This window comes from Pseudomonas sp. GW822-FHT06B12, from assembly GCF_058799675.1.
Window position 1 is genome coordinate 24,941 of record NZ_JBXALR010000016.1, and the last position, 57,671, is coordinate 82,611.

48 protein-coding genes, 1 tRNA gene and 1 pseudogene (1 of these 50 cut by a window edge) are annotated in these 57,671 nt (G+C 60.3%); 37 read left to right on the forward strand and 13 right to left on the reverse strand.

The annotated features are described in order from the left end of the window. Window positions 1–1,398: retention module-containing protein (locus AC1RKH_RS25930; protein ID WP_493184054.1), on the reverse strand; the 1,398-nt coding region annotated here is incomplete at its 3' end. 359 nt (window positions 1,399–1,757) lie between these two features. Between AC1RKH_RS25930 and AC1RKH_RS25935 the strand changes: the two genes are divergently transcribed. The 7 genes from AC1RKH_RS25935 to AC1RKH_RS25965 all read left to right on the forward strand — a co-directional run bounded on the left by AC1RKH_RS25935 (window position 1,758) and on the right by AC1RKH_RS25965 (window position 10,609). Beyond that, a complete protein-coding gene (locus tag AC1RKH_RS25935; protein ID WP_493064242.1) occupies window positions 1,758–3,110 on the forward strand; it encodes a TolC family outer membrane protein in 1,353 nt (450 codons plus the stop codon). 37 nt (window positions 3,111–3,147) lie between these two features. Beyond that, window positions 3,148–5,304, forward strand: a complete 2,157-nt coding sequence (locus tag AC1RKH_RS25940) for a type I secretion system permease/ATPase (protein WP_493064241.1) — start codon at window positions 3,148–3,150, stop codon at window positions 5,302–5,304. Next, window positions 5,294–6,661, forward strand: a complete 1,368-nt coding sequence (locus AC1RKH_RS25945; RefSeq protein ID WP_123427382.1) for an HlyD family type I secretion periplasmic adaptor subunit — start codon at window positions 5,294–5,296, stop codon at window positions 6,659–6,661. Before AC1RKH_RS25940 ends, AC1RKH_RS25945 begins: the two co-directional genes overlap by 11 nt. A gap of 247 nt (window positions 6,662–6,908) precedes the next feature. Further along, window positions 6,909–7,805 (forward strand): TauD/TfdA dioxygenase family protein, encoded by an 897-nt coding sequence (locus AC1RKH_RS25950; protein WP_493064240.1) that lies wholly within the window; start codon window positions 6,909–6,911, stop codon window positions 7,803–7,805. Window positions 7,806–7,831: 26 nt separating this feature from the next. Further along, on the forward strand, window positions 7,832–8,857 hold the full coding sequence (locus AC1RKH_RS25955; RefSeq protein WP_493064239.1) for an ABC transporter substrate-binding protein: 1,026 nt from the start codon (window positions 7,832–7,834) through the stop codon (window positions 8,855–8,857). Between the two features lie 5 nt (window positions 8,858–8,862). Then, complete coding sequence (locus AC1RKH_RS25960; RefSeq protein WP_493064238.1) at window positions 8,863–9,723, forward strand: ABC transporter ATP-binding protein; 861 nt, start codon at window positions 8,863–8,865, stop codon at window positions 9,721–9,723. A 19-nt stretch (window positions 9,724–9,742) separates the two neighbouring features. Then, window positions 9,743–10,609 carry an ABC transporter permease gene (locus tag AC1RKH_RS25965; protein ID WP_493064237.1) on the forward strand — a complete coding sequence of 289 codons (867 nt, stop codon included), beginning with the start codon at window positions 9,743–9,745 and terminating at the stop codon, window positions 10,607–10,609. Window position 10,610: 1 nt separating this feature from the next. On the opposite strand, the gene AC1RKH_RS25970 is transcribed toward AC1RKH_RS25965, so the two are convergent. After that, complete coding sequence (locus AC1RKH_RS25970) at window positions 10,611–11,327, reverse strand: DUF3142 domain-containing protein (RefSeq protein WP_493064236.1); 717 nt, start codon at window positions 11,325–11,327, stop codon at window positions 10,611–10,613. Window positions 11,328–11,330: 3 nt separating this feature from the next. After that, window positions 11,331–13,499: a PA5441 family protein gene (locus tag AC1RKH_RS25975; protein ID WP_493064235.1), complete on the reverse strand. Its 2,169-nt coding sequence runs from the start codon at window positions 13,497–13,499 to the stop codon at window positions 11,331–11,333. Window positions 13,500–13,662: 163 nt separating this feature from the next. On the opposite strand from AC1RKH_RS25975, the gene AC1RKH_RS25980 reads away from it, so the two are divergent. From AC1RKH_RS25980 to AC1RKH_RS25995, 4 genes are read left to right on the forward strand one after another with little or no spacing between them, the layout of a single operon-like run. Further along, a complete protein-coding gene (locus AC1RKH_RS25980; RefSeq protein ID WP_493064234.1) occupies window positions 13,663–14,445 on the forward strand; it encodes an efflux RND transporter periplasmic adaptor subunit in 783 nt (260 codons plus the stop codon). After that, the gene (locus AC1RKH_RS25985) at window positions 14,442–15,761 is read left to right on the forward strand and encodes an efflux RND transporter periplasmic adaptor subunit (protein WP_493064233.1); all 1,320 of its coding nucleotides are present in this window, start codon (window positions 14,442–14,444) and stop codon (window positions 15,759–15,761) included. Before AC1RKH_RS25980 ends, AC1RKH_RS25985 begins: the two co-directional genes overlap by 4 nt. Then, the gene (locus AC1RKH_RS25990; protein ID WP_493064232.1) at window positions 15,762–17,858 is read left to right on the forward strand and encodes a site-2 protease family protein; all 2,097 of its coding nucleotides are present in this window, start codon (window positions 15,762–15,764) and stop codon (window positions 17,856–17,858) included. It begins immediately after the preceding gene. Between the two features lie 16 nt (window positions 17,859–17,874). Beyond that, a complete protein-coding gene (locus AC1RKH_RS25995) occupies window positions 17,875–18,390 on the forward strand; it encodes a GNAT family N-acetyltransferase (protein ID WP_493064231.1) in 516 nt (171 codons plus the stop codon). On the opposite strand, the gene AC1RKH_RS26000 is transcribed toward AC1RKH_RS25995, so the two are convergent. Both AC1RKH_RS26000 and AC1RKH_RS26005 read right to left on the reverse strand, forming a co-directional pair. Then, window positions 18,383–18,694: a DUF6916 family protein gene (locus AC1RKH_RS26000; protein WP_493064230.1), complete on the reverse strand. Its 312-nt coding sequence runs from the start codon at window positions 18,692–18,694 to the stop codon at window positions 18,383–18,385. The two genes, AC1RKH_RS25995 and AC1RKH_RS26000, sit on opposite strands and share 8 nt — an antisense overlap. A 53-nt stretch (window positions 18,695–18,747) precedes the next feature. Further along, window positions 18,748–19,368 carry a phage tail protein gene (locus AC1RKH_RS26005; protein ID WP_493064229.1) on the reverse strand — a complete coding sequence of 207 codons (621 nt, stop codon included), beginning with the start codon at window positions 19,366–19,368 and terminating at the stop codon, window positions 18,748–18,750. 171 nt (window positions 19,369–19,539) lie between these two features. Here AC1RKH_RS26005 and AC1RKH_RS26010 point away from each other — a divergent pair, with 171 nt between their 5' ends. The 7 genes from AC1RKH_RS26010 to AC1RKH_RS26040 all read left to right on the forward strand — a co-directional run bounded on the left by AC1RKH_RS26010 (window position 19,540) and on the right by AC1RKH_RS26040 (window position 33,552). Further along, on the forward strand, window positions 19,540–21,132 hold the full coding sequence (locus AC1RKH_RS26010; RefSeq protein ID WP_493064228.1) for a glycosyltransferase family 39 protein: 1,593 nt from the start codon (window positions 19,540–19,542) through the stop codon (window positions 21,130–21,132). Window positions 21,133–21,464: 332 nt separating this feature from the next. After that, a complete protein-coding gene (locus tag AC1RKH_RS26015) occupies window positions 21,465–22,310 on the forward strand; it encodes a sulfotransferase family protein (RefSeq protein WP_493064258.1) in 846 nt (281 codons plus the stop codon). Between the two features lie 113 nt (window positions 22,311–22,423). Further along, a complete protein-coding gene (locus tag AC1RKH_RS26020; RefSeq protein ID WP_493064257.1) occupies window positions 22,424–29,653 on the forward strand; it encodes an Ig-like domain-containing protein in 7,230 nt (2,409 codons plus the stop codon). A gap of 42 nt (window positions 29,654–29,695) precedes the next feature. Next, window positions 29,696–31,210, forward strand: a complete 1,515-nt coding sequence (locus AC1RKH_RS26025; protein ID WP_123427352.1) for a TolC family protein — start codon at window positions 29,696–29,698, stop codon at window positions 31,208–31,210. Next, complete coding sequence (cysC, locus tag AC1RKH_RS26030; RefSeq protein ID WP_493064227.1) at window positions 31,194–31,799, forward strand: adenylyl-sulfate kinase; 606 nt, start codon at window positions 31,194–31,196, stop codon at window positions 31,797–31,799. The genes AC1RKH_RS26025 and cysC overlap by 17 nt, the downstream gene beginning before the upstream one ends. Further along, window positions 31,796–32,587 (forward strand): aspartyl/asparaginyl beta-hydroxylase domain-containing protein, encoded by a 792-nt coding sequence (locus tag AC1RKH_RS26035; protein WP_493064226.1) that lies wholly within the window; start codon window positions 31,796–31,798, stop codon window positions 32,585–32,587. The genes cysC and AC1RKH_RS26035 overlap by 4 nt, the downstream gene beginning before the upstream one ends. Beyond that, window positions 32,575–33,552: a sulfotransferase family protein gene (locus AC1RKH_RS26040; protein ID WP_493064225.1), complete on the forward strand. Its 978-nt coding sequence runs from the start codon at window positions 32,575–32,577 to the stop codon at window positions 33,550–33,552. The genes AC1RKH_RS26035 and AC1RKH_RS26040 overlap by 13 nt, the downstream gene beginning before the upstream one ends. Here AC1RKH_RS26040 and AC1RKH_RS26045 read toward each other — a convergent pair. After that, window positions 33,518–34,276, reverse strand: a complete 759-nt coding sequence (locus AC1RKH_RS26045; RefSeq protein WP_493064224.1) for a slipin family protein — start codon at window positions 34,274–34,276, stop codon at window positions 33,518–33,520. The genes AC1RKH_RS26040 and AC1RKH_RS26045 overlap by 35 nt on opposite strands. Before the next feature lie 2 nt (window positions 34,277–34,278). After that, window positions 34,279–34,815, reverse strand: coding sequence for an NfeD family protein (locus tag AC1RKH_RS26050; protein ID WP_493064223.1), 537 nt, complete (start codon window positions 34,813–34,815; stop codon window positions 34,279–34,281). A gap of 214 nt (window positions 34,816–35,029) precedes the next feature. Between AC1RKH_RS26050 and AC1RKH_RS26055 the strand changes: the two genes are divergently transcribed. From AC1RKH_RS26055 to AC1RKH_RS26070, 4 genes are all read left to right on the forward strand, one after another. Further along, entirely contained in the window at window positions 35,030–35,491 is a 462-nt protein-coding gene (locus AC1RKH_RS26055; RefSeq protein ID WP_123427343.1) for an aminoacyl-tRNA deacylase, read from the forward strand. Window positions 35,492–35,631: 140 nt separating this feature from the next. Beyond that, complete coding sequence (locus tag AC1RKH_RS26060; RefSeq protein ID WP_262113198.1) at window positions 35,632–35,877, forward strand: DUF2789 domain-containing protein; 246 nt, start codon at window positions 35,632–35,634, stop codon at window positions 35,875–35,877. A 144-nt stretch (window positions 35,878–36,021) separates the two neighbouring features. Beyond that, window positions 36,022–36,267 (forward strand): type II toxin-antitoxin system Phd/YefM family antitoxin, encoded by a 246-nt coding sequence (locus AC1RKH_RS26065; protein WP_493064256.1) that lies wholly within the window; start codon window positions 36,022–36,024, stop codon window positions 36,265–36,267. A 320-nt stretch (window positions 36,268–36,587) separates the two neighbouring features. Beyond that, window positions 36,588–36,761 (forward strand): hypothetical protein, encoded by a 174-nt coding sequence (locus AC1RKH_RS26070; RefSeq protein ID WP_493064222.1) that lies wholly within the window; start codon window positions 36,588–36,590, stop codon window positions 36,759–36,761. A gap of 233 nt (window positions 36,762–36,994) precedes the next feature. Here the strand turns inward: AC1RKH_RS26070 and AC1RKH_RS26075 are convergent. From AC1RKH_RS26075 to AC1RKH_RS26085, 3 genes and pseudogenes are all read right to left on the reverse strand, one after another. Continuing rightward, window positions 36,995–37,120: pseudogene (locus AC1RKH_RS26075) on the reverse strand (antitoxin of toxin-antitoxin stability system); the annotation flags it as partial. Window positions 37,121–37,487: 367 nt separating this feature from the next. Beyond that, complete coding sequence (locus tag AC1RKH_RS26080) at window positions 37,488–37,847, reverse strand: helix-turn-helix domain-containing protein (RefSeq protein WP_493064221.1); 360 nt, start codon at window positions 37,845–37,847, stop codon at window positions 37,488–37,490. Next, window positions 37,847–38,149, reverse strand: coding sequence for a type II toxin-antitoxin system HigB family toxin (locus AC1RKH_RS26085; protein ID WP_493064220.1), 303 nt, complete (start codon window positions 38,147–38,149; stop codon window positions 37,847–37,849). The genes AC1RKH_RS26080 and AC1RKH_RS26085 overlap by 1 nt, the downstream gene beginning before the upstream one ends. A gap of 249 nt (window positions 38,150–38,398) precedes the next feature. Here AC1RKH_RS26085 and AC1RKH_RS26090 point away from each other — a divergent pair, with 249 nt between their 5' ends. From AC1RKH_RS26090 to AC1RKH_RS26145, 12 genes are all read left to right on the forward strand, one after another. Beyond that, entirely contained in the window at window positions 38,399–38,830 is a 432-nt protein-coding gene (locus AC1RKH_RS26090) for a MarR family winged helix-turn-helix transcriptional regulator (protein WP_493064255.1), read from the forward strand. Beyond that, complete coding sequence (locus AC1RKH_RS26095) at window positions 38,827–40,905, forward strand: FUSC family protein (RefSeq protein WP_493064219.1); 2,079 nt, start codon at window positions 38,827–38,829, stop codon at window positions 40,903–40,905. The genes AC1RKH_RS26090 and AC1RKH_RS26095 overlap by 4 nt, the downstream gene beginning before the upstream one ends. Next, entirely contained in the window at window positions 40,902–41,111 is a 210-nt protein-coding gene (locus AC1RKH_RS26100; protein ID WP_017478036.1) for a DUF1656 domain-containing protein, read from the forward strand. Before AC1RKH_RS26095 ends, AC1RKH_RS26100 begins: the two co-directional genes overlap by 4 nt. Then, window positions 41,108–41,998: an efflux RND transporter periplasmic adaptor subunit gene (locus tag AC1RKH_RS26105; protein WP_493064218.1), complete on the forward strand. Its 891-nt coding sequence runs from the start codon at window positions 41,108–41,110 to the stop codon at window positions 41,996–41,998. The genes AC1RKH_RS26100 and AC1RKH_RS26105 overlap by 4 nt, the downstream gene beginning before the upstream one ends. Further along, a complete protein-coding gene (locus AC1RKH_RS26110) occupies window positions 41,995–43,443 on the forward strand; it encodes an efflux transporter outer membrane subunit (protein WP_493064217.1) in 1,449 nt (482 codons plus the stop codon). The genes AC1RKH_RS26105 and AC1RKH_RS26110 overlap by 4 nt, the downstream gene beginning before the upstream one ends. Before the next feature lie 83 nt (window positions 43,444–43,526). Continuing rightward, window positions 43,527–44,162 carry an NADH:ubiquinone oxidoreductase subunit N gene (locus AC1RKH_RS26115; protein ID WP_123427331.1) on the forward strand — a complete coding sequence of 212 codons (636 nt, stop codon included), beginning with the start codon at window positions 43,527–43,529 and terminating at the stop codon, window positions 44,160–44,162. A gap of 299 nt (window positions 44,163–44,461) precedes the next feature. After that, window positions 44,462–45,973: a YdgA family protein gene (locus AC1RKH_RS26120; protein WP_493064216.1), complete on the forward strand. Its 1,512-nt coding sequence runs from the start codon at window positions 44,462–44,464 to the stop codon at window positions 45,971–45,973. 302 nt (window positions 45,974–46,275) lie between these two features. Further along, window positions 46,276–48,756, forward strand: a complete 2,481-nt coding sequence (gene pgaA / locus AC1RKH_RS26125) for a poly-beta-1,6 N-acetyl-D-glucosamine export porin PgaA (RefSeq protein ID WP_493064215.1) — start codon at window positions 46,276–46,278, stop codon at window positions 48,754–48,756. 12 nt (window positions 48,757–48,768) lie between these two features. Continuing rightward, window positions 48,769–50,766, forward strand: coding sequence for a poly-beta-1,6-N-acetyl-D-glucosamine N-deacetylase PgaB (pgaB, locus tag AC1RKH_RS26130; RefSeq protein WP_493064214.1), 1,998 nt, complete (start codon window positions 48,769–48,771; stop codon window positions 50,764–50,766). A 1-nt stretch (window position 50,767) separates the two neighbouring features. Then, entirely contained in the window at window positions 50,768–52,129 is a 1,362-nt protein-coding gene (gene pgaC, locus AC1RKH_RS26135; RefSeq protein WP_493064213.1) for a poly-beta-1,6-N-acetyl-D-glucosamine synthase, read from the forward strand. Beyond that, window positions 52,126–52,647 (forward strand): poly-beta-1,6-N-acetyl-D-glucosamine biosynthesis protein PgaD, encoded by a 522-nt coding sequence (pgaD, locus tag AC1RKH_RS26140; protein ID WP_493064212.1) that lies wholly within the window; start codon window positions 52,126–52,128, stop codon window positions 52,645–52,647. The genes pgaC and pgaD overlap by 4 nt, the downstream gene beginning before the upstream one ends. A gap of 122 nt (window positions 52,648–52,769) precedes the next feature. Beyond that, a complete protein-coding gene (locus tag AC1RKH_RS26145; RefSeq protein WP_493064211.1) occupies window positions 52,770–52,949 on the forward strand; it encodes a hypothetical protein in 180 nt (59 codons plus the stop codon). Window positions 52,950–52,955: 6 nt separating this feature from the next. Here AC1RKH_RS26145 and AC1RKH_RS26150 read toward each other — a convergent pair whose 3' ends face one another. After that, complete coding sequence (locus AC1RKH_RS26150) at window positions 52,956–53,555, reverse strand: transglycosylase SLT domain-containing protein (protein WP_493064210.1); 600 nt, start codon at window positions 53,553–53,555, stop codon at window positions 52,956–52,958. Window positions 53,556–53,748: 193 nt separating this feature from the next. On the opposite strand from AC1RKH_RS26150, the gene AC1RKH_RS26155 reads away from it, so the two are divergent. Beyond that, the gene (locus AC1RKH_RS26155; RefSeq protein WP_493064209.1) at window positions 53,749–54,069 is read left to right on the forward strand and encodes a type II toxin-antitoxin system prevent-host-death family antitoxin; all 321 of its coding nucleotides are present in this window, start codon (window positions 53,749–53,751) and stop codon (window positions 54,067–54,069) included. 119 nt (window positions 54,070–54,188) lie between these two features. On the opposite strand, the gene AC1RKH_RS26160 is transcribed toward AC1RKH_RS26155, so the two are convergent. Next, the gene (locus AC1RKH_RS26160; RefSeq protein WP_493064208.1) at window positions 54,189–55,064 is read right to left on the reverse strand and encodes a sterol desaturase family protein; all 876 of its coding nucleotides are present in this window, start codon (window positions 55,062–55,064) and stop codon (window positions 54,189–54,191) included. Window positions 55,065–55,133: 69 nt separating this feature from the next. Here AC1RKH_RS26160 and AC1RKH_RS26165 point away from each other — a divergent pair, with 69 nt between their 5' ends. Beyond that, complete coding sequence (locus tag AC1RKH_RS26165; RefSeq protein WP_493064254.1) at window positions 55,134–56,132, forward strand: AraC family transcriptional regulator ligand-binding domain-containing protein; 999 nt, start codon at window positions 55,134–55,136, stop codon at window positions 56,130–56,132. A 108-nt stretch (window positions 56,133–56,240) separates the two neighbouring features. Here AC1RKH_RS26165 and AC1RKH_RS26170 read toward each other — a convergent pair. Then, window positions 56,241–56,317, reverse strand: a tRNA-Arg gene (locus AC1RKH_RS26170). A 349-nt stretch (window positions 56,318–56,666) separates the two neighbouring features. On the opposite strand from AC1RKH_RS26170, the gene gabD reads away from it, so the two are divergent. After that, window positions 56,667–57,671 carry the 5' portion of an NADP-dependent succinate-semialdehyde dehydrogenase gene (gene gabD / locus AC1RKH_RS26175; protein ID WP_123581446.1) on the forward strand. 438 nt of this gene lie beyond the right edge of the window, so the window shows 1,005 of its 1,443 coding nt (coding positions 1–1,005); the start codon lies at window positions 56,667–56,669; its stop codon lies off the right edge, out of view.

The window sequence follows — 57,671 nt, forward strand, 5'->3', positions numbered from 1 at the left end:
GGTCACCGCCGGAGTGGTGCTCGGGGTCAGTTGCTCGAAGTTGCCGCCCGTGGCGCTGTCGATGGTGGTGCTGACGGTGCTGCCATTTTTGTAGACGTCGTTGGCCGGGGTGTCGACCACCACGGAACCGGTGGTTTTGCCAGCCTCGATGTTGATCACCGCGCCGTTCGACAGCGTGACGGTCATGGCGGTGCCGGCCGGATTGCTCAGCGTCGCGGTGTAGGTGATCTGCCCGCCTTCAACCACTGAGCCAGTCGCCGTCAGGCTCAGCCCGGTGTTATCGATCGAGTCGGTAATCGTGGTGACCGCCGGGGTGGTGCTCGGGGTCAACTGCTCGAAATTGCCACCAGTAGCCCCGGTAATAGTAGTGCTGACGGTGCTGCCGTTTTTGTAAACATCATTCGCCGGAGTATCGATGCTTACCGTGCCAGTGGTTTTTCCGGCTTCGATGGTGATGGTCGAACCGTTGGACAGGGTCACGGTAACCGTTGTTTGCGCCGGGTTGGTCAAGGTCGCGGTGTAGGTGATCTGACCGCCTTCGGTGACAGTCGAGCCAGCCGTCAGGGTGACGGTGGTGGTATCAATCGTGTCAGTGACCTGTGTGACGGCCGGTGTCGGGTCGACGGTCAGCACCAGGCCGCCGCCACCTGTGGTCCCGGTGACGTTGACGGTAATCTGATGCGGGTCGTTGTAGACACTGTCATTCGGTGCCAGCGGAACATTGACGCTGCCACTGACCTGGCCGGCCGGGATGACGATGACCGAGCCATTGGACAGGGTGATGCTCAGGTCCGTCAGCGGCGCCCGCGTGACGTTCGCGGTGTAAACCAGCACGCCACCGGCTTCGGTGATGGTCGATGTAGCGCTGAGGGTCAGGGTCGAGCCAACCAGTACGTTGTTGCCGTTATTGGTGTTCTGGGCGCCAGTGGTGATGTCGGCGGCGGAAGTGCCCGCGCCAATACCCGCAGTCGGGAAACCAATGGTCGGGGCTACGCGGGCAGCTGTTGCATCCAGTGCCACGAAGCTGTGGCCACCACCAGCCGCGCCCCCCGAGCCTGTTACGGTCGGGCCCGCGGCGGCGGCTTCGATATCTGTGGTCGGGTCGGCGCCCGCAAGGATGGCTTGTTGCAGCTCTGCTACCGACGGCGCGGCTTGCGCGGTGGCTTGCGCCAGGTCAGTGCTGGAGTCCGGAGCGCTGCCGCTCCACTGGGTATCGCGGCCCAGGTCCAGCGTGCGGCCGTCGGCCAGTTCAAGCGTCACAGCGCCCGCCGGTCCGGTATCGAGCTGGTCGCCTGTGAACAGTCGGTCACCTTCAATCAGCACGCGTCTGATGCCCTCCGGGGACACCGCGAAAACTTGACCAACAATGCTTTTGACAATGGCAACAACACTGCTCATTGAAGACTCTCCAGATGTTCCGTTCAGTAGGCTTCCATAGACCTGAAAGGGCCGATTGCCGATTCAGTCTGGACGTACTTTAAAAGTGGGTGACGCATTAACTTGACGCTATTCATGTCAATAATTTGGCTGCATCTTTTCGCTATAAACTTTGTGCCAAACTATTGACCTTCTGGGTGCCATCCTAAACAATCGTCCCAGTAATGTCACATTGATATTTATGTGGCGCCCCCGTCCTCCAGTGTGTGACCCAATTCTGATTTTTAACGTTCTGACATGCGGTCATTCCGGTTGCCATTTTCCGTCGCAGCACAACGATCTGCTGTGATTCGAGACAAGAAGTCCTGGGAAATTCTTATATGCGTTCGCACCTCTTCAAGGCTCTACCCTTTGTCCTTGCCGCCAGTTTTGTACAAGCCCAAACCCTGCCTCAAGCCATGCAACAAGCGCTGGATGTCCACCCGGAAATCCAGGCTGGCGTGAACAGTCGCCTTTCCGCGGACTATCAGCTAAGAGCCGCCCAAGGCGGGTACTTGCCAAAGGTCGATCTGCTCGGGGGGTATGGTCGTGAAGGCACTGACAACCCGACGACTCGTGCTGGCGCCGGCAACAATCATTGGGAAACCTTGAACCGCGGCGAGTCGAGCCTGCGCTTGCAGCAAATGGTTTTTGACGGTTTTGCGACATCCAGCGAAGTCGGGCGTCAACAAGCCACCGTCAACTCCCGCGCCTACTCATTGTTGGGGACTTCCGAGCGCACTGCGCTGACCGTGGCCCAAGTTTACCTCGACGTGCTGACCCGCCGCGAATTCGTGCGCCTGGCCGAAGATAACCTGAAGAGCCACGAACGGATCTTTGACCAGATCAAACTGCGCACCTCGCGTGGCGTGGGCAGCGGTGCTGACCTCGATCAGGCCGAAGCGCGTATGGCCCAGGCCCGCAACAATCTGATCACCGAGCAGACCAACCTTGCAGATGCCGAGACGAACTTCCTTAGCGCAGTGGGGCAGATGCCGGATCAACTGGAGCGTCCGGCCCCTTTCCTTGCGCTGCTGCCGGCGAACCTGAATGAAGCCCGCCAGCAAATGCTCGAAAACAGCCCGGTACTGCGTTCCGCAGAGTCCGATATTGCCGCGGCCGAGAAGCAGTACGATGCCGCCAAGTCGACGTTCTACCCTCGTTTCGATGCCGAACTGGGCCGCACCGCCGACAATAATCTGGATGGTATGGCCGGCCATAACAATGAATGGCAGGCCATGCTGCGCATGCGCTTCAACCTGTATTCCGGCGGCAGCAACAAAGCTGATCTGGAATCCAAGTCTTATCTGTCAAACCAGGCGCTGGATATCCGCAACAACGCCTTGCGCGTGTTGAACGAAGAGTTGGGCCTGGCCTGGAATGCCCTGAACAACGCCAACGCCCAAGTGCCGATCGCTCAGCAATATGTCGATCGCAGCAGTGCCGTGCGCACCGCGTATCAGCAGCAGTTCAGCTTGGGCCAACGCACCTTGCTCGACTTGCTCGACAGCGAGAACGAACTGTTTACGGCTTCCCGTCGTCTGGCGGAAATCAAGAACATTCAGTTATTTACTCAATATCGAATCAAGGCGACCATGGGCGAGTTGCTCAAGAGCCAGGGAGTGGTCGCACCATTGGCCTCCGTCGTGTCGAACGATGTGAAGCCCAAAGTCCAACTCCCCGGCATGAATTGAGCAGATCCTTTTTAGTCGTTAGCCAAGAGTGTCGAGCGTGGAATCAGAAGCCAGTCGAGTTCATCTCCGTCATGATCCACGCGCGTTGCACGACGATCCGTTGCTCGACGGCCTGCTAGCCCTCTGCACTCTGCACCAGAAACCTGCGAGCGCGGCGATGCTGACCACCGGTCTGCCATTGCCCAAGCAGCGTCTCAGCGTCGAGCTGCTCCCTCGTGCAGCGGCCCGTGCCGGTCTGCAAGGGCGGGTGCTGCAGCGTAAGCTTGCGCAAATTCCGGCCATCGCCATGCCGGCGCTGCTGCTGCTTAAGGACGGCCGCAGTGCCGTGCTGCTGGGCTGGCTCGGCGACGACCAGGCGCGTCTGCTGCTCAGCGAAAGTGATGGTGGCGAAGTTCATGTCAGCCGTGAGCTGCTGGACGACGATTACACCGGGCAAGCATTTTTCGCCCAACCTCAACATAAATTCGATGTGAACCATGGCACGCTGATCCCGCGTGCGCGCTCCTGGTTCCGCGACACCCTCAAGCGTTCGCGCTGGCTGTATGCCGACGCCATCGCTGCCAGTTTCCTGATCAACATCATCGCCATGGCCGCACCGCTGTTCGTGATGAACGTCTATGACCGCGTGGTGCCAAACCAGGCCGAATCGACCTTGTGGGTGCTGGCCATCGGCATTACCGGGGCTTACCTGTTCGACCTGATCCTTAAAAGTCTGCGCAGTCTGTGCCTGGACCTGGCCGGCAAGAAAACCGACCTGATCATCTCCGCGACGCTGTTCGAGCGGATCGTCGGCATGGCCATGAAGTACCGCCCGGCGCGGGTCGGCAGCTTTGCCCAGAACATCCATGAGTTCCAGAGCCTGCGCGATTTCCTTGCCTCGCTGACCCTGACCAGTTTGATCGACCTGCCGTTCACCTTGCTGATTTTTCTGGTGATCGCTCTGCTGGGCGGGCATCTGGTGTGGATTCCGGTGCTGGCGTTCCCGCTTGCCCTACTGATCGGCTATGCCTTGCAGAAGCCGCTGGTGGCGACCATGGAGCGCACCATGGCGTTGGCCGCCGAGCGCCAGTCGAGCTTGATCGAGACCCTCGCCGGGCTTGATGCGGTCAAGGTCAACAACGCCGAAAGCGAGCGTCAGTATCAATGGGAGCAGACCATCGGCACGCTCAGCCGCCTCGAGCTGCGGGTGAAAATGCTCTCCGGTCTGGCGATGAACATCACCCTGCTGATCCAGCAATTGGCCGGAGTGATCATGATCGTCTTCGGCGTCTACCAGATCATTGCCGGCAACCTCAGCATGGGCGGTCTGATCGCCTGTTACATGCTCAGCGGTCGGGCCCTCAGCCCGCTGGCTTCGTTGTCCGGTCTGCTGACTCGTTATCAGCAGGCGCGGGTCACCATGACCTCGGTTGACCAGATGATGGAGTTGCCGCAAGAGCGCAACTTCGAAGAGCGCCCGCTGAGCCGTAAAGTCCTGCAGGGTGGCATCGAGTGCCGTCAATTGAGCTTCACCTACCCGGGTCAACAGAACCCGGCGCTGAAGAACATCAACCTGATCATCAAGCCGGGTGAAAAGATCGGCATCATCGGTCGCAGCGGCTCGGGCAAGAGCTCGCTGGCCAAATTGCTGGTCGGCCTCTATCAGCCGGACAACGGTGCGTTGCTGGTGGATGGCGTGGATATTCGCCAGATCGACGTCAGTGAACTGCGCCACAACATTGGCTACGTGCCGCAGGACATCCAGTTGCTCGCCGGCACTTTGCGCGACAACCTGGTGTCCGGCGCCCGCTACATGGAAGACGAGCTTGTTCTGCAGGCTGCTGAACTGGCCGGCGTGCACGAGTTCGCCCGTTTGCACCCGCAAGGGTACGAGTTGCAAGTCGGCGAGCGTGGGCAAAACCTCTCCGGCGGTCAGCGTCAGAACGTCGCTCTGGCCCGTGCCCTGCTGCTCAATCCACCGATTCTGCTGCTCGACGAACCGACCAGCGCCATGGATAACACCGGTGAAGAACGCTTGAAACAACGCCTGCAAGCCGTCGTAGAGAGCAAGACCGTGGTGCTGGTGACACACCGGGCCTCGTTGCTGTCGCTGGTCGATCGGTTGCTGGTGATCGATCGCGGGCAAATTCTGGCCGATGGTCCAAAAGCCGTGGTGATGGAAGCGTTGAAGAAGGGGCAGATCAGTGTTGCTTAAGTCCGGTATGCGTGACTCGATCCGTCGTTATTTCAAAGGCTCTGATTCGCTGAGTGGTCAGCCGTTGCCCGAGGTCAACAAGGCGTTGATCGAAGACGCCCCGCGGGTGGTTCGATTGACTATCTGGGCCATCATCGGCTTCTTTCTGTTCCTGCTGCTTTGGGCCAACTTTGCGGTGATCGATGAGGTCACCAAGGGCGATGGCAAGGCGATTCCGTCGTCCAAGCTTCAGAAAATCCAGAACCTGGAGGGCGGTATCGTCGCTGAACTCTTCGTTCGCGAAGGGCAGATCGTCGAAGCCGGCGCGCCGTTGATTCGTCTGGATGACACGCGTTTTGTGTCCAACGTTGGCGAAACCGAAGCCGACCGTCTGTCCATGTTGCTGCGCGTGGAGCGTTTGAGCGCGGAAGTCGACGACCGCCCGCTGGCGTTCCCTGACGACGTGATGAAAGCCGTGCCGGTACAGGCCGCCAGCGAGAAGTCGCTGTATGAAAGCCGTCGCCAGCAATTGCATGACGAGATTGGCGGGTTGCAGGAGCAGTTGATTCAACGTCAGCAAGAGCTGCGCGAATTCACTTCCAAACAGGCGCAGTACCGCAGCGGTCTGGCGTTGCAACGTCAGGAAATCAACATGTCGGAGCCGCTGGTGGCTCAGGGCGCGGTGTCGCCGGTGGAAGTGCTGCGACTCAAGCGCGCCGAAGTCGAAACCCGCGGCCAACTGGATGCCACCACGCTGGCGATCCCGCGTGCCGAGTCGGCGATCAAGGAAGTGCAGCGCAAGATCGACGAGACCCGTGGCAAGTTCCGCAGTGAGGCGCTGACTCAGCTCAACGAGGCTCGCACGGACTTGAACAAGGCCAAGGCGACCGGCAAGGCGCTGGAAGACCGCGTCAGTCGGACCCTGGTAACCTCGCCGGTACGCGGTATCGTCAAGCAGCTGCTGGTCAACACCATCGGTGGCGTGATCCAGCCCGGCAGTGACATGGTCGAAATCGTCCCGCTGGACGACACCTTGTTGGTGGAAGCGAAGATCCGTCCGCAAGACATCGCGTTTTTGCATCCGGGTCAGGAAGCCATCGTCAAGTTCACGGCCTATGACTACACCATCTATGGCGGGCTGAAAGCCAAGCTGGAACAGATCGGCGCCGACACCATCACCGACGAAGACAAGAAAACCACCTACTACGTGATCAAGCTTCGCACCGACCGCAGCCACTTGGGCACTGATGAAAAGCCCTTGTTGATCATTCCGGGCATGGTGGCTTCGGTGGACATTATTACCGGTAAGAAAACCATCCTCAGCTACCTGCTCAAGCCGATCATCAAGGCGCGGGCAGAGGCGTTGCACGAGCGTTAGTTTTCGGGTGGAACAGATGGCCTCATCGCGAGCTTGCTCGCGATGACGGCCTCAGCGGCGCGGCATTTCAAAAGCCATATCGTTATTCACTAACGGTATTTAAATTCTAGTTCTTATACCTATAAAGTCAGACCCCTGCGTACCCACCGACCAATCGGCGTGCCGCACGAAATGAACCCACACGGGACCTCCGTGAGTTTCTGATCGACGCGCACGCCATTGAGCGTGCTCTGCGTGGGAGTGATGTATGCCTGTACTGTCCGCTTTGCCAAGCGCCGCGACTCTCGCGCCGCAATCCTTCGAGATCCGCCCGTTCAGCGGTGCTGTTGGCGCTGAAATCATTGGCCTGAACCTGGCCTTGCCGGTCAACGACCAGGACTTCGCGCGCATCCATCGCGCACACCTGGATCACCACGTAGTGGTGTTTCGCGACCAGCGCATCAGCCCTGAACAACAGATCGCTTTCAGCCGCCGTTTTGGTGTGTTGCAGATTCACGTGCTCAAGCAATTTCTGCTGACCCATCACCCGGAAATCCTCATCGTTTCCAACATCATCGAAAACGGCCAGGCCATCGGCCTCGGTGACGCTGGCAAGTTCTGGCACTCCGACCTGTCCTATAAAGAACTGCCGAGCCTGGGCTCGATGCTCCACGCCCAGGAGTTGCCGTCCGAAGGCGGTGACACGTTGTTTGCCGACCTGCACAAAGCCTGGGACAACCTGCCTGAAGCGTTGCGCAAAGCGGTCGCAGGACGCTCTGCCGCGCACTCCTATACCGCACGCTACAGCGAGAGCAAATTCGAAGGCAACTGGCGCCCGACCTTGACCCCGGAGCAGCTCGCTCAGGTCAACGAAGTGGTGCATCCAGTGGTTCGCACTCACCCGGAAAACGGCCGCAAGGCACTGTTCGTCAGCGAGGGTTTCACCACCCGCATCATTGGTTTGCCGGAAGACGAAAGCCGGCAACTGCTGGCCGAGCTCTACGCCCACAGCGTGTTGCCGCAAAACATCTACCGCCATCAATGGCAGCCCCACGACCTGGTGTTCTGGGACAACCGCTCGCTGATTCACCTGGCCGCCGGTTGCCCGAGCCATCTGCGCCGCAAGCTCTACCGCACCACCATCCAGGGCGACGCGCCTTTCTGATCGGCTGCATTTCGGAGATACCTGCCATGTCCAAACGTATTCCATTCGCGCCACTGGCTGCCGCCATCGGTCTGGGTTTTAGCCTGCTCGCCGGGAGTCTGGCGGCGCCGACTGTGGCGCACGCCGAAGGTGAAATCCGCATCGCCGAGCAGTTCGGCATCGTTTACCTGTTGCTCAACGTGGTCCGTGACCAAAACCTGATCGAGAAGCACGGCAAGGAAGAGGGCATCGACATCAAGGTCGACTGGACTCAGCTCTCTGGCGGTGCGGCGGTCAACGACGCGTTGCTCTCGGGTTCCATCGACATTGCCGGTGCTGGCGTGGGCCCGTTGCTGACCATCTGGGACCGCACTCACGGCAAGCAAAACGTCAAAGCCGTGGCCTCGCTGGGCAACTTCCCGTACTACCTGGTGAGCAACAATCCGAAGGTCAAAACCATCGCCGATTTCACCGAGACGGATCGTATTGCGGTGCCGGCGGTTGGGGTCTCCGTGCAGTCGCGGTTCCTCCAATACGCGGCTGCCAAGCAGTGGGGTGACAAGGAATTCAATCGCCTCGACAAGTACACCATCGCCGTCCCTCACCCGGACGCCACGGCTGCATTGATCGCCGGTGGCACCGAACTGACCGGGCACTTCTCCAACCCGCCGTTCCAGGATCAGGCGCTGGAAAACCCCAACGTCCATGTGGTGCTCAACACCTATGACCTGCTGGGCCCGAACTCGCCGACCGTGCTGTTCGCCACCGAGAAATTCCGCAACGAGAACCCGAAAACCTACAAGGCCTTCATTGAGGCCCTGACCGAAGCTGCTGAATTCGCCCAGAACGACAAGGGCGCGGCGGCTGATACGTACCTGCGTGTGACCAAGGCAAAAATCGACCGTGCCGCGTTGCTGAAAATCATCGACAACCCGCAGTTCGAATTCAGCGTCACGCCGAAAAATACGTACCCGTTGGCCGAATTCCTCTACCGCGTCGGCGCGATCAAGAACAAGCCGGACTCGTGGAAGGATTACTTCTTCCAGGACGCCAAGCCGCTGCAAGGGAGCTGATCGCCATGAACGCCCCCTTGCAAGGCCACACGGCCAGCACCCCGATCGCCAGCACGCAGGCGTTGCTGGCGGTCGATCAGGTCAGCCTTGAATACCGCACGCCGCAACGCGTGGTGCGAGCGACGCATCAGATCAGTTTCGAGATCGATCCAGCCGATCGTTTTGTGCTACTTGGCCCGTCCGGCTGCGGCAAGTCGACCTTGCTCAAGGCCGTTGCGGGGTTCATTGCGCCCTGTGAAGGGCAGATCCGCCTGCAAGGGCAGGTCGTCAGTGCGCCGGGGCCTGACCGGATTGTGGTGTTCCAGGAATTCGATCAGCTGCCGCCGTGGAAAACCGTCAAACAGAACGTGATGTTCCCGCTGCTGGCGTCGAAAACCCTCAAGCGTCGCGAGGCTGAAGAGCGGGCGTTGCACTACCTCGACAAGGTCGGACTGGCGGCGTTTGCCGATGCCTATCCACACACCTTGTCCGGTGGCATGAAGGCGCGGGTGGCGATTGCCCGGGCCTTGGCCATGCAGCCGAAAATCCTGCTGATGGATGAACCATTCGCGGCGCTCGACGCGCTGACCCGGCGCAAGATGCAGGAGGAATTATTGCTGCTCTGGGAGGAGGTGCGTTTCACCCTGTTGTTCGTCACCCACTCCATCGAAGAGGCGCTGGTGGTGGGTAACCGGATCCTGTTGCTGTCGCCCCATCCGGGCCGGGTGCGGGCGGAAATCCACAGCCATCAATACGATTTGCACAGCCTTGGCGGCGTAGCGTTTCAGCAGTCGGCACGGCGCATTCATCGGCTGTTGTTCGATGAAGGCCAGTCTGCCGAGAACGAACTCGAACTGGATTTCAACGATATCCGCATCGCTTATTGAGCGGCTGGAGGAGTGCCCGATGAGCCATTCATCACCTGCGCGAAAAGAGTATGAGGTTGAGTTGCAGCCGCTGTCGAGCGTTGCGCTGGAGCGCGAATTGCCCCTTGGCCAGCGTCTTTGGCAGCAGGGTTGGTTGCGTAAAAGCCTGATCCTGATTTTGTTGGCGGTGCTGTGGGAAGCTGTTGCCCGCTATCAAAACAATGACCTGTTGCTGCCGAGCTTCCTGCAAACCAGCCATGCGCTGTACGACGGACTGCTCAGTGGAGAGTTATTGGGCAAGGTCGGGATTTCGCTGGTGGTGCTGCTCAAGGGGTATCTGATTGGCATCGTCCTGGCGTTTGCCTTGACCACGCTGGCGGTGTCGATCCAGTTCGGTCGCGACCTGTTGAGCACCCTGACCTCAATGTTCAACCCATTGCCGGCGATTGCCTTGTTGCCGTTGGCACTGCTGTGGTTCGGGTTGGGTCAGAACAGTCTGATTTTCGTACTGGTGCATTCGGTGCTCTGGGCTCTGGCCTTGAACACCTACGCCGGGTTTCTCGGCGTCTCGGAAACCTTGCGTATGGCCGGCCGGAACTATGGCCTGAAGGGCATCCGGTTTGTGCTGTTCATCCTGATTCCCGCCGCGTTGCCGTCGATCCTCGCCGGGCTGAAAATCGGTTGGGCTTTTGCCTGGCGCACACTGATCGCCGCCGAACTGGTGTTCGGCGCCACCAGTGGCAAGGGTGGTCTGGGCTGGTACATCTTCCAGAACCGCAACGAGTTGTACACCGACAAGGTGTTCGCCGGGCTGGCGGTGGTGATCCTCATCGGACTACTGGTGGAGAACCTGGTATTCGACACTCTGGAGCGAGTGACGGTGAAGCGTTGGGGGATGCAGCGCTAGGCTACCGATTCTGCAAAAACACCACATACCCACGAAACCACTCACTGTCCTTCAAATACCCCGGCTCCTCCCAATCCCCACCCTGAATCAGCCCGACCTTGAACGGCAAGCCGAGTCTATTGAGCCTTGGCAGGTAGGTGGCGTAGTTGGGGATGCTGTGGCGGCCCTGGTAGGTTTGCACCACCACTTCGTCGACCACGCCTTTGAGCTGGCCGATCACCTGCGGATCGGCGTGGCTGCTCCAGTCCATCAGGCCGGTGATGCTCAGGCGATAGTGGGCGGGCAGGCGTTGGCGCAGGTCTTTGAGGAAGCTGACGTATTCGTCGAGGTAGCGGGTGCGGGCGTCGAAGTCGATCTGGATACCGACCACCGGGTTGCCCGCCTGTTGCCAGCGCTGCACTTGCCCCAGCAATTGCTGATAGACCGGTTCCGGCCAGCGCAGGGTGTGGGCGCGGTAGGTCACCCAGACTTCGCCCTGAGTCAGGCGCGGGATGGCGATGCCTTGGGCGATGAAGCGCACACCACGCTGTGGCGTGCGGCGTGATTCGCTGATCTGTCCTTGCAGCACGTACAAGGTTTTCGCCTGGGCCAGCACCGGTTGCGTGTTGACTCCGCTCCACAGCCAAAAGGCGTTGTACTCGCGGGCGTCGACCACCGCAAAGGCCGGGGCGCTGACCAGCAGTGCGAGCAGCGCCAGGCCTTGCAGAAAATCCCTCATGGATTACCAGTAGTACTGCAGCGACTTGCCCCACTGGGTGTCGGCAAAACCGCTTTTCAACTGGCGGAACCAGGCCTTGCGTACAGCGGGCTCGACGTCTTTGCCGCCGCAGCTGTTATTGCCCGAGGGCGCATAGCAGTTGATAGCGCGGAACAGTGCGTAAGCGCGATCTTCCTTCGGCGCTTTGGCGTTGTCGATGACCTGGCGATAACCGTCGTGTCGGGAGTAAATCTCGCCTTTGAACGGTGACGCCGTGGCGCCGAGTTCGGATTTATTGGGTTTGGTTTCCAGCGGTGCACTATCAAGGTCATTGCGCAGGATGAACTCGCCCAGGCAGTTCAGGCCTTTGGGGTTCTTGCCGTCCGCCTGAAGGGTTGCGGCAATCTCGGCGATGCTCGGGCAACGGTAACCGGATTCAGCCTTGTCACCCTGCCAGCGGAACATCGTCAGCGGCTGACCGGTGCTGTAGAAATAGCCAATGCTCACGCCGAGTTTGTCCGATGACGGCTCGGCCGGTAGCTGTTTGAAGTCTTCGGCAAACTCGGCGTACTGGCTGCGCAGCAACTCTTTGTAGAGCAACACGAACAGCGCGCTGTTGCGCTCGGTGGCGTCCGCGCCCTGGCTGATTTGCTGACGCAGCAGTGGGGCGTCGGCTACCAGCCGTTGCAGGCGATAACGCACGGCGGGTGTCTTGATCGGTGAGTCGGCGGCGAACACTTTGCCGAGTCGCTGGCTGAGTTCGTAGTTGAAAGCCAGCGCCAGTTCGACCTGTTCACGCTGCAACGGTTGTTTGACCTTGGCCAGCAACTCCAGCCACAGGGCTTCAGCTTCCGGCCATTTCTGCTGTTCATGCAGGGCGATGCCGCGCAGCACCTGCTGGCTGAAGGCAAGGTAGTCGAGCTTGTCCGGGACGCTGCTCGGGAGGACTTTCAGCGCCTGCTCGGGATTTTTCTCGAGGTACAGCAGCACCGTGGCTTGCAAGTAGTCGTAGAGCGCCGGTTGTTGGACGAACAGGGCTTTTTGCGCTTGCAGCGCCTTGAGGTTGAAAGGCGTCTGGTAAGTGCCAATGCTCAGCAAGTCTTTGACCGCCAGCAGCAGTGGCGTCTGAATGCCGTTGTCCGGTTGGGTCAGCAGTTTGCTGTCGACCTCTTCCACCAGTTCCGGCAGGGTTTTGTTGCGCTGGGCGTCGCTGGCCTGGGTGAGTTGCCAGGCGTAGTCGTCGGCGAGTTTCTGATCCTCGCCGGCCAGCCAGTGCACCCGACGGATCAGACCTTTGGCCGAAGCGCTGTAATCGCCCTGTGGATAAGTTTTCAGATAAGTCTCGAAACCGGTTTCGGCCAACTGCAGGTGGGTGTTATCCACATGCTCGAGCGTCGGCAGCCCCATCTCGTCGAAGGCGTTTTGCTGGGCCGCGTTGAGCGCAATGCGTGCCGCCATGTACAGCGCAGTTTCCTTGAGCCAAGGTTGATCGCTGTGGTTCAGGCTGGCGAAGGTTTGTGTTGCCTCGGCGAACTGGCCGCCATAGAACTGCGCCGCACCGCGCAGGTACGTGAGGAAGGACTTGCCCGGTTCCGAGGTGATTGAAGCGGGTAGCAGGCTGTTCAGCTGATCGGTTTCCCAACTGCACGCGGCAAGCATCTGCAGGCGGCTTTGCGCCAGGCTTTGGCGTTCTTCGGCAGGCAACTGAGTGGTTTTCAGCAGTTGCGAAAGGAACGCTGCGGCGCTTTCTGTACTGTTGCTGCGGCAGCGGCTGCCTTCGCCTTCGATGAACTGATCACCGGCAATGGTCGAGGCTTCACGGCTGATGCCGAGTTGGCGCAGTGGCTCATCGAGTACTGAAACCGGGGTCGTTTCAGGGGGTGGCGTCGGTGCAGGCGCTGGCGGTGAGTCGAGACGTGCAAGGTCGAACGGCACCGGGCCGTAGCCGGCTTCACGCTCGAAATCACTCAGCGGTGCCGGGTTCAGCGGCAGTGCGCCCTGATCCGAGAGCAACAAGCGCAAATTGGCGCGACTGTCGTTGCCGGGGTTGAGGAACGGCACATTATTGCAGTGGCCGTCACCGCTGAGCGACAGTTCAGGCGTGCAAGCGTCCTGATCGTAGCTGGCGTGGGCCGGGAGTGCACAGGTTGTGGCAAGTGCCAGAACGAGGGGCGACAGAAGACCGATACGCATGAATTGTCCTTAATCCGCAAACGCTGAAATCGAGGCCGCGATCATACCGCGCGCTGATCTCAATTTAGCAATGCCGAGCCGCAATTTCGGGCAGTGATGGCTAATTGCTTGACGCTTGTCGAAGCTGTCTTAGACTCCGCTCATCTGTCAGGGAGACACGGCTATGCAGCGCTTTCGTGGTTTGGCTTTAGGTTTGATCGGGCTGGCAGGCGTGGCACAGGCGCAAACGCCCGTGCCAGGCGATCCGCTGCTGGAAAGCAGTACCACAGGCAGTCATGCCGCAACCAGTAGTGAAGCACGCGGTGTGTTGCGCGCTCGCGATCAAGCAGTACTTGCCAGTGAATTGTCCGGACGGATTGTCGAGTTGCCGTTCAGCGAAGGTGAATCCTTCAAAAAGGGCGACACTCTGGCGCGTTTCGATTGCTCGGCCTATCAAGCTCAGCTCAATGCTTCGCAGGCCGCCAACCGTGGTGCCGGCGAGGAGTTGGCCCACAACAAACAGCTCGCGGCGTTGAACTCGGTCGGGCGCTTTGAAGTGGCGCGAGCCGAAGCCAAACTCAGCGAAACCCAGGCGCAATCTCAGGTTTATCAGGTTCAGGTCAAACGCTGCAACGTGGTCGCACCGTTTGACGGCCAGGTCGTCGAACGCAAGGTTCAGCGCTATGAAAGCGTTGCCGCCGGTGCGCCGCTACTGGACATCGTCGACAACCGCAGCCTTGAAATCCACCTGCTGGTGCCCTCGCGCTGGATGGGCAAACTCAAGCCCGGGCAGACTTTCAGCTTCATTCCCGATGAAACCGGCCAGCCACTCGATGCCACGGTCAAGCGTCTCGGTGCGCGGATCGATGAAGGCAGTCAGACCCTGCTGTTGGTCGCAACGCTGCCCAACGCCAGCGGTTTGCTGGCTGGGATGAGCGGCACGGCGCGCTTCGCGGAGTTCAAGTGAACGCGCCCGTCGCCGGCGGCGCCGAACAGGTCTTCGCGCGTTTTCTGGAGCTGGAGCGCCAGACTCGCGCCGCTCGCAATACCGAACAACTGGCCTACAGCCTGGTCAATGACGGCCAATCCTTGTTCGGCTTTCGCCATGCGGCGCTGTTGATCGCCGGCAAGGTCCGGGCGATCACCGGTGTCAGTGCCGTGGAGCCGAATGCACCGTTTGTGGCGTTCGTCGAGCAAGCGGTGGCGCAGTTGTTCAAGCTCGACCTGGTGAAACAGGCGCGGGTCATACCGGCCACATCGTTGAGCGGATCGATTCAGGCCGACTGGCAAAGTCTTTCGGCAGCGCAGGTGTTCTGGCTGCCGTTGATTGATCGTCAGGGCCAGGTGTTCGGCGGTTTGTGGCTGGCTCGCGATGTTTCTTGGAACCCGTCTGAGCAAGTGCTGTTGTCGCAATTGGGCGACACCTTCAGCCACGCCTGGCTGGCGCTACAGCCTCGTCAACCGTGGCGCTTGCGCTGGACTCGCAAACGCCAGGTCGCTCTAGTGGCGCTGCTGGTGCTGGGCTTGTTGATCCCGGTGCGCCAGTCGGTGCTGGCGCCGGCTGAGGTCGTGCCACTTGGCGGTCGGGTGGTGACGGCGCCGCTGGACGGGGTGATCGCCGAGTTTTTGGTCAAACCCAACCAGAGCGTGAAGACCGGCGACCTGTTGCTGCGTTTCGAAGGTACCACGCTCAAAGCCCAGGCCGATGTCGCCGATCGTGCCTTGGGCGTGGCGCAAGCTGAGCTCAAGGCCAACGCCCAGCGAGCTTTTGCCGACGCCGAGTCGAGTTCGAAAATTGATTTGTTGGCCGCACGGGTCGAGCAGAAACGCGCCGAGCGTGATTACGCCCGCGAACTGCTCAAACGCAGCGAAGTGCGTGCCGAGCGCGACGGCATTGCAGTGTTCGCCGACGCCGAACGCTGGACCGGAAAACCGGTGCAGACCGGCGAACGGCTGATGGAAATCGCTGACCCGAACCAGGCGCAATTGCGCATCGAACTGGCCGTCGGCGATGCCATTGCTCTGGAACCGGGCGCGCAAGTTGCGCTGTTTCTCGACAGCGACCCACTGCAACGCCATCAGGCCAGACTCGAACGCTCGGCCTACGAAGCGCAACCGACTGCCGGCGGCCAGTTGGCGTATCGGCTCGACGCCAGTTTCGAGGCAGCGCCGCCGCGTATCGGCTTGCGCGGCACGGCGAAAATCTTCGGAGATCGCGCGCCATTGGCGCTGTACCTGTTGCGCAAGCCGCTGGCCGGTTTGCGTCAAAGCGTAGGCCTCTAGATGACATTGCCCAGCCTGCGTGCCGATTTACAGTTGCAGATGGCCGCTCCGGCGCTGGACGGATCGCCGCGCTGGACCTTGGCCGACCCGCTGCGCGGGCGCTACTTCAAACTCGGTGCCGCGGCCATGCGTTTGCTGCGTCATTGGTCTTTGGGCGATCCCGAGCAAGTGCTGCGCGCCGCCAATCGTGAACCGGGCTTGCCGCTGGACGTCACGGAGCTTGAGCAACTGCTGAGTTTTTTGCGCGCCCACGACCTGATCTCCGCCCTCGACCCGCAACAACGCGCCAGTTATGGCATCAAGGCAGCCGCACAGCGTCAAAGTGTGTGGCAAATCTTGCTGCACCAATATCTGTTCTTCCGGATTCCGCTGTGGCGCCCGGACGCTTTCCTCAATCGCGCATGGCCATGGCTCGCGCGTTTTGGCCCCGGTGCGCTGCGCTATGGTTTGCCGCTGACTCTGGGCCTGGGTGTGTTTCTGGTGTCGCGGGACTGGCAGCGGTTTATCGCGACGTTCCCGCACTTGTTCAGCCTTGGCGGCGCGTTGGCGTTTGGGGTGGCGCTGTTCTTCGCCAAGCTCTGCCACGAGTTCGGCCATGCCTTCATGGCCAAGCGCGCCGGCTGCCGGGTGCAGAGCATGGGCGTGGCCTTCATGGTGTTGCTGCCGATGTTTTACACCGACGTCAGCGACGCCTGGCGGGTTAATGATCGTCGCGCGCGCTTGCTGATCGGTGCCGGCGGGGTGCTCGCCGAGTTGCTGCTGGCGTGTATTGCCTTACTCGCCTGGTCACTGTTGCCGGACGGACCGGTGCGTACGGCGGCGTTCATGCTCGCCAGCGCGACCTGGCTCACTACGCTTGCGGTCAACCTGAACCCGTTCATGCGCTTCGATGGTTATTTTTTGCTCAGTGACTTCTGGGAGGTCGACAACCTGCAGGGCCGGGCATTTGCCTTGTGTCGCTGGCGATTGCGCGAGGCGTTGTTCGGCTATGGCGAACCGGCGCCGGAGCCCTGGTCGCCGTCGATGCAGCGGCGTTTGCTGTGGTGGGGATACGGCTCGTGGCTGTGGCGCGCGGTGCTGTTTTTCGGGATTGCGCTGGCGGTGTATCACCTGTTCTTCAAGTTGTTGGGGATCTTCCTGATGATGGTTGAGCTGGTGTGGTTCATCTTCCTGCCGATTGTGCGCGAATGGCGCGAATGGTGGAGCCACCGCGAACATTCCCATGCGCCGCGGGCGTTGCTCAGTGGTTTGGGGTTACTGGCGCTGATTGTCGTGCTGGTGCTGCCGTGGCACAGCGCGGTGGAACTGCCGAGCATGCTCGAGGCTGGCCGCGTCAGTGCCTTGCATGCGCCGGTGGCGGCACGGGTCAAGCAGCTGAATGTCAGTGACGGGCAGGTCGTCGCTCAAGGCGATGTGCTGATCGAGCTGGAGTCGCCGGACCTGGACTCGCGTCAGGCCATCGTGCGTCGGGAAATCGAAATCCAGCAATTGCAGATGCGCCGTCAGGCCGGGCGCAGCGAAACCGCCGCTGATGCGGGCATCGTCGAACAACGGTTGGCCGAGGCGGTGGCCGAGTATCGCGGTTTGGCGGCGCAACGCGAACGCCTGTTGCTGCGGGCGCCTCAGGCCGGTCAGGTGCGCGACCTGTTGCCGCAACTGGCCGTTGGCCGCTGGTTGTCGCCCAAAGACACCCTGGCTCGGGTCGTCGAAGAGGGCGCGCGATTGCGCGGTTATCTGGCCGAAGCCGAACTGTGGCGGGTTGCACCGGGTGCGACGGGGCGGTTTATCGCCGAGGACCCGATGCACCCGGCAGTGGCGGTCGAGCTGACGGAAGTCGACATCAATGGTGCGGCGGTGGTCGAACAGGAAGCATTGACCTCAGACCACCACGGACCGATCGCCGTACGCCGCGATCAGAGCCAGCGCGCCGAGCCTGTACAGGCGCAATACGCGGTGCGGCTCAAGGTGCTCGACGGCATTGTCACCCCGGTGCAGCCATTGCGTGGCGTGGTGGTGTTGCAGGGCCGCAGTGAATCATTACTGGGCACCGCCTGGCGCCGATTGGCGGCGTTGGGCGTGAGGGAGAGTGGTTTTTAGCGCAGGGAGAATCGTGATGCTGAACAACAATGCCAATGCCGCCGACGGTTTGGTGGTGCGCCCGTCGCGGGCGACTGACGGGCCGTTTCTGGAAAGCCTCTATCATGCGGCTCGCCCCGATCTGCAATGGATCGACGGCGAGCGCGAGCTGGTCGAGGAGGTCATCGCCCAGCAGTTTCAGGTGCAGGAGCAGGGCACTGGGGAACGCTTCCCCAACGCGATGCACTATGTGGTCGAGAAGCTCGATACCCCGATTGGTGCCTTGAGCGCCGAGTTTGGCAGCAACGAAATTCGCGTCCTGTACCTGGCGTTCATTCCAGCGGCCCGTGGCAAGGGCTATGGCCGCACGGTGTTGCAAGGTGTGCAAAAAGCCGCCGAACAGGTCCGCTGCCCGGTGAGCACGGTGGTCTGGGCCAGCAACCCCCATGCGCGCCAGCATTACCTGGCGTTGGGCTTTCAGGTAGAAGAACAGAATCCGGCGGCCGAGCGGCTGGTCTGGTATCCCGACCAGCCGCAGATTCTGGTCAGTTGAAGGTGATGTAGAAATACGCCCGGCTTGCATCGCGCCCCGCCGTCGGTGTGCGCGATACAAATATATCTTCGACACGGCCCAGCTCAGGCAAGTCGATAGCACAAAGTCCATCGACGAACGAGGTGGGCTGCGGGCTGCTCAAGGTCACGCCAAAAGGCATTCGGCTGCTCTCTGACATGCGCGCCCTGGGCGTGTCCTCTACCGATTCGATGGTCACGGGCAGTTCACTGCCATCCTCCAGGTACAGCGTACTGGGTGTTTTCAATAGCTGCCGGAAATGGTTGCTGTTGACCTGTTGCTGCATAGTCTGGCTCCAGAAAAGTAAAGAGCCGGGGGCCTTGGGCCCCGGCAACACGTTCAGTTGCGAGACGGGAAAAGACCTTTGAGGCACATGCTGAAGTTCAACACCAGGAACGGGTTCATCGTGTCCATGGGTACGCCACCGCCGATGGGCGCTACGGAGACGGCGACGTTGACGGTGCCGCCAACGGAGGTGCTGACACCTTGCAGCGGCACGGGCGCAGTGCCCTGTGCGGTGGAGTAAATATTGGCCGTGCCCGGGCCGCCGCTGGAGGCACCGATAAAGGCATTGGCCGTTGAGGGTACGCTCAGGGGGGTGGCAGCAACACTGGCCAGGTTGACGGTGGTGGTGGCGGTCAGGTTAGGAGTGCCGACGGCGGTCGCCGTGGGCGTGTGGATGGGCAGGTTGCTCAGGGTGGCGGCGGTTTGTTCGGCGCCGGAGGCGGTGCCGATCACCCGTGGAGTGAGGTTCAGGCCCAACCCCTGACACAGAGGCAGGCGACCGCGCAGGTCCGGCAGCATGAAGTTTGTCATGCCGTTGCCACCGTAATTGGTCCCGAGCAAGGCGAACAGTGCCTCGAACTGGCCGACTTGCAGGGTCTGCCCGTTGCACAACGCCCAGCCGCTGGGTGGATAGTTGAACGCGAAGGTCTGGATGGTTCCGGTAAACACTTCCATGGTTGTTATCCCTGTGTTTTTGGAGGAGGCCTGGCATGTCCGCCGACCACCGATCAGCGTAGCCGCTAAGACGAATGCCGCTACATTGCGTGCGTGCAGGGAATGGGGCAGCATCCACACCCAGTTCAAGGTCCAAGCCTTATAGGGCCTTTCGATCACCCAGGGGGATAGATGGAATACCGTAGAGAAACAGAGCTTGCCGGCAAGCCTGATGAGCGCTCTGCGCGCACTCGGCTGACGGCCTCGGCGCGTCTGTTTCAGTGGCTGACCGAGTATGGGATCTGGCCAATTCTGGCGCTGGCGACGTTTGTGCGGTTTTACGACCTGACGGCGGCGGCGATTTGGGGCGATGAAGGCTCCAGCCTGCTGATGAGCCAGTACGATCTGGCCGGGATCTGGTTTCACGCGGCCCGTGATGTGCATCCACCGCTCTACTTCATGGTGCTGCATGGCTGGATCGAACTGTTCGGCGACGGCATGCTCTCGATTCGCGGCCTCAGTGCCCTGCCGGGTATCGCCACGGTGGCACTGGGTGTCTGGCTGGTACGGTTGATCGCCAACCCGCGGGTGGCGTTGCTGGCGGGGTTGCTGTTGGCGCTATTCCCTTCGGCGGTGCGTTACAGCCAGGAAGTGCGGATGTATTCGCTGCTGGGCGTGTTGTTGCTTGGCGCGACGATTGCGCTGGTGTATTGGATCAAACAGCCCCAGCGCGCACGGTATCTGGTGATCTATGCGCTGTTGATGGCGGCGGCGTTTTACACCCACTATTTCACAGCGCTGTGCGTGATTGCCCACTGGTTGTACCTGCTGGTGCTGCGTGTGCAGCCGGGCAACCCGATGCGGCACATCAGCCGCCCGGGCTGGTGGCTGACCAACGCGGCGATCGTGCTGCTGTTTCTGCCGTGGGTCCCGCAGCTGCTGAGCCTGGTTCAGCACATGCCGGAACTCAAGGCCAGCGGCGATGTGGGCTGGGAAGATCCGGTCACCCTCAGCTCCCTGCCGTCCATGGTCTGGACTTTCATGATCCAGGGCGATGATGACTTCCTGCCCAGGCTGGTGTTTTTCGCACTGCCGGTGCTGTTGCTGGGCGTCATCGTGTGGACAGTGCTGCGTGACCGTAGCGTCTACCGCTGGAGTGCCTTACTGGCGATTTACACGGTGGTGCCGCTAGTTCTGGTTTTCCTGGTGTCGTTCATTTCACCGGTATTCATCGAACGCTACGTGACAGCCTTCGCGTTAGGCCTGCCACTGATCATTGCGCTGAGTGTCGATGGCCTGAAAAAAGGCTTCCGAGTGCTGGCCCTAGGATTACTCCTGCTGTTTGTCGGCGTTGAAGGGGTAGGCCTGAAAAACAACGCAACCGTCGATCCGAATGACCAGCTCAACGTGACGGTCGAATTCATCAATCAGCATTACGAGCCAGGTGATCAGGTCGTCATCAGCGATTTGCTCTGGTATATGCCTTACGTCTACTACGATCGCACCGTCGTCCAGCCGCGGCTCTTTACCCCGCCCTTGGCCAACGGCACGTCCAGCCGCCCGAATGCCTACGGTTTCGGTACGTTGGTAGACGAAGCAGCCGACAAGATCTACCTCGATCACCTCACTGATCTGCCGCCCGGCACGAGCCGTGTGTGGCTGTTCAGCACCGCTGACCAGCCTGATGAGTTCGCGCCTCTGCCCGAGGGTTGGCAGAAAATCAGTGAAAAAGTCGCAGGCAATGCGCGGGCGCGGTTGCTTGTTATCAACAGTCCCAAAAAATAACCTGTAGGAGTACGGCGAAGAACTTCGGTACCCGCAAATCGGAAGATCAAAAGATCGCAGGCTGCGCCAGCTCCTACGATGGATTTGTGTCGAACCCAATCGGGTGATCGACCCAAATCCGTAGGAGCTGCCGTAGGCTGCGATCTTTTGACGCTCAAGGCTTCAAACGAAGGTATCCGCAAGACAGTTACCAGCTTAAACGTTTTACTCCGTCCGCTTTTGTTACAACCGTACCTTTCGCAGGGTTTTAGCTCCGATTTGATATCAAAACACCACTAGTCGGATCCAAAATCGTAGGCTACGCTTTGTCCTACAAAGGACTGACGACTACGGTGAAGGGATTGCAGAAGTTCCACTTTATCTCCGGCTTGCCGCGCTCAGGCTCGACCCTGCTTTCTGCGATCCTGTTGCAGAACCCGCGGTTTTACGCCGGTATGACCAGCCCCGTCGGATCGCTGTTCTCCAGTGTCCTGGAGCAATGCAGTGCCGGCAGCGAATTTGGCGCAGTGATCGACACTCCGCTGCGCCGTCGTCTATTGCGCGGTCTGTTCGACTCCTTCTATGCCGATCAGACAGATACCCCCGTTATCTTCGATACCAATCGCCAATGGTGCTCGCGTCAGCCTGCGCTACGGGAACTGTTTCCCAAGGCCAAAACCATTGCCTGTGTGCGCAACGTCGCCTGGGTGATGGACAGCCTTGAGCGTCTGTACCGCGCTAACCCCTTCGAGAACACCAAGCTGTTCAATGATGAAATCGAGCGCAATACCGTTTACAGCCGTTGCGAAACCCTGGCGCAGCGCAATCGTCTGGTGGGGTTTGCCTGGACGGCGTTGAAAGAGGCTTATTACGGCGAAAACGCCGACTCGCTGCTGATCGTCGATTACGACCTGTTGAGCCAGGCCCCTGACCGGGTCATGCGGTTGATCTACGATTTCATCGGCGAACCCTGGTTCGAGCACGATTTCAACAACCTCGCCTATGACGCGCCGGAATTCGATCAGGCGCTCGGGGTGTCGGGGCTGCACAAGGTCAAACGCTCGGTCGCACTGGAGCCTCGGCGCACGATCCTGCCGCCGGATCTGTTCGACAAATACGCAGAGTTGTCCTTTTGGCACGATGGCTCAGCCAGTGCTGCCAATGTTATCCGTATGAAAGCCGACGCCGCGATCAGTTGATCGCGGCGTTTTTTATTTGCGCAGTCATAAAAGTTCGAGTCCGGGTGAGCAGCATGTGGTGGAGCAAAGGCAAGTCGCAGGTCACGAAGGGCGTGCGCGTCCTGGCATCGCCAATGATCATGTCCCTGGAACCGCGAATGCTGTTCGACGGCGCAGTGGCGGCCACGGTTGCCGATACCGCCGCCCAAGCTGATAGCCACGCCACGGCGGACGCTGCCAAGGCACCGGTTGCCGACCATCCGGTGGCCAGCAAGGACACCCACGGCCAGACGGACAACACGTCAGCGGCTACGCCCGCGCCTGCTGCGACGCCCACCGCCGTACCCGGCCAGAGCGTGGTGTTCGTCGACTCGCGCATCAAGGACGCCGATAGCCTGCTCAAAGGCGTGGCACCCGGCACCCAGGTGGTCCAGCTCGACCCGACCAAGGATGGTTTGCAGCAAATCGCCGATTATCTGGATACCCACCACGGCGTGAGTACCGTGGAAATCATCGCCCACGGCAATAGCGGCGACCTGTGGCTGGGCGACACTTACCTGTCGGCCGATAACGTGGCGGCTCGCAGCGCGGTGCTGGCGCGCATCGGCAATGACATGAACGTCGGCGGTGACATTCTGATCTACGCCTGCAACACCGCCGCAGGTGACAAGGGCATCAGCTTTGTCGACTCGCTGGCGCAACTTACCGGGCGCGATATCGCCGCGTCGAACAACCGTACCGGTGTGAGCGGTGACTGGGATCTGGAAATCGCCACTGGCACCATCGAGAGCCATAACGTGCTGTCGGCCCAGTCCATGGCTGCGTATCAGTACAGCCTGGCGACCCTGACGGTCACCAACAACGGTGACAGTGGGGTCGGCTCATTGCGTCAGGCGCTGAGCGATGCCGTGGTGGGTGACACGGTGACGTTCAGCACCACCATGACGGTCAATCTGAACGCGCAACTGACCATTACCAAGAACGTCACAGTGGAAGGTGACCTGAACCACGACGGCATTGCCGATGTGACCCTCAACGGTCAGTACAAGACCAGGGTGCTTCAGGTCGCTTCCGGGGTCACTGCGACCCTCGACGGGCTGATCATCAAACAAGGCCTGGTGGTCGGCAATGGTGCTGCCGCCGGTACGGACGGCGCGGCGGCCATGGGCGGCGGTATTTTCAACTCCGGCAACCTGACCCTCAAGAACGTCACCGTGACCAGCAACGCCGCTTCGGGTGGCGGTGGCGGTGGCGGGGTTACCTCACCTTACGTCGGTGGCGCGGTCGGTGGCGGTGGCGGCGGCGGTGGTGCATTGGGCGGGCAAGCCGGCGGTCATGGTGGCACCTCCGGTTTCGGCACGGGTGTGTACGGCGGTACGAGCGGTAGTGCCAACACGGGCGGTAACGGTGGCGGGTACAACCCCAACTACATGGGCGGTCGCGGCGGTAGCAGCAGCGGTGGCGCGGGCGGCGCGGGGGCTGCCAACTACAGCAGCGGTGGCGCCGGCGGTACGGCGAACAACGGCACGATTTCTATCGGTGGTGGCGGTGGCGGCTCCGGTTGGGACAAGCCCGGCAGGGCCGGGGCGTCGGCTGCCGGTGGTATTTACAACGCCAGTAGCGGCACCCTGACAGTCATTGGCACCTCGGTGATTTCCGGCAACATCGCCGCCGGTGGTGGCGGTGGCGGCGGTGGTGGCCTGGGCGGTTCCGCCGACTCCGGTGGTGCGGCCGGTAAAGGCGTCGGTGCGATCTGGAACAAAGGTACGGTATTGATGACCGCCGCCAACTTCGCGGCGCTGTCCGGTAACGTCGGTGGCAGTGGCTCCGGCGGTCCGGCGCTGGGCGGCGGTAGTACTGGTGCCAGCGTGGCGGCCGTGAACAATATCTTCAACGACGGCGGCACCGTGAACACCGCCTATGCACCGGCACCGAGCGCTACCATCGTGGTAGCGAACAGCGCCCTGCACATCGGCCAGACCTCGCTGGTGACCATTACCTTCACTGAGGCGGTGACCGGTTTCACCAACGCCGACCTGACGATTGCCAACGGCACGCTGAGCGCGGTGAGCAGCAGCGATGGCGGGGTGACCTGGACGGCGACTCTCACCCCGACCAACGCCATTACTGGCACCACTAACCTGATCACCCTGGATAACACCGGGGTCCAGAGTGTGTCGCTGGGCACAGCCGGGGTTGGCACCAGCACGTCCAACAATTACGCCATCGACACCGTACGGCCGACGGCGACCATCGTGTTCACCGATACCGCACTGAAAATCGGCGACACCTCACTGGTCACCTTCACATTCTCTGAAGCTGTGAGCGGTTTCACCAACGCCGACCTGACGATTGCCAACGGCACGTTGACGGCGGTCAGCAGCAGTAATGGCGGGATCACCTGGACCGGGACATTCACCCCGACCGCAAGCATCACCGACACCACCAACCTGATCACCCTGGACAACACCGGGATCGCCGACCTGGCCGGTAATGCGGGCACCGGCACCACCGATTCGAACAACTATGCCATCGATACGGTGCGCCCGACCGCGACCATTGTGGTGGCTGACAGTACCCTTACGGCCGGCGAAACCTCGTTGGTGACCATTACCTTTTCCGAAGCGGTGAGTGGCTTTACCAACGCCGACCTGAGCATCGCCAATGGCACGTTGAGTCCGGTGACAAGCAGTGACGGCGGTATCACCTGGACCGCCACGTTCACCCCGACTGATGGGGTGTTGGATGCCACCAACCTGATCACTCTGGCCAACAACGGTGTCAGTGACCTGGCGGGCAACGCGGGCAGCGGCACCACCGATTCGGGCAATTACGTGATCAACACCGCGCACCCGACCGCGACCATTGTGGTCGCCGACAACGCTTTGACCATCGGTGAAACCTCGCTGGTGACCATCACCTTCAGCGAGGCAGTGACTGGCTTCACCAACGCCGACCTGACGATTGCCAACGGCACGCTGACTGCGGTCAGCAGCAGCGATGGCGGCATCACCTGGACGGCAACCTTCACCCCGACCAACGCCATCACCGATGCGACGAATCTGATCACCCTGGACAATACCGGTGTACAAAACGCGGTGGGCAATATCGGCCTGGGTACGTCCAGCTCCAATAACTACGCCATCGACACTGTTCGGCCGACGGCCACCATCGTGGTCGCCGAAAATGCGCTGAAAATCGGCGACACCTCGCTGGTGACCATCACCTTCTCCGAGGGGGTCGTTGGTTTCACCAACGCCGACCTGACGATTGCCAACGGCACGCTGACCGCGGTCAGCAGCAGTGATGGCGGCATCACCTGGACCGCGACTTTTACCCCGAGCGCCAGCATCACGGATGCGACCAACCTGATCACCCTGGACAACACCGGTTTGTCCGACTTTTCCGGCAACGCCGGGACCGGCACCACCGACTCGAACAACTTCGCCATCGACACCCAGCGTCCGACCGCCACGATTGTGCTGGCCGACCCGACACTGGCGGCCGGTGAAACATCGCTGGTGACCATCACCTTCAGCGAGGCGGTGACCGGCTTCACCAACGCCGACCTGACGATCCCCAACGGTACGCTCAGCGCAGTCAGCAGCAGTGATGGCGGTATCACCTGGACGGCGACCTTTACCCCGACCGCGGGCATCAACGATACGACCAACCTGATCACCCTGGCCAACGCCGGCGTGGCTGACCTGGTCGGCAATGCGGGCAGCGGCACCACCAACTCCGGCAATTTCACCATCGACACCGTGCGGCCGACCGCGACCATCGTGGTTGCGGACAACGCCTTGAAAATCGGTGATACCTCGCTGGTGACCATCACCTTCAGCGAGGCGGTGAGTGGTTTCAGCAACGCCGACCTGACGATTGCCAACGGCACGCTGACCGCGGTCAGTAGCAGCGATGGCGGCATCACCTGGACCGCGACCTTTACGCCGAGCGCCAGCATCACCGATGCGACCAACCTGATCACCCTGGACAATACCGGCGTGCAGAACGGTTCCGGCAACGTCGGCAGCGGCAGCACCGATTCGAACAACTACGCCATCGACACCGTACGCCCGACGGCGAGCATCGTGGTGACGGACACTGCATTGGGGATCGGACAGACTTCGTTGGTGACCATCACCTTCAGTGAAGCGGTGACCGGCTTTACCAACGCCGACCTGACGATCGACAACGGTACGCTGAGTGCGGTGAGTAGCAGCGATGGCGGCGTGACCTGGACCGCCACACTGACTCCGGTGAACGGCGTCACCCACAGCGGCAATGTGATCACGCTGGACAACACCGGGATTGCCGACCTGTCCGGCAACGCCGGTACCGCGACCACCGATTCCAATACTTACACTATCGATAGTCAGCGCCCGACCGCCACCATCGTGCTGGCCGACTCGACGCTGGCCGCCGGTGAAACCTCGCTGGTGACCATCACCTTCAGCGAGGCGGTGACGGGTTTCACCAACGCCGACCTGACGATTCCCAACGGCACGCTGACCGCTGTGAGCAGCAGTGATGGCGGGATAACCTGGACCGCCACGTTCACCCCGAGCGCAGGCATCAACGACACGACCAACCTGATCACCCTGGCCAACGCCGGCGTGGCTGACCTGGCCGGCAATGCGGGCAGCGGCACCACCAGTTCTGCCAACTTCACCATTGATACCGTGCGTCCGACGGCGACCATCATCGTTGCCGACAACGCACTGAAGATCGGTGACACCTCGCTGGTGACCATCACCTTCAGCGAGGCGGTGACCGGCTTCACCAACGCCGATCTGACGATTGCCAACGGCACGCTGACCGCGGTCAGCAGCAGCGATGGCGGTGTGACCTGGACGGCGACTTTTACCCCGACCAACGCCATTACCGACGCCACCAACCTGATCACCCTGGACAATACCGGCGTGCAGAACGGCTCCGGCAACGTCGGCAGCGGCACCACCGATTCGAACAACTACGCGATCGACACCGTGCGCCCGACGGCCACCATCGTGGTGACGGACACTGCGTTGGGGATAGGTCAGACTTCGTTGGTGACCATCACCTTCAGTGAAGCGGTGACCGGCTTTACCAACGCCGACCTGACGATCGACAACGGTACGCTGAGTGCGGTGAGTAGCAGCGATGGCGGTGTGACCTGGACCGCCACACTGACTCCGGTGAACGGCGTCACTCACAGCGGCAATGTGATCACTCTGGACAATGCCGGGATTACCGACCTGTCCGGCAACGCCGGTACCGCGACCACCGATTCCAATACTTACGCTATCGATAGCCAGCGCCCGACCGCGACCATCGTGGTCGCCTCGCCAACGCTGGCAGCCGGCCAGACGTCGCTGGTGACCATCACCTTCTCCGAGGCCGTGACCGGTTTCGACAACAGTGACCTGAGCGTGCCCAACGGCACGTTGACCGCAGTCAGCAGCAGCGATGGCGGCATTACCTGGACCGCCACCTTCACGCCCACCACCAGCATTCACGACACCACCAACTTCATCTCGCTGAACAACAGTGGAGTAGCCGATCTGGCCGGCAATGCGGGCACCGGGATCACCAACTCCGGCAACTTCACCATCGATACCGTGCGGCCGACCGCGACCATCGTGGTGGCCGACAACGCACTCAAGGTGGGCGATACCTCGCTGGTGACCATCACCTTCAGCGAAGCAGTGAGCGGTTTCAGCAACGCCGACCTGACCATCGCCAACGGCACACTGACGAGCGTCAGCTCCAGCGACGGCGGCATCACCTGGACCGCAACGTTCACCCCAACGACGAACATCACCAACGCCGCCAGCCACATCACCCTGGACAACAGCGGGGTACAGAACGCGTCCGGAAACGTGGGCACGGGCACCACCGACTCGAACAACTACGCCATCGACACGCAACGTCCAACCGCAACCATTGTGGTGGCCAATCCACTGTTGGGCATTGGCCAGACTTCGCAGGTCACCATCACCTTCAGTGAGGCGGTCAGTGGTTTCACGCTGTCCGACCTCAGCGTGGCCAATGGCACGTTGTCCAATCTGCTGAGCAGCGACGGCGGCAGGACCTGGACAGCGACCCTGACGCCGACTGCGAATATCAACGACGCCACCAACCAGATCGTGCTCGACACCGCCAATGTGCTGGACAGCGCCGGTAACGCTGGCAGTACTGTTGCCCTGTCCAACAACTATGTGCTCGATGCCGACCGTCCCACCGGGACCATCGTCGTCGCCAAGCCGCTGCTGGGCATCGGTCAGACTTCGCTGGTGACCATCACCTTCAGCGAAGCGGTGAGCGGTTTTGACCTGTCTGATCTGAGCGTGACCAACGGCACGCTGTCCAACCTGGCCAGCAGTGACGGTGGCAAGACCTGGACCGCGACGTTTACGCCGACGGCGAACGTGACCGACCCCACCAACCTGATTGTGCTCGACAACAGTAATGTCAACGACGCTGCAGGCAATGCCGGAACGGGACTGGCCATCTCCAACAACTATGCCCTGGACAGTGATCGCCCCACCGCGACCATCGTCATCGACAACCCGAACCTGGGCGTTGGCCAGACCTCGCAGGTGACCTTCACCTTCAGCGAAGCGGTGAAGCATTTCGATTTGTCCGACATCAGTGTGGCCAATGGCACCCTCACCAACCTGAGCAGCAGCAACGGCGGCAAGACCTGGACCGCCACCCTGACCCCGACGGCCAATATCAACGATGCGACCAACTTCATCGGGCTGGACAGCAGTAATGTGACCGACCGCGCCGGTAACACCGGCACTGGAGTCGCGATCTCCAACAATTTTGCAATCAACACGGTGCCTTTGGTGACGCCACTGAACAGCAATCCGGCACCGCAGCAAAGCGCACCAAATCCGCCGTTGCAACCGATTGTCTTCACGCCACCGACCGGCAATCTCGGTTCACCGCTGACCTTTGCACCGCTGTTCGAACAACGGGTGTTGGGCGATGGCATCCGCCCACTGGGGGATATTTTCATCAACCGTGGCGCACTGAGCCCAAGCTATATCGCTCAGGTGTTCACCAGCGGCGACAGCGGCGGGAATGGTTCCGGCCACGGCTTCCTGGGCTTTGGCGGTGGTGATGGCGGAGTGTTTGGCAGCAGCACGCTGTCGAGCCTGTTCAGCCATCAATCGAACAGTAGCGACAGTTCGTTCAACGCGTTCGGCGACAGATTGATCCAGCACGGCGGCGATGCATCACAGGGCCTGCACGGCGTATACGGTGCGCTGACCTTGGGCGAACAACTTCAACAACTTGAAAACACCGAGAAGCAGCAGATTCAGGCATTGGCTGCAGCTCTGAAACAGGTCGGCATCAGCGAAATGCAGGCCTGAATAAAAACCTGAAATTATGCAGTACCCGGGGGCAAACCAAGGATGAGAACAAGTCAGAAGCTATTCGGCGCCAGCCTGCTGGCGCTAGCAGTCAGCGGATGTGCGGTAACCAGTGAACCGATTGAACGCAGCGTCAGCGAGCAGCGCGCCAAAAGCGATTTGGCGAGCATGTACAAGGACCAGGAACCCCTTAGCGGCCCGCTGACACTGCATCAGGCCATGGCCCGTGCAGTGAAGTACAACCTCGAAGGCCGGTTGAAAATCATGGAAGAGGCGTTGGCCAAGCGCCAACTCGACCTCGCCAGCTTCGACATGCTGCCGCGCATGGCCCTGGACGCCGGATATGTAGGGCGCAACAACACCAGCGGCGCCAGCAGCCAGAGCGTGCGCACTGGCACCCAGTCCCTCGAACCTTCGACCTCTCAGGACCGCGACCGCAGAGTCGCCGACCTGACCATGGTCTGGAACGTCCTCGACTTCGGCGTCAGCTACATCAACGCCAAGCAGCAGGGCGATCAACGACTGATCGTTCAGGAGCGCCGGCGCAAGGTCATCAACACCATCGTTCAGGACGTGCGCTCGGCTTATTGGCGGGCGGTGGCCGCCGAACGCCTGCTCAAGCAGATCGACAGCCTGATGGCGCGGGTCGATGCCGCGCGCAACAACAGCCAGAGCATGAGCGAGCAGCGCATCGGCGACCCGGTGCAGGCCTTGGGGTACCAGCGTTCGCTGATCGAAGCCACCCGCCAACTGGAAGAACAGCGGCGCGCACTGTCGTTGGCGAAAACCGAACTGGCGACCCTGATCAACCTGCCGATGGGCACTGAATTGACGTTGGCGACGCCGGAGGATTATCCGATTCCGGAGCTCAAGGTCGGCATGGCCAGTCTTGAGCAGGAAGCTCTGGCCAGCCGTCCGGAACTGCGCGAGCAGGATTATCAGACACGTATCAGCGCCGCCGAAACCCGTAAAGCCATGCTGCGGCTGCTGCCGGGGCTGGAGTTTTCCGCTGGCGGGCACTACGACAGCAACTCGTTTCTGGTCAACGACAAGTGGGCCGACTACGGGGTCAAAGTCACCTGGAACCTGTTCAACGTGATCTCCGCCCCGGCGGCCATCGACGTCGCCAAGGCCGGTGAAGAGGTGGCCAAGGCACGCCGTCAGGCGATGTCGATCGCGGTGCTGGCGCAGCTCTATGTGGCCAACGCCAACTACCGCGAAGCGCTGCGCCAGTTCGAGACCAACCAGCAGCTGTCGGACATCGACGGGCAGATTCTTGGCCAGTTGCGCAACCGCCATCAGGCAGCGGGTATCGGTGAGCTGGAGCTGATCCAGGGCGAACTGAACACCCTGCAAGCCGACTTGCGCCGCGACCTGTCGTACGCCGATTTGCGCAACGCTTACGGGCAGATCTTCGCCAGCGCCGGGCTCGACCCGCTGCCGGACCAGGTGCAATCGACGCAAGTGCAGTCGATCGCCACGGCACTGGCCAGCCGCGAGGACGCGTGGGCCGCCGGCAACATCACCGTGCCGCCAGCCCATGCCCAGACCCAGTAATCTGCTGGCACCCACGGCCAGCATCAGCCGGGCACAACGCGAAGACCGCCACGGCCATCGCGGAGCGGCGATCCTGCTGACCGGTTTACCGGCTGCTGGCAAGTCGACCCTGGCCCAGGCGCTGCACGCCGCGTTGTTTGAGCGCGGCGTGCAAAGTCTGGTACTCGATGGCGATGGACTGCGGGTCGGGCTCAATCGCGACCTGGGGTTCGCCGACAAGGATCGCCAGGAAAACATCCGCCGCGCCAGCGAGGTCGCAGCGTTGCTGGTGGAAAACGGGCAAATCGTGATTCTGGCGATGATTGCGCCGCTGGTTGAACTGCGAGAAATCTTCGCCCGGCGCTTGTGTGAGGACTACCGCGAAGTCTGGTGCAGTGCTTCGCTCAACGTTTGCGAGCAGCGTGATCCGAAAGGTCATTACGCCCGTGCGCGCAGCGGTGAACTGCCGGGCTTCACCGGTATTTCCGCACCTTACGAGCCACCTGCCTCGGCCGCGTTGGTGCTCGACACCGGCGAGTTGTCCGTGGACGCCTGCCTTGATCGATTGTTGACCTGGCTTGGCGAGTGCGCGGTGCTGCCGAACCGATGACTCGACCGGCGTTTTCCCGACTGCCGGTGACGGTGCCTCTGCCGTTGCTGTTGCAGGCGTTGGCGCAGATCAGCGACAGCGACTGGCACCACCATTTCAACAGCACATATTTCAGCGGCGACTGGAGCGGTGTGGCGCTGATCAGCGCGGTCGACGCGCTGACGGAACTGTCACCCGGCCGTGGCGAACCGGTATTGCGCGCGCCATGGCTGCAAGACAGTCACTGGCAACGCGCCTTGCAGGCATTGCCGTTGGACATCGTCTCGGCAAGGCTGCTGAAACTGGGGCCGGGCAGTCGCATTCACGAACACCGCGACTACGACCTTGAGGGGCCAACGGCCGATCTGCGGCTGCACATTCCGCTACTCAGCCCGCCCAACGTCGACTTTCTGCTCGACGGTTTGCGTATTCCGATGAATGCCGGCGAATGCTGGTTTCTCGACCTGTCGCGACCCCACAGCGTCGACAATCGCGACAGCCGCGAGCGGGTGCATCTGGTGATCGATTGCAGGCCCGGCCCTTGGTTGGAACAGGCGATTGTTGAGGGCGTTTCAACCACGCCGGCGCCTGGCGTCGGTCATGCAGCGCAAGCGCTGGCACAGTTTCGACGGCTGCTGGAAAGCGATCCGCAGCTTTGCCGGACCTTGCAGGGCATGACTGACAACGAAGCCTTTATTGCCACCACCCTGAAGCTGGCTGCCGAGCGTGGCCTGGCGTTCTCCCGTGAGGAGTTGCGTGCGGCGATGCGCAATGGCCGTCGCCAATGGAACGAACAATGGAGAGCCTGAACCTCGACGGTTGGTTGCCGATCCGCGTCTGGAAGCAGGATGGGGAGTGGCGGGTCGATTGGTGCTGGTTTGGTGATCAGCCGTTGCGTCAGCCGTTTTTTCGCGATGCGGTGGAGGAGGCTCTGCGCCTGCCATTCAACCAGGCCTTCCGGCGCCAAACTTCATTGAGAACGCTGAGTGATTGGCAGACGACCAGTCCAGGGCTGGCGCCGAGTGCATTCATTTTTCACGCCTCGCGCTGCGGCTCGACACTGATCAGCCAAATGCTTGCGCAACTCGACAACCACATCGTCATTTCCGAACCTCCGCCACTGGATGCCTTACTGCGCAGCGCACTGCCGCCGATTGAGCGCAACGCGGCCATTCGCGGTTTGCTCTCGGCCTACGGTCAGCCGCGCCGAGGGATGGAACAACGGCTGGTGATCAAACTGGATGCCTGGAACATCGGTGAACTGAAGCAGTTGCGCGAGTGTTTTCCTGAAACGCCCTGGCTATTTGTCTACCGCGATCCGTTGGAAATCGCCGTCTCCCACCTGCGTCGCCCGGGCATGCACATGGTGCCGGGGATGATTGGCGCCAGCGCGCTGGACGATGGGGCTGCGTTCGAGGGACAAGAAGACTTCATCGCCCGGCGCGTGGGGCGGTTACTGCAATTGGGGGGTGAGCACTGCCGCGAATTTACCGGGCTGGCGGTCAATTACCGTGAGTTGCCGAGCGCCATGGACGGACGTTTGGCCAGGTTTTTTGCGCTGAATACCGAGCAGCAGACGCAGGTGTTCGGCGCCGTAAGCCAGCACGCCAAGCAACCGGCCGAGACGTTCGTAGTCGACGGCGAAGACAAGCAACGAGAAGCTTCGGCGTTGCTCAGAGAACGCGTTGAGTGTTGGGCACGCGGGCCTTACGCAGCGCTGGAGCAGTTGCGACACGACCTCAATTCTTCGACGACAAATCCGCCATGCCCTTGAGCAACTCGATCGGCAGCGGGAAGACAATGGTCGAGCTCTTGTCGCCGGCAATCGAACTCAGGGTCTGCATATAACGCAACTGCATGGCACCGGGCTGACGGCCGAGCATTTCGGCGGCTTGCATGAGTTTTTCCGAGGCCTGCAATTCGCCTTCGGCATGGATCACTTTCGCCCGCCGTTCGCGTTCGGCTTCGGCCTGTTTGGCAATGGCGCGGATCATCGACTCGTTGAGGTCGACGTGTTTGATTTCGACGTTGGCGACTTTGATCCCCCAGGCATCCGTCTGGGCGTCCAGCACCTGCTGGACGTCGAAGTTCAAGCGCTCGCGTTCGGCCAGCAGCTCGTCCAGTTCATGTTTACCGAGCACCGCCCGCAAGGTGGTTTGTGCCAATTGGCTGGTGGCCATGAGGAAGTCTTCGACCTGGATGATCGCTTTCTGCGGGTCGAGCACACGGAAGTACAGCACCGCGTTGACCTTCACCGAGACGTTGTCGCGGGTGATCACGTCTTGCGGCGGTACGTCGAGCACCACCGTACGCAGATCGACCCGAACCATTTGCTGGACCACCGGAATCAACAGGATCAGCCCCGGGCCCTTGACCTGCCAAAAGCGTCCGAGCTGGAACACCACGCCGCGCTCGTATTCGCGCAGGATGCGGAAGGTCGATCCTGCCAGTGCAATCAGCAGCACCAACAGCGCGGCAAAACCCAGTTGCAGACCCATGATCATTCTCCCTGTGGCGCCGCGTCAGTCGCGGCCACTTCCAGCAGCGTTCCCTTGCGCGCCACCACCCGTACCAGTTGCCCCGGTTGCAGCGGTGTGGCACTCAGTACCCGCCAACGTTCGCCTTGCAAATGCACCCAGCCGTTATAGGCACTGCCGGCCTGCAACGCCGTTACCGGCGTCACGCTGCCGACTAACCCGGAATCGCCACTGACCGTTTCGCGCGGTCGGGTTTTCAGGGCATGGATCAGCAGGGCGATCAACAACAGGGCGCTGATCAGCGCAAGGCCGATAATGAGCGGCGTGGGAACATCGGTATTGCTCAGAATCACCGCACCGATCACAAACATCATGATGCCGCCCAGCCCGACCACGCCGTAGTTGGGCAGCACCGCCTCGGCCACGATGAACGCAATACCAAATATCATCAGCCAGACGCCGAGCGGGTTGGGGACGATCAGCACGACCGTGTCCGCCGCGAAAACCGATCCGCTCAACCCCAACAACAGCGCCACTAAACAACACCAGCGAGTGTTCACTAGACCCTCCAGGAGAGTCATCCGTCTGCCAGCCACACAGTGGCCCTGCTTATAGTCTAGTTGAGCCTTTGGCTGGATGAATTTTGATCAATTTCTGGAAGTTTCCAGTGAGCAGATTTATCACCGGGTTCTGGCAGCAGGCCTATCCTTTAGAAGAGACGCCAACCTGTTTAATCATCGTCCGTCCGCCTTGCGACGGACACCGAGGTGCATCATGCGTATGGCAAGAACCGTGCAGCGCAGCCTGGAAGAGGCGCGCTGCGAATTTGACGTAGTCTCTCACCCGCACTCCGCCAGCAGCCTGGAAACCGCCCGAGTGGCGGGGATTCCTGCTGAGCGCGTGGCGAAATCGGTGATCCTCGACGACCACCATGGCCACTACCTGATGGCCGTGTTGCCGGCCAGCCGGCATCTGGACCTGACCAAAGTGCGCGGCAGTGGCGAATGGCAAGTCACCCGCGAAAGCACCCTGGCCCACCTGTTCAACGACTGCGAACGCGGCGCCGTTCCGGCCCTGGGCGAATCCTATGGCCTGGACATGGTCATCGACCCGATGCTGACCCGTCAGAAAGAGATCTACGTCGAAGCCGGCAACCACAACAACCTCGTGCACTTGAGCATGGACCAGTACCTGAAAATGGTGCCCCATGCCGAGGTGTGCGAGCTGAGTCAGTAGCCATTATTGGCGGTGAATGCACCGCCACCATCGCGGGCAAGCCACGCTCCCACAGAAACCGCCGTGTGTGGGAGCGCGGCTCGCCTGCGATGGACTGCGCGGCAGTCCCCGACCCTCTAAAAACTCAGGAGCCAATTCCCGTGGAATCACCTACCCATAGCCTCCCCAACCTGTTCAAACAACTCGGCCTGCCCGACGATGCCGAAAGCATCGACAAATTCATCGCCACCCACTCACCGTTGAAACCCGAACTGCACCTGGCCGACGCGTTTTTCTGGACCCAATGCCAGGCGGACTTCCTGCGCGAGGACATCCTCGACGATTCCGATTGGGCGGAAGTGGTGGATCAGCTGGATGTGCTGCTGAGGAAGGGGCGGGGGGTGTAAAAATCCGAGGAAAAACGGCAAATCGTGCAAAAAACTGATGAGCGATGAAAAAATCTGGAGGAAATCGGTGTTTGTGAATTTTTTCTGGGGTTGTTTATCAAGGAGCGATAGACCAGATTATCGGCCTGAATTGAGGTCCTAATGATGCAACGTGTTCTGGCCGACAAGGCTGTCAGCGTTTCCGAATTGAAAAAGAATCCGTCTGCCGCACTCAATGGTGCATACGGTGGACCGGTGGCAGTGCTCTGTCGCAACCGGGTGATGGGCTATATGGTGCCCGCCGAGGTGTTCGAGTCCATGGTGGAACGTTTGGACGACTTTGAGCTTGCCGAACTGGTTCGGGCTCGAAGCCATGAAACCCCGGTCCCGGTAACGTTGGATGACCTATAAGCTCGTTTCGGTGGTGGTTGTCGGCAAGCGTGAACTCAACGCCTGTGTACGAACGGGCTAAAAAACGCTAGGAAAAGTCTGTAACGGTTTTGCTCGGTTGCGCCCCCCGAAACGCCCCCCTATAGTTCGACACGTCGCCGGACATCGGCGACAGGATTTGGCGATCCTATTTCTACGTAGAGGCTGTTCCTAAAACTATCTACGAGATATTCCCTATGCATCCATATCGACCACTGAGCACCAACCCAACCCCCGTCTGCGTTCTGGCCTACAACATCCTCGCACCAACCCATTTTCTCCACGAAACTGCTTGTAGCCGAGTGCGTATCGGAACCGATCTGCTGGAAACCCTGACCTCGATAACCCTTCGGGATCTCAACGACAAAGACTTCTACCGCTTGATCAACGCAGCGTACGTGTCATTGCGCGATGGGCTGGATTTGATGGAAGAGCTGCAACACCGCCTGGCTGCACAGGCTGCTCAAGCGACCTGATGCGATAACGATGCTCCGCGTCGATTCAAACTGAACGTGGAGCACCCGACGTTGAAATGCGATCCAGGGCTACTCCCGTAGCAGCTGCCGAGCCCGCGAGGCTGCGTTCGGCTGCGAAGCAGTCGTCGAATCAGGCAACGCATTCCTCCAGGCAAACCGAGGGCTCAGGATTTGCGAGGACTTCGTCCTCGAACGCAGCCTCGCGGGCTCGGCAGCTGCTACGAGGTGATCCGTCAGTGCTCTGCGATCAGAGCTGCTTGAGTCCGTCGAGCAGCGAATTCAGCTTCGACTTCATCATTGCTTCGACCTGTTCCATCTCGTACCGAGCTACGTGCAAGATCGACTTTTCGTTGCAGGAAGTCGTGGTACTGCGTGGAGTTCGGGTGGCTATGGCTATGCTCATAATTTGAGTCAGGGCGTTCGGTCATCGTTGATCCCTCCGTTTGATTGACGAAACCCTACAGAGATTTTCAGCGTGGCAGCGTTTTTGGAAGGACCTGCAAGATAGGTTTGATCACCAATTTGTTTCAAAACTTGGCTGCATTTCCCCTCCAGTGCCACATTGATAGTTAGCAAGCTAGCAGTGTGTGAATCTCCTCGTGTCCAAGATCCTCGACGCCCTTCAGGTGTGCGAGCTGATGTTTGATCTGGTTTGTTCCCCCCTAGATGTGAGGGAACGAACGACGTAGAGCGCCCGAAAGTTCATCTATCGAGCACTTGTCTTGCTCAAACAACGTCGGCAAACAGGCGTTCATAGGGAATTCGCAAGCCATCATGCAGGCGCTTGATCATCCGTAAGCTGAGCGGACGCTTACGGTTTAGAACTTCCGATACACGACCACTCGGGCCAATAAAGGCTTCCAGGTCACGAGCCGTCAAACCTTGCTGATCCATGCGAAATTTGATCGCTTCGATGGGATCAGAAGGTGGGATGGGAAAATGCTCGTCTTCATACTTCTCGACCAACAACGCCAGTATTTCCAGCTCATCGCCTTCTGGCGACCCTAACGCGGCTCCCCATAATTGCTCGATGCGCAGGAGCGCGTTTGTGAGGTCCTCATCGGTTCGGATGGGTTTGATGTCCATTACACGGTCTCCGCATTGATCTGATCGTATTGAGCATGTGTGCCGACGAAGCGCACAAAACCCAACTGCCGCCCGTAGTCAATTGCCAGAATCACTCGATACTTGTTGCCTGCAATATTGAATACCACACGTCCACCTTTCAGAACGCTGGCGGTCCTCAACTCAGCTTTTACTTCCTGAGGTGTGCGATATGACGACTTCTCCATGTGTCGATACCACTCTGAGAGAGGCGTGATCGCATCGGCATACGCCGTGCTGCTTTCCCAAAAAATCTTCAAAGTCCCTTTGGCAATTATTCGCACGTGGTAAATATCTCCCGTTTTGGGAGATGTTAGGTCTGAGGTCTGAGATATGCAAGCCAGGAAAGTTCTTCAATCCGTATGAGCACATTTCTGCAGGAGGAGGGAGATGTGGGTGGATTGGACTCTGACCAGTGGATGGTCGCTAATTTGTTTCAAAACTTGACTGAATTTCCCCTCCAGTGCGATATTGATAGTTAGCAAACTAACAGTGTGCGAATTCCCGTGCCCCAGACCCTCGACGCCCTTCAGATGAACATCAGCAGTGCCATGGTGGTGGCCGCGCGGCATTGGCGGAAAATCTGCCAGACCACGCTGGTCAACTACGGCATCTCCGAAGCCTGCGCGGTCCCGTTGTTGATGATCGGGCGTCTGGGCGAGGGTGTGCGGCAGGTGACGGTGGCGCAGGCGGCGGGGATGGAGAGCCCGTCGCTGGTGCGTTTGCTCGATCAGTTGTGCCAGGCCGGGTATGTCTGCCGCACTGAAGATCCCCTTGATCGTCGCGCCAAATGTCTGAGCCTGACCGATACCGGCCGTGAGTTGGTGCAAGCGGTGGAGGCCGAGTTGGTGCGGTTGCGCCGTGTGGTGCTCGAAGGCATTGATCCGGCGGATCTGGAGGCGGCGTTGCGGGTGATTCGCGCCTTCGAGACGGCGGAGCAGCAGTTACCGGTGACCCCCTCGTGAACGGATTTTTTAGCGGCATACCGCCGGCCCGCGACTGGTTTTACGGCGTGCGCACCTTCGCCGCGTCGATGATCGCGCTGTACATCGCCATGCTGATGCAAATGCCGCGTCCGTATTGGGCAATGGCCACGGTGTACATCGTTTCCAGCCCGTTCGTCGGGCCGACCAGTTCCAAGGCCTTGTACCGCGCCGTCGGCACCTTGACCGGTGCGGCAGCGGCGCTGCTGTTTGTGCCGATGTTCGTCCAGAGTCCGTATGTGCTGGTGCTGGTCATCGCGCTGTGGACCGGCATCCTGCTGTTTCTGTCGATGCATTTGCGCACGGCCAATAACTACGCGCTGATGCTCGCCGGTTACACCTTGCCGCTGATCGCCCTGCCGGTGGTGGATAACCCGTTGGCGATATGGGATGTGGCGGAAGCGCGGACCGAAGAAATTTTCCTTGGCATCGTTTGCGCGGCGGTGGTCGGCAGCCTGTTCTGGCCACGGCGGCTGGCGCCGGTGTTCGATGACTCGGTCCGCAAGTGGTTCAGCGATGCGGTGACCTACAGCCAGCGCTTCCTGAGCCGTAATGTGCAGCCCGACGAAGTCAGCACCTTGCGCGCCTCGATGGTTGCCACGTTCAACTCCCTGGAATTGATGATCGGCCAGTTGCCCCACGAAGGTGCGCGACCGCAAACCGTGCGCAACATCAAGGAACTGCGCGGGCGGATGATTCACCTGCTGCCGGTGGTGGATGCGCTGGACGACGCGCTGTATGCCTTGCAGCGACGCACTCCCGAGCTTGTGGATAAGTTTGCGCCGCTGCTGGCCTCGACCATTGAATGGCTTGACCGTACGGACGCTTCCGTCGAGCACTGGCAAGCGCTACGCCATCAGCTCGAAGCCCTGCAACCGAGCGCTGAAGCGCTGGATGATCGAAAACAGTTACTGTTTTCCAACGCGCTGTATCGCCTTGGTGAATGGATCGATTTGTGGCAAGACCTGCGCAGCCTGCAAGAGGCGATTCGCTGCGAAAGCCAGGACAACTGGCGTGCGGTCTACCGCCATTGGCGGCTGGGGCGGCTGACGCCTTTTCTCGACCGTGGCCTGATGCTCTATTCGGCGGCGTCGACGGTGCTGGCGATCATTGTCGCCTCGGTATTGTGGATTCTGCTCGGCTGGACCGACGGCGGCAGCGCGGTGATTCTGGCGGCGGTGGCGTGCAGCTTTTTCGCCGCGATGGACGACCCGGCACCGCAGATTTACCGGTTCTTTTTCTGGACCGCGATGTCGGTGCTGTTCGCCAGCCTCTACCTGTTTTTGATCCTGCCGAATTTGCATGACTTCCCGATGCTGGTGCTCGCATTCGCCATACCGTTTATCTGCGTCGGCACCCTGACCGTAAACCCGCGGTTTTACCTCGGCATGCTGCTGACCATCGTCAACACATCGTCGTTTATCAGCATTCAGGGTGCCTACGACGCGGACTTTTTGAGTTTCGCCAATTCCAACCTCGCCGGGCCCATCGGCTTGTTGTTCGCCTTCATCTGGACCCTGGTGGCGCGCCCGTTCGGCTCGGAGTTGGCGGCCAAGCGCCTGACCCGTTTCAGCTGGCGCGACATTGTCGGCATGACCGAGCCGGCGAACCTCGCCGAACACCGACACTTGGGCGTACGGATGCTTGATCGGCTGATGCAGCATTTGCCGCGCTTGGCGATGACCGGTCAAGACACCGGAATCGCGCTGCGCGAAGTGCGCGTGGGGCTGAACCTGCTTGATTTGCTGGCGTACGCGCCACGGGTGTTGGGTGTGCCAAACGTCTTGCTGCGTCAGGTGGTGGCCGAGGTCGGCGAGTACTTCAAGGCGTGTTTGAAGGCTGGCGAGCGCTTGCCGGCCCCGGCCCCGTTGCTGATGACCATGGATCGCACCCGCCGCGCACTCAATGGCCAAGGCCTGCAAGGTGACGGTGAAACCCGCCTGCACCTGCTGCACGCCCTCGCCGGTCTGCGTCTGGCGCTGTTGCCGGGTGTGGAGTTCATCGGCAACGAGACCGATGAACCGTTTCCCCAAGGTATCGATGGAGCACCTTTATGATCGGTGATCTGGACATCAGCGGGGTGTTCCTGCCCACGTTGCTGGTGCTGATGGGTATTACGTACGTGCTGTACCTGGTGGTGCACGGATTACTGACGCGCCTGCACTTTTATCGTCTGGTCTGGCACCGGGCATTGTTCAACGTTGGTCTTTACGCCTTGCTGCTTGGCGCCGTGGACTCACTCAGTCGATACCTGATGACATGAAAAAACCTATTTTGACCCTTGGCCGTGTGGTGTTGACCCTGTTGGTGGTGACCTTCGCGGTCGTCGTGGTCTGGCGCATGGTGATGTATTACATGTTCGCTCCGTGGACCCGCGACGGGCACATTCGCGCAGATATCGTGCAGATCGCCCCGGACGTTTCCGGGCTGATCCAGCAAGTGGAAGTGCGCGACAACCAGTTGGTGAAACGCGGCCAGGTGCTGTTCAGCATCGACCAGGACCGTTTCAAACTGGCGCTGCGCCAGGCCAAGGCGGCGGTTGCCGACCGTCAGGAAACCCTGGCTCAGGCGCAACGGGAAGCCAAGCGTAACCGGGGCCTGGGCAATCTGGTGCCGGGTGAGCAACTGGAAGAAAGCCAGTCCCGCGTTGCCCGCGCTGAAGTGGCGTTGTCCGAGGCTCAAGTGTCGGTGGACAGCGCCCAGCTCAACCTCGACCGTTCGGTGATCCGCAGCCCGGTGGACGGTTACGTCAACGACCGGGCACCGCGTGCTCAGGAGTTCGTCACCGCCGGTCGCCCGGTGTTGTCGGTGGTGGACAGCAATTCCTTCCACATCGACGGTTATTTCGAAGAAACCAAACTCGACGGCATTCATGTCGGCCAAGGTGTCGATATCCGCGTGATTGGCGACCGTGCGCGGTTGCGCGGGCATGTCGAAAGCATCGTCGCCGGTATCGAAGACCGTGACCGCAGCAGCGGTTCGAACCTGCTGCCCAACGTCAATCCGGCCTTCAGCTGGGTGCGTCTGGCGCAGCGGATTCCGGTGCGGATTGCCTTTGATGACGTGCCGGCAGATTTCCGCATGATCGCCGGTCGTACCGCGACCGTGTCGATCATTGGCGAAAAGCCCGAGCAGGAGCCGGCGCAATGAAAACGGTCGCCTGTTTAGCGACGGTCGGGCTCGGCTTGCTGCTGTCGGCCTGTCAGGTGGTCGGCCCGGATTACCATTTGCCTAAAGAGGCGGCGGTGCACCGCGAGGACTTTCAGGGCGATCTGACCGCGCACGGCCAGAATGTGGTCTCGGCGCCGGTGCCGGGCGACTGGTGGCGGTTGTACCAGGACCCGCGTCTGGATGAGCTGGTGCGCCAGGCCATGGCCACCAACACCGATTTACGAGTGGCGGCAGCCAACCTGTCTCGCGCCCGTGCCCGAGTCGAACAAGCCGAGTCGGCGGGCGGCTGGAGCGGTGGCGTGAAGGTGGGTGCCCAGCGCTTGCAGGAGTCTGGCGAGGCGTTTCTGATACCGGAAAAGGTTCCAGTGGCCAACGTCGGTGACATCGGCATCACCACGTCCTATCAGTTCGACCTGTTTGGCACTTTGCAGCGCGGCATCGAAGCGGCGAAAGCCAATGCCGACGCGACGCAAGCCGCAGCGGACACCGCACGGATCACCTTGGTCGCCGACGTGGTGCGTGCGTATACGCAAGTGTGCGCGGCCAACGAAGAGCGGGAGATCGCTGAGCACTCACTGGATCTGCAAGGCCAGAGCACCGCGCTGATCCAGCGGCTGCGCGATGCCGGGCGCGGCGACGAAACCCAGGTCACCCGTTCGCAAACCCAGTTCAAGTCCTTGCGCGCCGATATGCCGCGCTATGAAGCCGCGCGTCAGGCCGGGCTGTTCCGTTTGTCGATGCTGTTGGCCAAACCGGTGGACCAGTTACCCGCGGGCACCAGTAGCTGCCATGAACTGCCAAAGATTGCACAATTGTTGCCGGTCGGTGACGGTGCCACATTGCTCAAACGGCGACCGGATGTGCGTCAGGCCGAACGTCAACTGGCGGCCGCGACGGCAGATATCGGTGTTGCCACCGGTGCGCTTTACCCGGATATCAGCATCGGCGCGACCGTCGGCACTGTGGGTATTCTCGATCACCTCGGTCAACCGCAGACCAATCGTTGGGGCTTCGGCCCGTTGCTGACCTGGACGGTGCCGTCCAACGGCTCTCGGGCACGGGTGCGTGAGGCCGAAGCGGCAACGCAAGGCGCGCTGGCGCACTTTGACGGGGTGGTGTTGAACGCCATTCGCGAAACCCAGACCGGTCTGGCGCAGTATTCCGCGTTGTTACAGCGCCGCGACGCGTTGACCGATGCCGAACAATCGGCGCAACTGGCGGCGGACCAGACGCACCGCTTCTTCCAGGCTGGCCGAGCGTCGTTCCTCGCCGATTTGCAGGCGACCCGAACCTACACCGACGTGCGTGCGCAGGTGGCTGCCGCCAATACTCAGGTTGCCATGAGCCAGATCGATTTGTTCCTCGCGCTGGGCGGCGGTTGGGAAAGCGGACGAACGCAAGGTTCACAGCCGACGAAACCCTGAGGCCGTTGCTATGCTTTTACATGTCGGGTCCGCGTGGGTGGATCCGGCAGTCAAGGCTCGCATTGGTCATGGGGATTCGAATAATGAAAAACCCTTATGCTCCCGGCTTCTGGTGCGCGATTGTCGCGCTGGTGCTGCTCTCGGCTACGTATTTTTATGGCGTGATGCTGGCGCACCAGCTCGATAAGGCTTTGATCTTTCTCGACAGTGCCAGTGCGCTGATCGGTGTGATGTCGATCGCGGTCGTCGCCTGGGCTTCGCTGCAAACCCAGCGGATCAAGAAAAAACAACTCGAACAAGGCAAGACCCTGGTGATGATCTGGGACACCAAGGTGGCGTTGCGTCGGGTTGAAACGGTGTTTGACCGGTATTTCTGGGGCAGTTACTGGCAGCCGGGGCGTACTTTCCAGGAAGTCATGGGCGAACTCACCGGCACCCCGCTGGAAAAGAGCCTCGAGGCCCTCAAAACCCAATGCCTGGCCCTCGACAAACAGATCACCGACGAAGGCTGGCACTGGCTGAACAATGCCCGCGAACTCTCCGACGTGGCCAACGCCATGGCCCGCGAGCGCTATCAACTGGATTTCTGCGACCCACGCTCGGAATCACCCAATGGCGCGGTGATCAATCGGGATTTTGAAGTGCTGGTCTACACGTGGACCGCACGGCTGAAAAGCTTTGATCATCAGCTGGATGAGATAGAAGTGCAGTATTCCTGAACCACCACCGATCGTTCCCACGCTCTGCGTGGGAATGCCTCAATGGACGCTCCGCGTCTGCTCTTGGGATGTGACGCAGAGCGTCACGGGCTGCATTCCCACGCAGAGCGTGGGAACGATCAGCGCAGTCTATCCACAGGCCCCCGCGCTCCATAGACACTCTTTCACCTTTAATCATTGGGCCGCCCCTCGGCGCAAATGCTAATCTGCATCCCACTTTAGCGGAGTCGAGCCGCAACCCGTCGAGGGTTCAGGGAAGACGACCACATTTTCAACAACGGACATCGATCGGGTCATTCATGAATAAATCAGCAGGCGTGCTTCTGGGAATCGTCGTTGCCATCGGTGCAATCAGTGCCGGCGGTGCCTGGTACACCGGCACAAAACTGGAAGGGGTGCTGCAAACCTCGATCGCCGACGCCAACAAAGAGCTGCAAACGGCGATGGTCGGTTCCAAAGGCACGGCGACCCTGGAACTGGTGTCGCTGGATCGCCAGTTGTTCAGCAGCACCGCGCATTACCGGCTCAAAGGTCAGGGCGAAATGTTCGGTGAGAACCCTGAAGGCGTGGAGTTGCTGTTCGTTGACCACATCGAACACGGCCCGCTGCCATTCTCGCGTCTGGTTTCGCTGAAATGGCTGCCGGTCATGGCCACCAGTCACTACTCGCTGGAAAAGACCCCGCTGACTGAAAAATGGTTCGCTGCCACCAAGGACCTGTCCCCGCTCAAGGGTGTGGTCAACATCGGCTATGACCGTGCCACCAGCGGCAACGTTGAACTGCTGCCCGTCGAAACGGCACTGGATGACAAATCCACGCTGAAGTTTTCCGGTCTGAACCTCGACGTGTCGGCCAGCGCCCAGGCGCAGAAGGTCAAAGCTGACGGTTACATGGACAGCCTCACGCTGACCAGCGTTGCCGAAGATCAGTCTCCGGTGAAAGTCGAATTGAATGGCCTGACCCTGGCCAGCAACCTCAGCAAAAGCAGCTATGGCTACTACCTGGGGGAAAACGTCGTCGAGCTGACCAGCACCAAAACCACGTTCGGCGACAAACAGTCGGTGATGACCTTCAAGAACACTGAAATGAAGAGCTCCACCACCGAGTCCGGGACCAACGCGGCGGGCCGTGCCGATTACAAGATTGGCGAAATCGCCCTCAACGACAAAGCCCTCGGCTCCGCGCAAATGGCCTGGAGCATGAAAAACCTCGATATCCCGTCGACGCTATCGCTGGTGCAGATCTATCAGAGCAAACTGCAACCGTACGAAGCGGCGGCCGCTGCTGCTGCCGCGGCGGGTGAACCGGCGCCCGAGTTGAACCTGACCGATGCCGAACAGGCGCAGGTCAAGGCGGGTCTGGAGACGCTGCTGGCCGCCCAGCCACAAGTCGCGCTGGAGAACTTTTCGTTCACCACCCCAAATGGCGTAAGCCGCACCAGCCTGGTGATTGACCTGACCAAGCCAACATCGCTGGACCTGCCACCCGATCAGTTGGGCAAGCAAATGATTGCCCTGCTGGACTTCAATCTGAAGATCTCCAAGCCGATGATCACTGACCTGGTGAGTGTGCAGGCGCAGATGGAAGGCCAGACCGATGCCAAAGCCATTGCGGAGCAAGCCAGTGCGACCAGCGACATGGTCAGCAGCATGGCCGTCGGTACGCAACTGGCGACGCTGGATGGCAACGACATCGTTTCCAAGCTGCACTACACCAACAATCAGGTGGACTTCAACGGCCAGAAAATGACCGTCGAACAGTTCGTCGGTTTCGTGATGAGCAAGCTCAACACTGCTGGCGCACCCCAGTAAACGACCCATCGCTGGACTTGAGCGAACGCTCTAGACCGCAGGTTACAAGCTAGCGCCCGGCCCTCCGAACTTGCGGATTGGCTGGGCGTTTTGCTGTCTGGTGCCCGCAAATCAAGGCTGTAGGGCGCACGGGAGTTAAGCCGTTGTACTGAATCTGAATAAATGTTGTGTTCCTGATAGTGGTCTAACCTTGCGTGAAATACTGCGTTTGCAAAACCTTGTCGGGTGATTGCCCGACTTCCCGTTTCGAACCAGGCAAGGGGGGTATGAGACTCCGGCTCGCCATGTAAGGATGCTGACGAATGCCATGTATTGCTCGTCCTTTTATTGTTCTTGGCTTGCGCCCTCTGCTTCGCCTGGCCCTGTGCAGCCAGCTGATTTGGCCTGGTCTGGCGTTCGCGGATACTGCCTACGACCAAATGATTCGCGATGCGCGTACTGGTAACTACGCACCGGTGTTGACGCTGTTACGCAACGTGCCTGCTAACCAGGTGACCACCGGCCAGGTCAGCGACCATTTGCAGATCGCCAGTTGGGCCGGTCTCGACGCCGAAGTGGTTCAGGTCTATGAAACCCAGGGGCGCAACCGGGTGCTGCCGATTCAGGCGCTGACCGCCACCGCTCGTGCCTACCGCAATCTCAAGCGCTGGGACTCTGCCACCGAGCTCTACCGCAAGGCACTGGCGCTCGAACCTGCGAATGCTGACCTGCAACTCGGCCTGGCCATGACCCAGGCTGATTCTGGAAACCCCGTCGAGGCCGTCAACCGTGCCAAGGCTCTCGTCGCGGCCAAACCTGACGATCCGGCCCGGCGCCTGGCGCTGGGCTACGCCTTGACCCGTTCCGGTGCGACCTATGACGCGTTGTTCGAATACGACCAGGCGTTCATCCGCGCCGGGAGCAAACCTGAAGTTGCCCGCGAATACGTTTTCGCCCTGCAACGCGCACGGCTGCCAGAGCCGGCTTTGCGTCTGGCCCGTCAACGTCCGGGGTTGATCGATCCGGTGACGCAGCGCCGCCTCGAAGGTGACGTGGCGGCAGAGCGCGTGCGGCTGGCGGAATTTGCCACGCGCAGTGAAAAAGAACGTTACGACATCGCCGATCGTGCCTTGAGCGACTACGACCAGTTGCTGGCGACCTGGACCCCGGATGCACAGGCTCACGACGACGTGGTTCGTTGGCGCATCGACCGCATGGGCGCGCTCAAGGCGCGCGCGCGCTCGGCTGAGGTCATCAGCGAATACCAGAAACTGCTCGCTGAAAACGTGAAAATTCCAACCTACGCCATGCGTTGGGTGGCGGCTTCCTATCTGGATCAACGTCAACCGGAAGTCGCCACAGACTTGTATCGTCAAGTGCTGGCCGCACCGGACGCCGACTCGGCTGACCGGGTTGAAGACACTACCGCGCTGTTCTACGCCTTGATGGAAAGCGACAAGCCGAAGGACGCACGCAGCGTCGCCGAAAACCTGGCCAAGACTCAAAACCCGCGGGTGGAGCTCAAAGGCTTGCCGATCGGCAATCCCAACGATTCATGGATGGACGCGCAACAACTGGCCGCCCAGGCGGGCATCTATAGCGGTAACTTGCCCGCCAGCCAGCAAGGCCTGGATACCTTGGTCGAACAAGCACCGGGCAACGTCGGTTTGCGTCTGGCCCAGGCCGACGTCTACCTGGCGCGTGCCTGGCCACGTCGCGCAGAAAATCTGCTCAAGGAAACCGAGAGCATGGCGCCGCGCGATATCGGTCTGGAAGTTGCTCAAGGGCATACCGCGCAGGATTTGCAGGAGTGGCGCCAGCTCGATGCGTTGACTGATGACGTCGGCGCGCGATTCCCGGACAACCGTGCGGTGCAGCGCTTGCAGCGTCAGCGTGACGTACACGACATGGCCGAGTTGCGCGTGTCGACCTATGGCGGCAAGAGTTATGGCGGTGGCAGCAACGGTGCCGGCGCAGTCGCTGGCAGCAAGGACTTTGGCATTGAGACCACGCTCTACAGTCCTCCCATCGATGAGGACTGGCGTGTGTTTGCAGGTGCCGGTTATGCCACCGGTGACTTCCAGGAGGGCACCGGTCGTGACCGTGTCGAACGGCTCGGTGTTGAGCGACGAACCCGCGACATGACGCTGGAAGCGGAAGTCTCCAATCACAACTTCGGCTATGGCAACAAACAGGGCGCGCGCCTGGCGATTGCCCGCGACATCAATGATGCCTGGCAGTACGGCGGCAGCCTCGACTACCTGTCGGCCAATACGCCGCTACGGGCACTGACCAGCGACGTTACGTCCAATGGCGGCAGCGGTTTTCTGCGCTGGCGCGCCAATGAAAGCCGCGAGTGGAAACTGGCCGTCAGCCCGTCGCACTTCAGCGATGGCAACAATCGTCTCGAGGCGTTGCTGACCGGACGCGAAGGCGTGTACAGCGCGCCGGGGGTGCAGGTCGACCTCGGTCTGGAAGTTGGCACCAGCCACAACAGCAAAAATGAAGACGTTCCGTACTTCAACCCAAAGTCGGACTTCAGCGTCCTGCCGACGGTCAGCGTCAATCACGTTCTCTATCACCGCTACGAAACCTCATGGAGCCAGCAGTTCCAGGCCGGTGCCGGTACCTACAGCCAGCGTGATTACTCCACTGGCGGTGTAGGCCTGCTCAGCTACGGCCAGCGTTTCAGCTGGAATGACGTGTTCGAGGTCGGTGCTGCGTTGAGCGCGATCAATAGGCCCTTCGACGGCGAGCGTGAAACCGATCTGCGCCTGCTCGTCGACCTTACCTACCGCTTCTAGAAGAGTTTGAAGATGCCTCTGATGACCCGTTGCATCCTTCTGCTGGGCGTATTGCTGATCAGCGCCTGCGCCCAGCAAGCCCCGGCCTTTGTGCCACCGGCACAGCGATCGCTGCCGTCCAATGAAGCGCCATGGCCGAAAAACCATGTGCTGGGAATTGCCTATCACGATGTCGAGGACCGTGACCCCGATCAGGCGGTGGTCGCGGTGCGCACCGAACGCATGATCGAGCAACTCGCGTGGCTGCGTGAGAACGGCTACAAGCCCGTCACTGTCGATCAGATCATCGCCGCGCGCAATGGTGGTCCCGAGCTGCCGGCCAAAGCCATTCTGTTGAGTTTCGACGATGGTTATTCGAGCTTTTACACCCGCGTGTTGCCGGTACTGCGGGCGTACAACTGGCACGCCTTGCTGGCGCCAGTCGGTGTCTGGATCGATACTCCGGCCAACCAGCGAGTGGACTTCGCCGGTGAAATGCGGGTGCGTTCGGACTTCCTGACCTGGGCGCAGATCACTGAAATTTCCAAGTCCGGGTTGGTCGAGATCGCTGCTCATACCGATGCCAGCCACAAAGGTATTCTGGCCAACCCGCAAGGCAACCTGCAACCGGCGGCGGCGACTCGTCGCTACGACGCGGCTACCGGGCGCTATGAATCGGAAGCGGATTTCCAGGCTCGTCTGCACAAGGACGTGGTCACTATTACCGAGAAAATCCGCAAGGCCACCGGTTATAATCCACGTGTCTGGGTCTGGCCTTACGGCACCGCCGATGGCACCGCGCTGCAAGTGATCAGCTCCCAGGGTTACCAGATGGCCCTGACCCTGGATGACGGGCTCGATGCACTCGACAACCTAATGAGCAGTCCGCGCTTCCTGGTGGCCTCGGACCCGGATGGCGAACACTTCGCCAACAGCATCGTCGCGGTGCAATCCGACTCGCCGATGCGTGTGGTGCATGTCGACCTGGACAACGTCTATGACCCGGACCCGGCCCAGCAGGAAGTCAATCTGGGCAAGCTGATCCAGCGCATGGCCGACATGGGCGCCAACACCGTGTTCCTGCAGGCCTTCGCGGACCCGCAGGGCGACGGTCTGGTGCACGCGTTGTACTTCCCCAACCGCCATTTGCCGGTGCGCGCCGACATCTTCGACCGGGTCGCCTGGCAGCTGCGCACTCGCGCTCACGTCAAGGTTTTCGCCTGGATGCCGGTGCTCAGTTTCGCGCTTGATCCGAAACTGCCACGGGTGACCCGTTGGGACCCGGCCACCGGCCAGACCTCGGTTGACCCGGGGCAGTACCGGCGCCTGTCGCCGTTCGACCCGAACGTGCGGCGGATCATCGGTGAGATCTACGAGGACGTGGCGCGCCTGACCTCGGTCGACGGCATTCTCTATCACGACGACGCCGTGCTGTCGGACTTCGAAGACGCCAGCCCCGAAGCCTTGCGGACCTATGCAGCCAACGGCTTGCCGGGTTCGATGGCGGCCCTGCGCGATGACCCGGCGGTGATGCAGCGTTGGACGCGCTTCAAGAGCCGCTACCTGATCGACTTCACCACGGAACTCACCGCCAAGGTTCGCGCCATTCGCGGGCCGCAGGTGCAGACCGCACGCAACATCTTCACCGAGCCGATGCTCAATCCGCCCAGCGAAGCCTGGTTCGCGCAGAACCTCGACGACTTCCTCGGCGCCTACGACTGGACCGCACCGATGGCCATGCCGCTGATGGAAGGTCAGTCCATCAAACACTCGGGCGACTGGCTCGAAAAGTTGGTGGCCACCGTCAAGGCCCGACCGGGAGCACTGGAGCGCACAGTATTTGAACTGCAGGCCCGGGACTGGACGAAGAAGACTGACGCCGACATCGATGGCGGCCAGCTGACTGACTGGATGGGTCGCCTCAAACGCCAGGGAGCGACCAGTTTCGGTTACTACCCGGATAACTTCCTTGAGAACCAGCCGGACCTGAAGACTGTGCGTCCCGCGCTCTCCAACAAGTGGAATCCATAACATGCTGGATAGACTTCTAGCTCTGCTGGTCCTGGCGATCGTCCTGGGGATTCCCCTGGGGCTGATCTTTCTGGTCACCGGGCAATTCTTGATGGACTTCGTGTTTTTCTATCCGCTGTTCATGTCCGGACTGTGGATCGCCGGTGGCCTGTATTTCTGGCTGCACTGGGAGCGCCACTGGCCGTGGAAGGACGATACGCTACCACCGCCGCTGGCGGGCGAACCGCTGATTTCGATCCTGATCCCTTGCTACAACGAGGGCGACAACGCGGCGGATACCATTCACGCAGCGCTGGGTCAGCATTACCCGAACATCGAAGTGATCGCCATCAACGACGGTTCCAAGGACAACACCGCCGCCGTCCTCGATGCCCTCGCTGCCGAAGACCCGCGCCTGCGGGTGCTGCACCTGGCAGAAAACCAGGGTAAAGCGGTGGCGTTGCGCATGGGCGCCATTGCCGCGCGCAGTGAGTACCTGGTGTGCATCGACGGTGATGCCTTGCTCGCGCCGAACACGGCGGCCTATCTGGTGGCTCCTATGTTGGACAACGCCCGGCTTGGTGCGGTGACCGGCAACCCACGGATTCGAACCCGTTCAACGCTGGTCGGGCGTGTTCAGGTCGGCGAGTTCTCTTCGATCATCGGTTTGATCAAGCGCACCCAACGGGTTTTCGGGCGGATTTTTACCGTGTCCGGGGTGATTGTGGCGTTCCGTCGTTCGGCGTTGCATCGGGTCGGCTATTGGAGCCCGGACATGATCACCGAAGACATCGACATCAGTTGGAAGCTGCAACTGGATCACTGGAGCATCTTCTACGAGCCACGCGCACTGTGCTGGATTCTGATGCCGGAAACCCTGTCCGGGTTGTGGAAGCAGCGTTTGCGCTGGGCCCAGGGCGGCGCCGAGGTGCTGTTCAAAAACATCCGCGGCATCTGGCAATACCGTCATCGCTACCTCTGGCCATTGTTGTTCGAATACTGCCTGTCCACCGGCTGGGCCTTTACCTTCTTGCTGTCGGTGATTTTCTGGGGCCTGGGCAAGTTCATCGAGATGCCGGACGCGATTGCCGTACACCACCTGATGCCGCCTGCCTTCACCGGGCTGTTGCTGGCGATGGTCTGCCTGCTGCAGTTCGCGGTCAGTATCCTGATCGACCGACGTTACGAGCGCGGTCTGTGGAAAACCATGTTCTGGGTGGTCTGGTATCCGCTGGTGTTCTGGTTCATCAGCCTGCTCACCACCCTGGTCAGCTTCCCCAAAGTACTGTTTGGCCAACATCAGAAACGCGCGCGCTGGGTCAGTCCCGACCGTGGCATCAAGCCGCTGAATGACGATGACGATGACGAGGAGTTCAGCAAATGAAAATCATCAGAACCCGTCAACGACCATTTCTGGTCTTCATCGATGTCTTTTTCACGGTATTGGCCTGGATCGGCTTGCTGTACCTGCTGGTAAGCGGCCTCTGGCCATTGATTGATACCCATGAAGGATTGCGTCTTGAATCGACGATGCTCGACGCCCTCGGCACGCTGCAAATCTACTTGTGGGTGGCGCTGTTCAACGCGGTGGTCCTGATCTCCTGGGCGCGTTACCAGCACCGCAAGAGCAAAAGTTTCGCCCAGCGCCGCATGCCGGCGCCGGTGGTCGATGACAAAGGCTTGAGCATAAGCTTCAACCTGACCGAAGAGCATTTGGCTCAGCTGCGCGATCTGGGAACCATGGTGATCCACAACAACGAAGCCGGCGACGTCAGCCACGTTGTCCCACGCTTCTTGCGCATCGATCCCGAGCTCCAGAAGCAGTTGCACCCGCCGACCTCACTGGTGCAGCAGAAGGCGTTGGTGTTGGCGGCAAATGACGATCAGATGCCTGTGACGTGAGCTGCGGTAAGGTTTGACTGAAAGTTTTACAGGGCTATTGCGGTCTGAGCGTTCAGGGCATTGGCGTCGTTCGTCGAAAGCGAGCACTATCAAGCCAATTACTGGTGCGTTGGAGGCCAGCCGTGACACAACGAATCGACCGCATTGCCCAAATGCTCAACTGCCCGATCAAGGGCGAAGAAATGCGCCGAGCGATTACTGAAGCTCGCAAGGACTTTCTTCTTGATGACGATGAAGAGGATGACGACCAAGAGGCGTCTGCCGAGGTGGATATCGTGGATGAAAAGCCGTCGAAGGCGTGACTCTAACTACCACCAACTGCGGTTGCTCTCTAATTCGCCCCTGCATTGCCTGAGTTGCCAGCCATAATCTTTCGCCTGTTGCTCGACCTTGCGCGCCACTTGCACCAACCAGGGCTTCTGTAGATAACTCTGGCGACTGAACCCGCCACGTCCTTCATGGTAGGCAAGGTACTGGCTGTAGGCATCCCACTTGGAAACACCCAACTGGCGCTGAGTGCCGGCGACGTACCAGCCGACGAACATGATCGCGTCGTCAAAGTTGTCACGCGATCCGCCGTTGCCGGTCGCGCTCTTGTACTCGCCCCACACCGGATCTTGCGCCTGGGCATAGCCATACGCCGAGCTGACCCGTCCCCAGGGAATGACCCACAGCAAATAGTCGCGCGGTGGAAGGGCATCGTGCACAAAGCTGCTTTCCTGTTTGATGATCGCCATCGCCACATGCGGCGGCAGGCCCCAGGCCTTCTCCATCTTCAGTGAATCTTCGTACCAGGCCGGGTATTGGCGGTAGATGCTGCAAAGGTTGCTTTGCTCTCTTGGCGGTGTGGTTGAGCAACCTGCCAACAAGCCCAAGGCGATGAGTACGACTAAAAAACGTCCGTGCAAAAATCACTCAATTGGCGGATTGGCCAATCCTTATCGGTTAAATAGGGTGCCCGATACAACGTCGCGTTTTTACTCCGGCGCGATGTGCAAATCGGTCCCTTGGTGTGGCTGGCAGTTGGTCAGAAGTGCGTTGACCCTTGCACTATAAATCGAGCACTATCAGGTACCTTTTTAAGTACCTTGGAGCCTGCTCATGGAGCAACTACTCGCTAGCCGCTCAGTCAGCATCACGGAACTCAAGCGCAGCCCGAGCACCGTGATCGAGCAGGCTGGGTCTGAGCCCGTGGCAGTGCTCAATCATAACCGCCCAGCGGCCTATCTTTTACCCCAGGCGGCTTATCAACAGCTTCTGGATCGGTTACAAGCTGCTGAAATACGCGAAGCGATAGCCGCCAGCCGCAATGACCCACGTCCAGCGATAGACGCCGATACGGTATTTGCGGAGCTGGACACGCTCATTGATCAAGTCGCTGCCGAGCAAAATCGTTCTTGTTCGGTAAAACCGAACAACTGAATTTTCCGCGAGTTCGCCCTCGGCGAAGAGGTGGCTGACATGTTCGCTGATAGCCGACTATTGTTCTCAAGAGGTCGACTGGTGATCCTCTTTCCTGGCATCTAAAACAAATTCCAAACTCAAGACTCAGACGATATCGAGTGTTCTTTTTTCTCTTGCTTGAAATCGCCTTGCCGCACACGCTTTGGCGAACGAACCACCGGCCAGAACAGCTCTTGCTGCCACGTCACCGGATGCAGATCCTCAATGCCGTAGGTTGAGGGACGACGCCGAGTGATCTTGGCCGTACCGAACAGCACGTCCCAGAAGAACAACAGGTTGCCGAAGTTTCCCTTGTAGTGGGTCACGCCGTCATTGGCGTTCAAACCATGATGGGCCGCATGGGTGGCGGGGGTCGAAATGGTTCGTTCGAGGACCCACATCAGCGGACGTAAGGCCGGAATACGGTAGAGTTTTTCATCCCAGGCGACGCTGCTGTGTGCGGCGAAGATCACCGTCATCTTGACGATCAGGTAACCGTAGTAAACCGGTGCCAGGCCCAGATAGATGAGTGCTCCGGACAGCCAGATACCTGGCATCAGCAGGTAGTAAAAGCTGTTGTTTCGGTAAACGATGCGAATGCTCATGTAGGGCGCCGAATGGTGAGCGCGATGCAGGGCATAGAGAAACGGCAGCCGATGGGTCAGGCGATGCCACCAGTACTGGGTCAAGTCATCGAACACCAGAAACAACCCAAGGCCTGCCAGCCAGTGAATGTTGGCCAGGCTGTTCTTGAGTTGAGGGGCCAGACCGCCGAGCAACAGGTTGCTGAGGAACATCACCAATGGAAAGGTGACACCCAGCAGGAGCGACGAACCGATGACCTCGATCAGCGTATCGCGGCGCTGGCCTTTGGGTTGGCGGAAACAGGCGCACGCGATTTCCAGCAGAATGAAACCCAGGAAAATCCCGGCGACGACCAGAATTGGATTGTTGGCGAGCATTATTGTATTCATGGCAATCTCGAGTCAGGCCCGACTTGGGCATTGCCTGAGCAATAAGAAACCATGAGCCTTCCGGACAACATGTGCGAAATGGACAAAATCACTCGAGAAGAGGCCAATCAGCCAGCCCGTCGCTTTCATCGGGGTCAGCTCGGGCAAGTTCTGGAACGTGTACTGCATAAGCAGACACGCAGTAACCGGCGCGATTACAGCCTGCTTGAACTCGAGCAATTGTGGACGGCGGCAGCACAACAAGATCCCGCCATTGGCCTGCACCTGTTCGCCGAGTTCTCCCCGCAGGACTGCCACGAGCTGACGTACATCTGTATGTATTGCCCGGACGTCAGCGGCGCTATCCGGTGCTGGGGTGACTATGCAGGGCTGGCGTCGGACATGGACAGCGTCAAGCTGATCAGCGATGCCCATGGCCTGGGCGTAGAGCTGCGTATCGACGCACCCGCCAAACTGGCCCGCTACGTGGTGGAACATTACTGCGTGATGGCCGTGACCCAACTACGCAAAGCCACGGGCGAACCTGTCCAGCCGGTGCGGGCTCACTTCGCCCATCCGCGGCCGATCTACCACGCCGAATACACCCGATGGTTCGGGGATAACATCGCGTTTGATTGCGCGCATAACTGCCTGTATTACGACCAGGCCGTCTTGCGGCTACCCCTGCTGACGCGACACGACGGGATGGCGGAGTTGTTGCGCAGTGAAATGGATCGACGGATCGCTCGGCATCTCCAACTCAACGGCTGGACCGGAAAAGTCGCGGCCGGCATGCGACAAAGCCTGGCGCGCGGCGTGGTACCCAGCCTGGAAAATCAGGCAGAGGCTCTACACCAGAGCCCGCGGACCCTGCGCCGGCGCATGGAAGAGCAAGGCATGACGTTCCGCCTGCTGCTGGACCTGGTGAGGGCCGAGCTGGAGCAGCATCTTGAATTTCTGGGTGAGAACCGCGCGCAAATTGCCAGTCAACTGGGTTACGGGGACCTGGCTGCCTATCTGCATGCGCGTAAACGATGGCGGCGTGAGTCACATGACGATCGCATTCACGATGTCGGAGGCTTGCCCTGAACAGGGACGGTAGGTAACGCAGAGGAAGTGAGGCAACTGGCGCGCGGCGGGTGTGAGTCGCCAGGTACTGGCGGTATGGCAAACCCTTGTCATACAAGGGAAAGAAGATGGTGCACCAGGCGGGATTCGAACCCACGACCCCTGCCTTCGGAGGGCAGTACTCTATCCAGCTGAGCTACTGGTGCAGCGCGGGCGCCATGATACTCATATGCGCTGCGGGCGTCCATGCTGCTGAATAGCCTGATGTTTCGCGCCCGCCGAATGAGTGTTTGCTACGTTGATCAGAAAAACAAGGCAAATGCGGCGTTTTCGTTCTTTTTTTCGAACAGCCTATTGTCCTTTACCCCCTTTGATCCTAGGATTCGTTTGAGATTTCAAACGCTCTTGTCTGGGTGCTGAACCGCACGAGCTTCAATAGTGCGCTATTTATGTGCTTCAGCCCGGTGAATGATTTCCCTGACGGCAGCCTTCAAGGCGCCTTTCTACAATCATAATTTGCTCCGCGCGTGCGCGGTGCTGTTAAGGAAAGCCGACATGCAGCTTAAAGACACCCTGTTGTTCCGCCAGCAAGCCTTCATTGATGGCGCTTGGGTCGATGCGGACAGTGGTCAGACGATCAACGTCACCAACCCGGCAACGGGCGAAATTCTGGGCACCGTGCCGAAAATGGGCGCTGCCGAAACCCGCCGTGCAATCGAAGCCGCTGACAAAGCGCTGCCGGCCTGGCGTGCACTGACCGCCAAGGAACGCGCGAACAAGCTGCGTCGCTGGTTCGAGCTGATCATTGAGAACCAGGACGACCTGGCTCGCCTGATGACTCTGGAGCAGGGCAAGCCATTGGCTGAAGCCAAGGGCGAAATCGTCTACGCCGCGTCCTTCATTGAGTGGTTCGCCGAAGAAGCCAAGCGCATCTACGGTGACGTGATTCCGGGCCACCAGCCAGACAAGCGTCTGATCGTGATCAAGCAGCCAATCGGCGTGACCGCTGCGATCACGCCGTGGAACTTCCCGGCTGCGATGATCACCCGTAAAGCCGGCCCGGCCCTGGCCGCCGGCTGCACCATGGTGCTCAAGCCTGCTTCGCAAACGCCTTACTCTGCCTTCGCCCTGGCTGAACTGGCCCAGCGTGCCGGTATCCCGAAAGGCGTGCTGAGCGTGGTGACCGGCAGCGCCGGCGACATCGGCAGCGAGCTGACCAGCAACCCGATCGTGCGCAAGCTGTCCTTCACCGGCTCGACCGAAATCGGTCGTCAGCTGATGGCCGAATGTGCCAAGGACATCAAGAAAGTTTCCCTGGAACTGGGCGGTAACGCACCGTTCATCGTGTTCGACGACGCGGACCTGGATAAGGCCGTCGAAGGCGCGATCATTTCCAAGTACCGCAACAACGGCCAGACCTGCGTCTGCGCCAACCGTCTGTACATTCAGGATTCGGTGTACGACGCGTTCGCTGAAAAACTCAAAGTGGCCGTGGCCAAACTCAAGATCGGCAACGGTCTGGAAGAAGGCACTACCACCGGTCCGCTGATCGACGGCAAG

Coding starts and splice junctions, on each gene's coding strand:
- AC1RKH_RS25935 (WP_493064242.1), top strand. CDS start 1,758: ATGCGTTCGCACCTCTTCAAGGCTCTACCCTTTGTCCTTGCCGCCAGT.
- AC1RKH_RS25950 (WP_493064240.1), top strand. CDS start 6,909: ATGCCTGTACTGTCCGCTTTGCCAAGCGCCGCGACTCTCGCGCCGCAA.
- AC1RKH_RS25955 (WP_493064239.1), top strand. CDS start 7,832: ATGTCCAAACGTATTCCATTCGCGCCACTGGCTGCCGCCATCGGTCTG.
- AC1RKH_RS25960 (WP_493064238.1), top strand. CDS start 8,863: ATGAACGCCCCCTTGCAAGGCCACACGGCCAGCACCCCGATCGCCAGC.
- AC1RKH_RS25965 (WP_493064237.1), top strand. CDS start 9,743: ATGAGCCATTCATCACCTGCGCGAAAAGAGTATGAGGTTGAGTTGCAG.
- AC1RKH_RS25970 (WP_493064236.1), bottom strand. CDS start 11,327: ATGAGGGATTTTCTGCAAGGCCTGGCGCTGCTCGCACTGCTGGTCAGC.
- AC1RKH_RS25975 (WP_493064235.1), bottom strand. CDS start 13,499: ATGCGTATCGGTCTTCTGTCGCCCCTCGTTCTGGCACTTGCCACAACC.
- AC1RKH_RS25980 (WP_493064234.1), top strand. CDS start 13,663: ATGCAGCGCTTTCGTGGTTTGGCTTTAGGTTTGATCGGGCTGGCAGGC.
- AC1RKH_RS25990 (WP_493064232.1), top strand. CDS start 15,762: ATGACATTGCCCAGCCTGCGTGCCGATTTACAGTTGCAGATGGCCGCT.
- AC1RKH_RS25995 (WP_493064231.1), top strand. CDS start 17,875: ATGCTGAACAACAATGCCAATGCCGCCGACGGTTTGGTGGTGCGCCCG.
- AC1RKH_RS26000 (WP_493064230.1), bottom strand. CDS start 18,694: ATGCAGCAACAGGTCAACAGCAACCATTTCCGGCAGCTATTGAAAACA.
- AC1RKH_RS26005 (WP_493064229.1), bottom strand. CDS start 19,368: ATGGAAGTGTTTACCGGAACCATCCAGACCTTCGCGTTCAACTATCCA.
- AC1RKH_RS26010 (WP_493064228.1), top strand. CDS start 19,540: ATGGAATACCGTAGAGAAACAGAGCTTGCCGGCAAGCCTGATGAGCGC.
- AC1RKH_RS26020 (WP_493064257.1), top strand. CDS start 22,424: ATGATCATGTCCCTGGAACCGCGAATGCTGTTCGACGGCGCAGTGGCG.
- AC1RKH_RS26025 (WP_123427352.1), top strand. CDS start 29,696: ATGAGAACAAGTCAGAAGCTATTCGGCGCCAGCCTGCTGGCGCTAGCA.
- cysC (WP_493064227.1), top strand. CDS start 31,194: ATGCCCAGACCCAGTAATCTGCTGGCACCCACGGCCAGCATCAGCCGG.
- AC1RKH_RS26035 (WP_493064226.1), top strand. CDS start 31,796: ATGACTCGACCGGCGTTTTCCCGACTGCCGGTGACGGTGCCTCTGCCG.
- AC1RKH_RS26040 (WP_493064225.1), top strand. CDS start 32,575: ATGGAGAGCCTGAACCTCGACGGTTGGTTGCCGATCCGCGTCTGGAAG.
- AC1RKH_RS26045 (WP_493064224.1), bottom strand. CDS start 34,276: ATGGGTCTGCAACTGGGTTTTGCCGCGCTGTTGGTGCTGCTGATTGCA.
- AC1RKH_RS26055 (WP_123427343.1), top strand. CDS start 35,030: ATGCGTATGGCAAGAACCGTGCAGCGCAGCCTGGAAGAGGCGCGCTGC.
- AC1RKH_RS26065 (WP_493064256.1), top strand. CDS start 36,022: ATGCAACGTGTTCTGGCCGACAAGGCTGTCAGCGTTTCCGAATTGAAA.
- AC1RKH_RS26080 (WP_493064221.1), bottom strand. CDS start 37,847: ATGGACATCAAACCCATCCGAACCGATGAGGACCTCACAAACGCGCTC.
- AC1RKH_RS26090 (WP_493064255.1), top strand. CDS start 38,399: ATGAACATCAGCAGTGCCATGGTGGTGGCCGCGCGGCATTGGCGGAAA.
- AC1RKH_RS26100 (WP_017478036.1), top strand. CDS start 40,902: ATGATCGGTGATCTGGACATCAGCGGGGTGTTCCTGCCCACGTTGCTG.
- AC1RKH_RS26105 (WP_493064218.1), top strand. CDS start 41,108: ATGAAAAAACCTATTTTGACCCTTGGCCGTGTGGTGTTGACCCTGTTG.
- AC1RKH_RS26110 (WP_493064217.1), top strand. CDS start 41,995: ATGAAAACGGTCGCCTGTTTAGCGACGGTCGGGCTCGGCTTGCTGCTG.
- AC1RKH_RS26115 (WP_123427331.1), top strand. CDS start 43,527: ATGAAAAACCCTTATGCTCCCGGCTTCTGGTGCGCGATTGTCGCGCTG.
- AC1RKH_RS26120 (WP_493064216.1), top strand. CDS start 44,462: ATGAATAAATCAGCAGGCGTGCTTCTGGGAATCGTCGTTGCCATCGGT.
- pgaA (WP_493064215.1), top strand. CDS start 46,276: ATGCCATGTATTGCTCGTCCTTTTATTGTTCTTGGCTTGCGCCCTCTG.
- pgaB (WP_493064214.1), top strand. CDS start 48,769: ATGCCTCTGATGACCCGTTGCATCCTTCTGCTGGGCGTATTGCTGATC.
- pgaC (WP_493064213.1), top strand. CDS start 50,768: ATGCTGGATAGACTTCTAGCTCTGCTGGTCCTGGCGATCGTCCTGGGG.
- pgaD (WP_493064212.1), top strand. CDS start 52,126: ATGAAAATCATCAGAACCCGTCAACGACCATTTCTGGTCTTCATCGAT.
- AC1RKH_RS26155 (WP_493064209.1), top strand. CDS start 53,749: ATGGAGCAACTACTCGCTAGCCGCTCAGTCAGCATCACGGAACTCAAG.
- AC1RKH_RS26160 (WP_493064208.1), bottom strand. CDS start 55,064: ATGAATACAATAATGCTCGCCAACAATCCAATTCTGGTCGTCGCCGGG.
- AC1RKH_RS26165 (WP_493064254.1), top strand. CDS start 55,134: ATGTGCGAAATGGACAAAATCACTCGAGAAGAGGCCAATCAGCCAGCC.